45 protein-coding genes and 1 pseudogene (2 of these 46 running past the window's edge) are annotated in these 57671 nt (G+C 39.4%); 38 read left to right on the top strand and 8 right to left on the bottom strand.

Annotation, left to right across the window (positions count from 1 at the left end):
- The 9 genes from IGJ14_RS08045 to IGJ14_RS08005 all read left to right on the top strand — a co-directional run.
- Positions 1-2879 carry the 3' portion of an MSCRAMM family protein gene (locus IGJ14_RS08045; RefSeq protein ID WP_430607442.1) on the top strand. Its footprint begins 214 nt before the window's first position, so 2879 of the gene's 3093 nt are visible here — the last part of the coding sequence; its start codon lies beyond the left edge, outside the window; the stop codon is at positions 2877-2879.
- A 103-nt stretch (positions 2880-2982) separates the two neighbouring features.
- Positions 2983-3966 carry a conjugal transfer protein gene (locus IGJ14_RS08040; RefSeq protein WP_430607439.1) on the top strand — a complete coding sequence of 328 codons (984 nt, stop codon included), beginning with the start codon at positions 2983-2985 and terminating at the stop codon, positions 3964-3966.
- A gap of 3 nt (positions 3967-3969) precedes the next feature.
- Positions 3970-4194, top strand: coding sequence for a hypothetical protein (locus IGJ14_RS08035; protein WP_066026190.1), 225 nt, complete (start codon positions 3970-3972; stop codon positions 4192-4194).
- A gap of 9 nt (positions 4195-4203) precedes the next feature.
- Entirely contained in the window at positions 4204-4593 is a 390-nt protein-coding gene (locus IGJ14_RS08030) for a conjugal transfer protein (RefSeq protein WP_430607436.1), read from the top strand.
- A 13-nt stretch (positions 4594-4606) separates the two neighbouring features.
- A complete protein-coding gene (locus IGJ14_RS08025) occupies positions 4607-7111 on the top strand; it encodes an ATP-binding protein (protein ID WP_430607433.1) in 2505 nt (834 codons plus the stop codon).
- 11 nt (positions 7112-7122) lie between these two features.
- Positions 7123-9144 (top strand): hypothetical protein, encoded by a 2022-nt coding sequence (locus tag IGJ14_RS08020; protein ID WP_430607431.1) that lies wholly within the window; start codon positions 7123-7125, stop codon positions 9142-9144.
- A 37-nt stretch (positions 9145-9181) separates the two neighbouring features.
- Positions 9182-10216, top strand: coding sequence for a phage tail tip lysozyme (locus tag IGJ14_RS08015; protein WP_430607429.1), 1035 nt, complete (start codon positions 9182-9184; stop codon positions 10214-10216).
- 12 nt (positions 10217-10228) lie between these two features.
- Positions 10229-10456: a hypothetical protein gene (locus tag IGJ14_RS08010; protein ID WP_430607427.1), complete on the top strand. Its 228-nt coding sequence runs from the start codon at positions 10229-10231 to the stop codon at positions 10454-10456.
- Positions 10453-10992: an EF0163 family protein gene (locus IGJ14_RS08005; protein WP_430607425.1), complete on the top strand. Its 540-nt coding sequence runs from the start codon at positions 10453-10455 to the stop codon at positions 10990-10992. Before IGJ14_RS08010 ends, IGJ14_RS08005 begins: the two co-directional genes overlap by 4 nt.
- A gap of 34 nt (positions 10993-11026) precedes the next feature.
- On the opposite strand, the gene IGJ14_RS08000 is transcribed toward IGJ14_RS08005, so the two are convergent.
- The gene (locus tag IGJ14_RS08000; RefSeq protein ID WP_430607423.1) at positions 11027-11551 is read right to left on the bottom strand and encodes a hypothetical protein; all 525 of its coding nucleotides are present in this window, start codon (positions 11549-11551) and stop codon (positions 11027-11029) included.
- A gap of 153 nt (positions 11552-11704) precedes the next feature.
- On the opposite strand from IGJ14_RS08000, the gene IGJ14_RS07995 reads away from it, so the two are divergent.
- From IGJ14_RS07995 to dnaJ, 7 genes are all read left to right on the top strand, one after another.
- Positions 11705-11926, top strand: a complete 222-nt coding sequence (locus IGJ14_RS07995; protein WP_430607420.1) for a hypothetical protein — start codon at positions 11705-11707, stop codon at positions 11924-11926.
- Positions 11910-13334, top strand: a complete 1425-nt coding sequence (locus tag IGJ14_RS07990; protein WP_430607418.1) for a tyrosine-type recombinase/integrase — start codon at positions 11910-11912, stop codon at positions 13332-13334. The genes IGJ14_RS07995 and IGJ14_RS07990 overlap by 17 nt, the downstream gene beginning before the upstream one ends.
- 90 nt (positions 13335-13424) lie before the next feature.
- Positions 13425-14606 (top strand): radical SAM family heme chaperone HemW, encoded by a 1182-nt coding sequence (hemW, locus tag IGJ14_RS07985; RefSeq protein ID WP_019724031.1) that lies wholly within the window; start codon positions 13425-13427, stop codon positions 14604-14606.
- Positions 14607-14839: 233 nt separating this feature from the next.
- Positions 14840-15883 carry a heat-inducible transcriptional repressor HrcA gene (gene hrcA, locus IGJ14_RS07980; RefSeq protein ID WP_019724030.1) on the top strand — a complete coding sequence of 348 codons (1044 nt, stop codon included), beginning with the start codon at positions 14840-14842 and terminating at the stop codon, positions 15881-15883.
- An 82-nt stretch (positions 15884-15965) separates the two neighbouring features.
- Entirely contained in the window at positions 15966-16514 is a 549-nt protein-coding gene (gene grpE, locus IGJ14_RS07975; RefSeq protein ID WP_019724029.1) for a nucleotide exchange factor GrpE, read from the top strand.
- Positions 16515-16569: 55 nt separating this feature from the next.
- Positions 16570-18399 (top strand): molecular chaperone DnaK, encoded by a 1830-nt coding sequence (gene dnaK / locus IGJ14_RS07970; protein WP_010735218.1) that lies wholly within the window; start codon positions 16570-16572, stop codon positions 18397-18399.
- A gap of 354 nt (positions 18400-18753) precedes the next feature.
- On the top strand, positions 18754-19920 hold the full coding sequence (gene dnaJ, locus IGJ14_RS07965) for a molecular chaperone DnaJ (protein WP_010735219.1): 1167 nt from the start codon (positions 18754-18756) through the stop codon (positions 19918-19920).
- Positions 19921-19948: 28 nt separating this feature from the next.
- Here the strand turns inward: dnaJ and IGJ14_RS07960 are convergent, their stop codons facing one another.
- Together IGJ14_RS07960 and IGJ14_RS07955 are read right to left on the bottom strand one after the other, a co-directional pair.
- On the bottom strand, positions 19949-20647 hold the full coding sequence (locus tag IGJ14_RS07960; RefSeq protein WP_108144190.1) for an HAD family hydrolase: 699 nt from the start codon (positions 20645-20647) through the stop codon (positions 19949-19951).
- Between the two features lie 10 nt (positions 20648-20657).
- On the bottom strand, positions 20658-21434 hold the full coding sequence (locus IGJ14_RS07955; protein WP_019723884.1) for a DeoR/GlpR family DNA-binding transcription regulator: 777 nt from the start codon (positions 21432-21434) through the stop codon (positions 20658-20660).
- Positions 21435-21660: 226 nt separating this feature from the next.
- Between IGJ14_RS07955 and lacG the strand changes: the two genes are divergently transcribed.
- The 5 genes and pseudogenes from lacG to IGJ14_RS07930 all read left to right on the top strand — a co-directional run bounded on the left by lacG (position 21661) and on the right by IGJ14_RS07930 (position 26742).
- Positions 21661-23061: a 6-phospho-beta-galactosidase gene (gene lacG / locus IGJ14_RS07950; RefSeq protein ID WP_019723883.1), complete on the top strand. Its 1401-nt coding sequence runs from the start codon at positions 21661-21663 to the stop codon at positions 23059-23061.
- Between the two features lie 16 nt (positions 23062-23077).
- Positions 23078-23389: a PTS lactose/cellobiose transporter subunit IIA gene (locus IGJ14_RS07945; RefSeq protein WP_010735223.1), complete on the top strand. Its 312-nt coding sequence runs from the start codon at positions 23078-23080 to the stop codon at positions 23387-23389.
- An 18-nt stretch (positions 23390-23407) separates the two neighbouring features.
- A pseudogene (locus tag IGJ14_RS07940) lies at positions 23408-24692 on the top strand (PTS transporter subunit EIIC); the annotation flags it as partial.
- Positions 24692-25090 (top strand): lactose/cellobiose PTS transporter subunit IIB, encoded by a 399-nt coding sequence (locus IGJ14_RS07935; protein ID WP_374952895.1) that lies wholly within the window; start codon positions 24692-24694, stop codon positions 25088-25090. The pseudogene IGJ14_RS07940 and the gene IGJ14_RS07935, both read left to right, overlap by 1 nt.
- Before the next feature lie 20 nt (positions 25091-25110).
- Positions 25111-26742: a glycosyl hydrolase 53 family protein gene (locus tag IGJ14_RS07930; RefSeq protein WP_207463618.1), complete on the top strand. Its 1632-nt coding sequence runs from the start codon at positions 25111-25113 to the stop codon at positions 26740-26742.
- 61 nt (positions 26743-26803) lie between these two features.
- Here IGJ14_RS07930 and IGJ14_RS07925 read toward each other — a convergent pair whose 3' ends face one another.
- Together IGJ14_RS07925 and IGJ14_RS07920 are read right to left on the bottom strand one after the other, a co-directional pair.
- Positions 26804-27541, bottom strand: a complete 738-nt coding sequence (locus IGJ14_RS07925; protein WP_019723724.1) for an amino acid ABC transporter ATP-binding protein — start codon at positions 27539-27541, stop codon at positions 26804-26806.
- A gap of 1 nt (position 27542) precedes the next feature.
- Complete coding sequence (locus IGJ14_RS07920) at positions 27543-29036, bottom strand: amino acid ABC transporter substrate-binding protein/permease (RefSeq protein ID WP_019723723.1); 1494 nt, start codon at positions 29034-29036, stop codon at positions 27543-27545.
- Between the two features lie 295 nt (positions 29037-29331).
- Between IGJ14_RS07920 and uvrB the strand changes: the two genes are divergently transcribed.
- The 9 genes from uvrB (at position 29332) to IGJ14_RS07875 (ending at position 43399) form a co-directional block, all read left to right on the top strand.
- A complete protein-coding gene (gene uvrB, locus IGJ14_RS07915; protein WP_019723722.1) occupies positions 29332-31326 on the top strand; it encodes an excinuclease ABC subunit UvrB in 1995 nt (664 codons plus the stop codon).
- 9 nt (positions 31327-31335) lie between these two features.
- Positions 31336-34155: an excinuclease ABC subunit UvrA gene (gene uvrA, locus IGJ14_RS07910; protein WP_066025332.1), complete on the top strand. Its 2820-nt coding sequence runs from the start codon at positions 31336-31338 to the stop codon at positions 34153-34155.
- Between the two features lie 262 nt (positions 34156-34417).
- A complete protein-coding gene (locus IGJ14_RS07905) occupies positions 34418-35683 on the top strand; it encodes a D-aspartate ligase (RefSeq protein WP_195339193.1) in 1266 nt (421 codons plus the stop codon).
- Between the two features lie 3 nt (positions 35684-35686).
- On the top strand, positions 35687-36391 hold the full coding sequence (locus tag IGJ14_RS07900; protein ID WP_019723110.1) for an amino acid racemase: 705 nt from the start codon (positions 35687-35689) through the stop codon (positions 36389-36391).
- 374 nt (positions 36392-36765) lie between these two features.
- Positions 36766-37650: an RNase adapter RapZ gene (rapZ, locus tag IGJ14_RS07895; RefSeq protein ID WP_010735232.1), complete on the top strand. Its 885-nt coding sequence runs from the start codon at positions 36766-36768 to the stop codon at positions 37648-37650.
- Positions 37647-38642: a gluconeogenesis factor YvcK family protein gene (locus IGJ14_RS07890; protein WP_010735233.1), complete on the top strand. Its 996-nt coding sequence runs from the start codon at positions 37647-37649 to the stop codon at positions 38640-38642. Before rapZ ends, IGJ14_RS07890 begins: the two co-directional genes overlap by 4 nt.
- Positions 38643-38678: 36 nt before the next feature.
- On the top strand, positions 38679-39614 hold the full coding sequence (gene whiA, locus IGJ14_RS07885) for a DNA-binding protein WhiA (RefSeq protein WP_010735234.1): 936 nt from the start codon (positions 38679-38681) through the stop codon (positions 39612-39614).
- Between the two features lie 203 nt (positions 39615-39817).
- Positions 39818-41521 (top strand): hypothetical protein, encoded by a 1704-nt coding sequence (locus IGJ14_RS07880; protein WP_019723109.1) that lies wholly within the window; start codon positions 39818-39820, stop codon positions 41519-41521.
- Between the two features lie 174 nt (positions 41522-41695).
- On the top strand, positions 41696-43399 hold the full coding sequence (locus IGJ14_RS07875; RefSeq protein WP_019723108.1) for a hypothetical protein: 1704 nt from the start codon (positions 41696-41698) through the stop codon (positions 43397-43399).
- A 75-nt stretch (positions 43400-43474) separates the two neighbouring features.
- Here the strand turns inward: IGJ14_RS07875 and IGJ14_RS07870 are convergent, their stop codons facing one another.
- Complete coding sequence (locus IGJ14_RS07870) at positions 43475-43990, bottom strand: DsbA family protein (protein ID WP_019723107.1); 516 nt, start codon at positions 43988-43990, stop codon at positions 43475-43477.
- A 293-nt stretch (positions 43991-44283) separates the two neighbouring features.
- Between IGJ14_RS07870 and nifJ the strand changes: the two genes are divergently transcribed.
- The 4 genes from nifJ to glmM all read left to right on the top strand — a co-directional run bounded on the left by nifJ (position 44284) and on the right by glmM (position 51567).
- Positions 44284-47961, top strand: a complete 3678-nt coding sequence (gene nifJ / locus IGJ14_RS07865) for a pyruvate:ferredoxin (flavodoxin) oxidoreductase (protein ID WP_430607408.1) — start codon at positions 44284-44286, stop codon at positions 47959-47961.
- A 170-nt stretch (positions 47962-48131) separates the two neighbouring features.
- A complete protein-coding gene (gene cdaA, locus IGJ14_RS07860; RefSeq protein ID WP_010735241.1) occupies positions 48132-49016 on the top strand; it encodes a diadenylate cyclase CdaA in 885 nt (294 codons plus the stop codon).
- Positions 49013-50188 carry a CdaR family protein gene (locus IGJ14_RS07855; RefSeq protein ID WP_108145457.1) on the top strand — a complete coding sequence of 392 codons (1176 nt, stop codon included), beginning with the start codon at positions 49013-49015 and terminating at the stop codon, positions 50186-50188. Before cdaA ends, IGJ14_RS07855 begins: the two co-directional genes overlap by 4 nt.
- A 23-nt stretch (positions 50189-50211) precedes the next feature.
- Complete coding sequence (glmM, locus tag IGJ14_RS07850; protein ID WP_066025337.1) at positions 50212-51567, top strand: phosphoglucosamine mutase; 1356 nt, start codon at positions 50212-50214, stop codon at positions 51565-51567.
- 74 nt (positions 51568-51641) lie between these two features.
- On the opposite strand, the gene IGJ14_RS07845 is transcribed toward glmM, so the two are convergent.
- Complete coding sequence (locus tag IGJ14_RS07845; protein WP_019724440.1) at positions 51642-52601, bottom strand: helix-turn-helix domain-containing protein; 960 nt, start codon at positions 52599-52601, stop codon at positions 51642-51644.
- A gap of 95 nt (positions 52602-52696) precedes the next feature.
- On the opposite strand from IGJ14_RS07845, the gene IGJ14_RS07840 reads away from it, so the two are divergent.
- Both IGJ14_RS07840 and IGJ14_RS07835 read left to right on the top strand, forming a co-directional pair.
- Positions 52697-53626: an ABC transporter ATP-binding protein gene (locus IGJ14_RS07840; protein ID WP_195339195.1), complete on the top strand. Its 930-nt coding sequence runs from the start codon at positions 52697-52699 to the stop codon at positions 53624-53626.
- A 1-nt stretch (position 53627) separates the two neighbouring features.
- On the top strand, positions 53628-54386 hold the full coding sequence (locus IGJ14_RS07835) for an ABC transporter permease (protein ID WP_019724351.1): 759 nt from the start codon (positions 53628-53630) through the stop codon (positions 54384-54386).
- 94 nt (positions 54387-54480) lie between these two features.
- Here IGJ14_RS07835 and glmS read toward each other — a convergent pair whose 3' ends face one another.
- Entirely contained in the window at positions 54481-56289 is a 1809-nt protein-coding gene (gene glmS, locus IGJ14_RS07830; RefSeq protein WP_019724352.1) for a glutamine--fructose-6-phosphate transaminase (isomerizing), read from the bottom strand.
- Positions 56290-56680: 391 nt separating this feature from the next.
- Here glmS and IGJ14_RS07825 point away from each other — a divergent pair, with 391 nt between their 5' ends.
- The gene (locus IGJ14_RS07825) at positions 56681-56971 is read left to right on the top strand and encodes a hypothetical protein (RefSeq protein ID WP_019724353.1); all 291 of its coding nucleotides are present in this window, start codon (positions 56681-56683) and stop codon (positions 56969-56971) included.
- An 11-nt stretch (positions 56972-56982) separates the two neighbouring features.
- Positions 56983-57671: the 5' portion of a signal peptide peptidase SppA gene (gene sppA, locus IGJ14_RS07820; protein ID WP_195339196.1), read on the top strand. It continues 337 nt past the right edge of the window; only the first 689 of its 1026 coding nucleotides appear in the window; its start codon is at positions 56983-56985; its stop codon lies beyond the right edge, outside the window.

Here is a 57671-nt window from a genome sequence, read left to right as displayed (position 1 = left end):
CAACTACCGCAGAAAATTATAGTGAAACTTTAATTAGCGAGATGCTTAATTTTGATAGCAAAATTCGAGCAGGAAATAGTATTGTCTATGTAGATCCTAGTACCAACGTAGCGAATATTGATATTCAATTATCTAATGGAAATAGAGAATACGGTTGGTACGGCAAGCGCGTCAATGGAGAAATTGCAATGTGTATCGAACAAGGAGTTGCTGTAAATGTTGGCTCAAATGGAGGATATACAGCTGTGTTCCAAAATACCGCGTTGATGGAAAGGGTTTCATTGATTAAGTATTATGGTATCATTGTTTCCGGTCATACGTTATACAAAGAGATTATGACGCAGCTATTAAGTTGGGAACAACAAGGAATAATGCCACTCAATATGTCTGGAGTACTTTCGATGGCGGATTATCAGGCGTTTAAGTCAGAAGTTATGGCTAATGTAGACAAATTTTATACTAATCCTTCCTTTCAAGGACAAACTGTAACTTTAAAAGTTGGAGAGAGTAAAACGCTAACTGATACAACAGGAGCATTTAACAACTATGAAAGTACTCCTATTTCAACGCCACAAGGTTTATCGATTACTAGACAAGGTAATCAAGTAACTATTACTGCAACTAAAGAGGCACCTACTAGTAGTAAAATTGAATTTCAATACAATATTGATGGTAGCTATAAAGGTGCGATTGTAGTATATGAAAATCCCTATACACAGAATGTTATGGTAGGAAGAGTGAATGATCCAGTTCGTACAAATTTTCAGATCAACGTCCAAAAAAACGGCAATGCAAGAGTACTCAAAGTGGATCAAACCACGAAGCAACCACTTGCAGGTGCCGTTTTTCGTTTTACTACATCTGATGGACAAACAAAAGAACTGACAAGTGGTTCGGATGGCTATGCGACTTGGAATGATTTATTGGTAGATACAAAGGTGACGATCCAAGAAATCAAAGCGCCGGATGGCTATATTTTAAATTCTAATCCTCAAACCCTGACAATCAAGGCAAACGAAACCACAACGATTTCGTTAGACAATCAGGAACAACTAGCAAATTTAACTGTGATCAAAGAAGATGAGGAAACAGGGAGTCAGCCACAAGGAGCTGCACAATTAACTGGGGCTGTTTATGAATTAACAAGTTCGGATGGAAAGCTAGCCGGTCGCTTGACGATGGAAGATGTAGATGGGATTGCACAAGCAGAAATTAAAGGACTAAAACTTGGTACCTACTATTTACAAGAAGTAGAGCCACCTGTAGGCTACAATTTAGATCCAACGAAGTATACAGTTAATTTGACTTATGCAGGTCAAAATGAAACAGTAGCGATCCACCAGAAAACAGTGACTGATCGTGTCATTAAAGGTCATGTGGAAGGGTATAAATTTGGGTCGAGACCGTTGATCCCCAAAACATTTACGGAAATGCTCGAACGATTGACCAACCAATCAAGTGATGTGAAACCACCGCTAGAGGGTGTGGAGTTAACTGCTACTTCTCATACAACCGGGCAGGAATATGTTCAAGTGACTAGTGAGAATGGTTACTTTAAGTTTGAAAATTTGCCTTATGATACCTATACGATAGCGGAAACACAGGGTGTTGATGGCTATTTATTAATTGAACCTTTTGACGTCACAATCACGGAAGAGGGCTACACTCATTTATTCTTGTTGGAGGATCGAATCATTGAGTCACGTTTGCATATTGTCAAAGTAGATGAAGAAACTGGACAAAATATTCCGTATGCTGGCGCTCAGTTCAAAATTTTTGATACATGGGCAAATGAAGGGGAAGGGGCGTTCATTTCAATGGTTCGCCCAAATGATACAGAACAGACAGAAATTTTTGAAACGAATGAAAAAGGAGAAATCGTTACAACGGAAAGTCTTCCTTGGGGTGTTGACCGATATGAACTTCATGAAATGAAAGCACCTGAAGGGTATGTCCCCTTAGAAGAGCCCTTAGTGTTTAGCGTGACAGAAGAGGATGTAAATGCTCTGATTCGCTTAGAAGTACCCAATCGACTAGCTCGACAAACAGTAGAATTGATCAAGCGTGATCGTCTAAATGAGCAACCGTTAGAAAATGTGGCATTTGAATTATACCAAATCGAAAAGGGCGAGGAAAACGAAGAGACAGCAACCTTGATTGATGAGTTTTTGACGGATCAAGAAGGAAAAATCCAAGTGAAAAACTTGCCTTACGGTTCGTATAAATTTATCGAAACAGTACCATTGGATGGCTATTTACCATTAGAAGAATCACTCGAATTTTCAGTAACGGTTGAAAAAGATGGTGAATTGATTGTACTGGAAGCCTATAACGAAAGGGAAAAATTAGAACTGACAAGTTTATTTACTGATACCAACGGACAGAAAGAGCTAGATCCAACTTTAGATAATCAGCTAAAAGATACCGTATGGATGAAAGGGGCAGCGATTGAACTTGGTCATACGTATACAGTGGTTACGCAATACAAGCAGACGAAAACAGGAAAAGTAGTAAGTGAAGCAATCTCTTCTTATACTGCTAAAAGTAAAGAGGATCAATTTGAAACCCATTTGAATTTAAAGGCAAATACGTTGAAAGACGGTGATCAGTTGACTGCTACTCATGTGATCTATTATGAAGAAACGCTGGAAAATGAAGTAGCTCGTGAAGATGACTTAACGAATAAAGAGCAAACAGTCAGTTTTAAAACTCCAGAAAAACCAGGAGAGAAGACAGAGGCGAAAACAAAAGAGATAAAAGAAGAATTACCTAAAACAGGAAGCAAACAAACGATGGTTGGTTTGTTATTAGGAATAATTTTACTTTCTTTTGTTGGAGTCAATTGGCTGTTACGGTTAAGTAGACGTCAGTCTAAATAAATGATGGATAAATATGAATAAGGTTTCGACCTAGTTAGAGTCCTTGAACTTTGGATAATAACTAGGTCTTTTTTATGCAAAAAAATAAAAATAAGGAGGAAACATGGACTTAAAGAAGATCAGGAAAAAGGAGAAAAAAGAACCCCAACCTAAAGTGAAACACTTGTCTCAAAAGAAAGCGAATCGAGTGGTGTTTGCTATCGTTTTTCTTTTGTGTCTTGCTGCAGTCGTAGGTGTCATCCGTTCCAATGTCGTTGCGATGAATTTTGATCAATTAGCGAGTAAAGTTGAACAAATCAATCAGGATAATCAAAAGACAACTGAAACAAAAGAAAGCTACGATCCAGCAGCTTTGGCATTTTACGCCACAAGTTTTGCAAAAGAATATCTTAATATGGATGGAAAGGCAGAGGAAGGGAAACAAAAAGAACGACTTGATCGTTTGGCAAATTATTTATCGTTTGATGTGGCATTGATCGATGAGAAAGGAAATGAACAGTTAGAGTTTTCACGTCATTTCAAACAAGCAACAGTGACAAGAACAGTTGAAGAAACAGAGTGCTTACTGGTTTATTTAAACGTTGTATACGAAGTGAAAAGCACGGAAGAAACAGAGACACGAACGCAAGAAATGGTGTTACCCATTCAAGCCAAGGATCAACTCTTTGCTATTGTTAGTCGTCCTTATTTTCTGACTAGTCGTCTACCACAAGGCAAGACCGATCAATTAGAGAAAACGAAAGAAACGATCGAATTAAGTGGAAATGAAAAAGAAGAGGTAGAAACATTCTTAGAAATGTTTTTTGAAAAGTATGCTTCCGCAGATAAGCAGGAATTAATGTTACTGATGAAAGAAGCAATTGAATCACCTGAAGGCTTAGAACTTGTGGCTGTCGATACAAGTGAAGTCACTTATTTTGATACGCAGCAACAATACGTTATAGGTGTGCAGGTGTCAGTGACTTTTGCCGATTCATTAACAAATGCAGCCTATACGGAAAACTTTTCACTGTGGCTAACACGGACAGAGAATTCTTATTTTGTGAATACACTGAAACATTATTTTACGGAAAAGGAAGGGAATTAATTTATGAACGTCAGTAATTTGGATAATTTTTTAAAGAATGGTTTTCTGACCATTTTAGCATTTGGTGTCATTATATTGATCTTGAAACATTGGAAAGGGGCGGAGTGGTTAAAAATTGGCTCTGTGATCTTGATTGCCTTGATTCTAAGTGACTTTGCGAACAATCAAGGAAGAAACACGTTTAATCTGTTGAAGTGGATTCTCAGTTTATTTGGAATCAGTATGTGAGGTCGAAAGATGAAGTATTATGATTATTCAAGAGGATTAAAAGCACCTTATTCATTACAAGTAATCAAATCGCCGAAGGGAAAAGTGGTATGGGTGTTTGCCCAACCGTTAAATATGTCTTATGTGTTGATGTTGATCGTATTGCTTATGATTGGAATGGTTTTATGGTCAAGATTTACGCTACCGACTATTTTTGGCATCGATCTAAACTTACTACTTGTTTTGTATTTCCCTCATAAAATCGCTCGATGGTACTCCGAAACAGAACCAGACGGTAAATCTGCGAACCACTTTTTGAAAGATTTTTTTAGCTATACCAAAGACTATATCTTGGATAAGCGTCCGATTATTGCTTTTGAGCGAATCAATGAATTGGAAGAATTCTCATTTAAACGATAGGAAGGAGTTTGACATGCAATTAGAATACCCATTGTTGGAACAACGTAGTAAAAATATGGTGCTGACACAAGAAAAAGCTGTGATCGCTTATTATCGCATTCGTTCGGAAACGGTGATGTTGACAGATTTTGAAAAGAAACAAAAAACAAAGAAAAAAGTAGCTCGTACGTTGAAGCGGTTAAAAGGAAGTGAAGGTTTCGAAATCAACTTATTGCCAGTAAATGCAGATATTCGAGGAAAGATGGGGGCGATGCGTACCTTGATTGATCCAGAGAATTATGCTATTGGCGTAGAGAAATTGAAAAAAACAGCGATGATACTGGAAGAGGAAATGGGAATGGTCTATGAATACGCATGGATACTCGGCGTTCCCCTAATAAAAAAAGATATCGCTATTGATATAAAAGAAAACGTGTCAAGAGCAATCAACCATGTGACAGAAACAGTCATAACAAGTTTAGGATTTTCAATCGATGTGGAAGAAAACTGGGAAAAGGATTACTACGAACAAGAGCAGGAAGTGTATCAAAATCTTTCAGAATTATTGGTAGAACGTTTAACAGAAGATGAGCTGTATTATTATCAAGCCTATCAGTTTTTAAAGAATATTCCTCATGATAAAGAAGAGATATTAGCTAGTCAAAAGCTGGACAATTTAATGTCCACAAAAATTCAACCGCAATTTTTAGGAGGATTGCAGTTTGCTTGTGAGCAGGGAGAAAGTCATGTTTCTTATCTTCCAGTTGGAGATCTCGGTGTCTTTTTAGATGGTAATCATTTGCTCGAAATCGTTCAAAAAATGCCTTTTCCAGTAGAAGTGAAGGTTCAAGTATCATTTGCAGAAAGTAAAGGACAATTAGCACTTTCCGGTCGTTCAGCTCGTGCAAGGACACGTACAAAAAATATTATGCAAGAGGCACACTTAGCAGGATCTAAGCAAAAGCGAAAAATTGTAGAAGGTCAGCTATCTTTAGATGACTTGGATCAGAAAATTGATGATGGCATAGATATTATCGATTGGCGAGCTATCTTGATTGTTTGCGGTCGTTCAAAAAAACAAATGCAGGCAAGAAAGAAGTATTTGATCAATCGTTTTGATGGGTTGGGCATTCCTCTACTAAAAGCGACGTTCGACAATCCTTATTTATTTCAATCTACTTTATTTGGCAATTTTATGCGGATGAAAGAGAAGAAGTGGCAACATACCAGTACAATCGAATCATTTGCAGAATTGAATTTCTTTACTTCCTTAAAAGCTGGAACGAAACTTGGTTATTATTTTGGTCGTGTTGATACAACCTTAGAGGAGAAAGAAGACCGCAAAGCTATTTTGTTAAATTCCAAGAATTTGATTTACATGAATATGTTTTTAGCAAATAAACAGGATGTAATCGGAAAGAAAACCAATAATCCACATTGGGCATTAACCGGTGATACAGGAAGTGGAAAATCAGTCACAGCGAAAAAATTATTTATGGAATGCGCCACACTCAAAGATCGAGTGTTGTATATTGATCCGAAAAAAGAAATGCGACGACAGTTTATGCACACGATTAATGATCCGACCTATCAAAAAAATTACCCACTCGATACTAAATTTATCCGTACCTTCAATTTTGTGACATTAGATGTTCGTGAAGAAAAGAATCGTGGGGTTCTCGATCCGATTGTTTTATTTGATGAAACAGAAGCTATTGCAACTGCTAAAGCGATGCTGACAAATATTTATGAAGGCACATGGAACTTAAAACAAAAGACGGAAATTAATGAAACGATCGCAGCAGTCGTCAAAGAACGGAAATCTGGACAGAAAGTAGGTTTTTGGCAAGTGATTGAGCGTTTAGCAGAGAGTCTCATACCCGATGTACAGGATATGGGTCGTTTCCTGATTTCTACAGTTCGAAATTCCATTTTAGAATTGGCTTTTTCACATGGTGAAGTGCCAGGATTGTCTTTTGACAAAAAGGTAACGATTCTGGAAATTGAAGATTTAGATTTACCGACTGATAAGAATGAACAGATGGATGAAAATAAACGATTGTCGGTTACACTAATGTTTGCTTTAGGTACTTTTTGTTCAAAATTTGGTTCACGCAATCCCAAAGAAGAAACGGTCACTTTTTTTGATGAAAGTTGGATTTTTCAGTCGTCTCCAGAAGGAAAAGCTATTTTGAAATCGATGAAACGAATTGGTCGATCGTTCAACAACTTTTTAGTACTGATCACACAATCCGTAAATGATCTGGATGATAAAGACGATGGGACTGGTTTTGGTTCGGTCATCTGTTTTGATGAAGAACTAAATCGTCAAGGTATACTCAACTATTTGAATCTACCAAATAATGAACAAAACATGAAATGGGTCTCGAATATGGTCCAAGGGCAATGTTTATTGAAAGATATGTTTGGGCAAATCAATCGAGTCGTGGTCCATGTGATTTTTGAAGAATGGTTGGAATTATTCAAAACAGTGGATGATACCGATGCTTCTGTCATGGAAAATCGTTTTGCGCTGTAAAGGAGAGTGGCATGAAGTATTTAATTGATAGTTACAATGCTTATATGGTAGATGGTGGTTTACTAGACAAAGGTTGGCAAGTAGTCAATTGGTTCTTCGTAGGCGTTCCATTTTTTGTTCTAAGAATGTGTGCTTCCTTCTTTCTCTTTTGCGAAAATATTGTCAATCAATCGGATTTTTTCATTGCGAAACAGACCGAAGTTTTTAATATGTCGGTACGAATACTCAATAATTTTGGCGGTACTGGCTTTGGTGCAGGCAGTTTAATGGGCTTAGCAGTTATCTTTAGTGCCTATTACCTCTTAGCGAACTTCTTCTCCAATCGTCGAAATTTTATGAAAGTCTTGCTACATTATTTATTTGTGGCATTCATATTCTTCGGTTGGTTTGGACAAGTACCGACTGCACAGGGGAACTTCAATACCTCTACATTTCTTATCAAATCCGTTACCGAGGTAACAAAAGTAATCCAATCACAATTTATCGCAGGGGCGAATACTTCTTCTGATTCAAATCAAGGAGGAAATGGTGTCTATCAAAGTCCAATGTTTGATGCGACTGTGCAACAAACATTCACTTTTGTAAATAGTGGTTCATTGGATGGCAAGATGGCAAATGGGGACAAGATAGATGAGAAGAAATTATTAGAATCACCAAATCTATCGGAAGAAGATCGCACGAATTTTATAAAAGAGAGAGACGAGTATCTTAGTTCCCTTGAAAAAGTGAATCCTTATTTTTCTCAAGATGGTGTAAAAACGATGGAAAAAAGCTTTGCCATTTGGGTAGGGATCGCCAATTTATTTATTCTAGCTTTTCCAGTGATTTATATTAATATCATGCTGATGGTCATTCAGATTCTTGTGATCCTACTGATACTAGTGTTTCCAATTTTTGCCTTGGCTTCCTTTTTCCCAAGATGTCAAACCTTGATGTTCAAATTCTTTAAAGCATTGATTGGTATCTTATTTTTACCAGTCATTTTTGGTGTATTTATTGCTGTCCTATTTTGGGTCAATCGACTAATCGATCAAGCCTTCTTAGGGATAATCGGACAGATCAATGAAAGTCTTTTAAACGTCTTATCAAATGGCATGGTTCTTTTAGGAACAATGGTCTTAATGATTTTGGTGAAATATATCTTTTTAAAGAACCTTTGGAAGAATCGTTACCGGATCATTAGTTTCTTTTCTGAAGGACAAATTCAGCAACCGGCTTTTGAAAAGCAAGTAAATGAGAAAGTTAAAGCAGGAACAGAAAATATAGTCGAAAAAACAACTGCCGCAGCCCAAGTTGGTATTGGTGGCTATACAGGCAATATGGGAATGGCATTACAAGGTGCTTCAACACTCATGTCCGGTCAGGACAAAGCAATGAATTTAGGAAATGAACATTTTACCGAACCAAATCCACGTTTTTCTGGATTGAAGCAAGAAATGGAATCATTCTTTCAACCGGAGAATCCAGAAGAAACAGAGGCACCAACGTACGATGATGTTCAATTAGAGGAAGAAATGAGTGAATCATTGGAAGGTGAGTTAGAAAATGGTCCTGCTTCTTTCCAAGAGTTGGAAGAAGAAGCGTTCGATGATTTTGAATTGGAAGATGTCCTAACTGGAATACAGGATGAAGATCCAACAGTTGATCATTCGTTGACTGAATCGGATGAATTGGTTATCGATGAATCACAACTTGGAGATGATCTAATGGAACAAACCATCGAAACAGAATCAGATATAGTTGAACAAGACTTTGAAGCAACTGAACTAGTAACGGAAGTACCAGAAATAGGAGAAGCTGCAACAGAAGTCTCCGTTGATAATTTTGATGAATTACAATTTGCTAAAGAAGAACAAGCCTTTTTCGATCAAAAACATGATCCGGAACTACTAGTAAATGATCCAGTCAATCAAGTGAATCAAGTATCTTTTAATCAACAATGGGAACATACCGGATGGACAGAATCAGAAGAACAATTTTTCTCGATCGATGAAGAAAAACAATCAACACAACATGAGGTAGAAGACTGGTGAAAATATCAGTCTTCTTTTTTTAGAATTGAGGTGAAAAATGAAAAAAAAGGCGTATCTAGCTATAGGTAGCTGTTTTGTATTCTTAGTACCTTTCCTTTTATTTTTAGGTGTCTTTTCTTCTAGTCAAAACGGTGATACTTCCACGTTTGATCCAATGACACCACAAGAAGAAGTTGCGTTGGAAGTCGCCAATTTTGTTGAGCAACAAGGAGGAACAAAAGAATTTGCGGCTGCATGGATTGGCAATATGGAACACGAAAGTGGCTTGATTCCATCAAGAATCCAAAGTGATCTCGCTTTTAATCCGATTTGGGCATACAATCCAGCAATTGGTGGCTATGCAATAGGATTAGCACAATGGGATTCAGGTAGACGAGTGAATTTATTGAATCGAGCAGAAGAACAGAAACGAAAATGGGAAGAAGTCGCCATTCAAATGGACTTTGCTTGGTACCATGACGGATCAGATAGTACGCTCCTAAACAATATGTCTTCCGGTACAGATACGGAAAGTTTAGCCGTTGATATTTTAAAGTACTGGGAACGTGCAGGTACAAAAGATGATCCTTTGGAACAGAATAAACGAAAGACGAGTGCGATCAATTGGTATCAACGTTTATTTGAAGGGTCACTAGGAAATGGTTCCGCCAATATTGGTGGTGGCAAAATTGACATTTTGGAAGACGTGATGGGTCAAATGATCAATGGTGGTCAGTGTTACGGCTTAACTGCCTACTATGTACAAAAGCTTGGCGGTCCACAATTGATGGGGTCAGGTTTTATGTATGCAGAATCGATTGGCAGTGATTACGACTGGAAAGCGTACGATTGGGAGGTGATTTTCAATCCAAAATACTCGGAGTTAAAAGCAGGAGATGTAATCAATTGGTATGCGGGACAAGCACTTTCTCCTGGAACATACGGTCATACCGGTATTATTGCAAGTGTTGAAGGCGATGGGAAATTTACAACGTATGAACAAAATGCCGGACAAGGACAAATTTGTGCGAGATATTCGCGACAATGGGGCAGAGAGTTTACTCGTGTATCAAGTATTATCAGAAAAAAATAAGGGGGGAATTACATGTTTTTGCAAACAGGCTTGAATCGAAGACAAATGAAACAAATTTGCGAGAAATTTGGTTGCAAGAAAAAAGAATTTGCCGTTCGTCGGTTTGAAGATGGCTATCTCGTATCACTAAATAATAAAGAGTACAAGATCAAGTTTTCAGTCGGTCGCTTCTCACAAATCGTTTATGCAAAAGAAATGATTCGTGTACCAACAAATAAAAGAAAGCAGGTCAATCAATGAAACGCTATTATCTATTTGGGCTACTTCTGGGGATCGTATTATTAGCTGGCTGCAGTCAAGAAGAAAGTCAATCAACAACACCTACGACAACAAGCAGCGCAAGATCAATGGAAGCTGTAGGAGTCAGTACGATTCAAACAACAGAAGAAGCAGAAATCAGTGAAACGACAGAATCAAAAGAAGCGACTAAGACGATAGAATCAGAAGAGAAACACACAGAGAATGACAACATGGAACTCTTACAAAAATACGGAGAAGCCTACGCCAATTTCAAAAGTCTGAATCACCGCAATGAAAATCTCAAAGACTTGATGACGGAAGAATGTATCAAGATGAACGGTATCGATATTGAAACCGGCAATGGTCTTGGCAGTGAAGGAAAAGTAACAGCTATTTATCAGAACGATAAAGAAGAGTATGCTGTCTTATTAGACTGTATTCAGAACGGTTCACCTATCCGGATAATGTTGTTGGCAAAAGTGAAGGACGGGAAAGTGGCGGAGATGACTTATAATACGTTGAAGCAGGAGTATTGATTCCAAGGCCCTATAGATTTAGAAAAAACTTATCTTAGAATGGATGTATTCCTGCAAATTGTAAAACAGTTACTAAAGCAGCTAAAATTTCTAAAATATTTAAAAAAAACTGTAGGAATTTAAATGAATTATTGATGCTATGGTTACTCGGTTTCTTCTCACTAGTAGTTGTTTTACTGGATTTTGCTAAAATATATTGTGATATAGGGATGAATATACCTCTATATGTGCCAAATAATCCGAAAAAAAGAATTATATATAATATAATTTTAAAAGCAATATTATAAGAAGGATTAATAAAGCTAATGAATATTAAGACAAACCCAAATCCTATAGAAATATCTGAAAACGTATTTTTTGTAACTTTAGTTTTATCATCAAATAAACTTACAGAGAATGAGCTAATGATTAGGAGGATTTTTGCTATGAGTACGCTATATTGTGGAACAATTGTATTGGGAAATAAATATACGATCCATGCTAGAGAAAAGAAAGTAAGGAAAAAAGAGAAATTACCTGCTAACTTAATTGTAGGGTGTTGATTTTTATTGTTTTTCATAGAAATTCACCTCAAATTTTATAAATATTGAATTAAATGGTTTTTCTTGTAAAAATAAATCTAGGGGGGTACTAATTCAATATTAGTTTCCAACTTAGTTATTATAACAAGAAATAGCTGAAATTTATATTATAATATAATAAAGGAGTAAAGATGAGTAGTTATTCTCCTAAGGGAATCTGGCTAAACAAACAAGGTATACTCAACCGCTTCGAAGGCTTAACCAAAAGCACGTTAAACCTCTGGTTGATGGAAATGCGACAGAGTCCAGAGTTTTATCAGTATGTCATTAATCCAACGCAGCGCTTAGTTTGGATCAATTTAGAAGGGTTTATAAAATTTTTAAAATGGAAGGCACATGAGCGAGGGTTTTGATTCTTTTGCTTATGTGCTTTTTTTATTTGGAAAGGAGGATGTTCTGAAGGCTTCAGATTTTAAACAGTATTTGCGAAGTGCCTATACAACGATTGATAAGAAAAGTTATTTGCGGACGTTTCAGGTATACTATGATCCGGTTAAAGAGAAAACAAGAAAGAAAAGTGTGAATTGGAAAGCGAAGGGAATCAAAAGTGAGCGACAAGCGTTGCGCTATTTGTATGAAGCGATTGAAAAAGAATTTCAGAAGTATATAGTGTTTTCTAATGGCAAGTACTGTGAGACGTTTGGCGAGCTAGTTGTGCTTTGGTTGAAGGCGTGGGAGCCGACCGTTCGTCAAACGACTGCTGATTATCAGAAGCAAATATTGCAGCGGTATCTGATGCCTTTTATCGATGAACAGACTTCTTTAAAACAAATCACTCCTTTGTTGATTGAAGGGCTATGGGCGGATATTTTATTGATACGGACGAAAAGGGAGAATGATTATCTGGAACAAGCGACGTTGGAAAAAATTCGTTCTTTGTTAAAGCAGATTTTAGTCTATGGCTACCGACATGATCTGATTCAATTTGAGTTAAAGAAAATTGAACTAAAAATTCCTGCGGATCGAAAAAGAAAATCACTACAACGTCGAAAGAAAAAATTTTTGGAGAAACAAGAGATCCAACTATTATTAGAAGCAATCAACGAGAAGTATGAGCAGAATCACGAAATCAATAAGATGAACAAACTATACTTAGATGTAGTGGAGTTTTTGATCCGCAATGGATTAAGAATTGGCGAATTAGGGGCGTTGACGATTGATAAGGTAGATTTCACGAACTATAAGTTGCGGATCGATGAAGGACTAGTAGCTGCCGGACGAACGGTGAAAGAGTATGTGCGAAATCCGCCTAAAACTCTCTCTTCGGTTAGAGAAGTTGATTTGGACCAGCGATCGATCGCAATCATTCAGAATCGAATCCGAGTAAATCAAGCACGCCAGAAAGAAATGAAGCAACGTCAAAAAGGTGAATATAAGAAAACTTACTATAATAAAGAAGGCTACTCATCGATCCGAACGATTGCTGCTTCAAAAAAATTTATTGAGTCAGCTACCATTTTCCAAACACAAAATGGCACACCAGTTGTCTATCACTCATTAAATGAGTTTTTAAACGGTCAAGGCAATCTATCCATCCAAGCTATCATAAAGACCAAAGATCCATCCTTCCAAAAACATTTAAGCTCCCACACCTTCCGCTACACCCATATCTCTCTACTCGCCGAAGCAGGCATGCCAATCAAGGCAATCATGGAACGTGTAGGGCATGCCAACATGAAAACCACACTGGAAATTTACAACCAAGTCTCCAATACAACCAAAGAAAAACTAATCCAAGAAATCGATTCTTGGATTTTTTAGTGGATTTGTTTGTTAAATACGTATAGTATGCTTTTATAAGAGTGGTCGAAAAGCGGTACGACTTTTTGACGTAAGGAGAAAGAAAAACCAATGAAAGAAACAAACAAATCCGCAGAACATAAGGTTTCTGCTTATATCCATATCCCGTTTTGTGAGCATATCTGTTATTACTGTGACTTCAATAAAGTGTTTCTGGAAGGACAACCAGTGGATGAGTATGTCGAAATGCTACTAAAGGAAATGGCGATCATGATGGAGCGTCGTCCGGTGAATGAATTGGAGACGCTGTATGTTGGTGGTGGAACGCCGACTTCTTTATCGGCTAAGCAGCTCGATCGACTATTGTCTGGAGCAAGAGAGATTTTACCTTTTAATGAAGGAAAAGAGTTTACGGTGGAAGCGAATCCTGGTGATTTGACGAGGGGAAAACTACAGGTAATGAAGAATTATGGGGTCAATCGTTTATCGATGGGGGTCCAGACTTTTGATAATCGTTTATTAAAGAAAATTGGTCGAAAACATACGGCAGAAGATGTCTACGAGACGATGCGATTTTTAGAGGCGGAAAATTTTTCAAATGTCAGCATTGATTTGATCTATGCGTTACCTGGGCAGACGTTAGAAGGCTATCTTGATACGTTGGAGCGGGCATTAGCCTTAGACTTGCCTCATTATTCCCTTTATTCATTGATTTTAGAGAATAAAACGATGTTCATGAATTGGGTTCGACAAGGACGGTTGCAGTTGCCAGATCAAGAGACGGAGACACGGATGTTTGAAGAGACGATTGCGGCGATGGAAAAACACCAACGTCATCAATATGAGATCAGTAATTTTGGTCTAGCCGGTCATGAATCGCAACACAATTTGATGTATTGGAATAATGATCACTATTTCGGTTTTGGCGCAGGGGCAAGTGGCTATCTGGATCATACGCGGTATCGAAATAAAGGCCCGATTCAACATTATTTGCGTCCGTTACGTGAAGGTGAGTTACCGGTATTAGAGCGTGAAGAGTTATCTCGTAAGAATCAAATCGAGGAAGAAATGTTTCTTGGTTTAAGAAAAAAAGTGGGCATTGAGAAGCAACACTTTTTACAGCGTTATGGTCAATCGATTGAGTCGTTGTATCAATCTGTCCTTGATGAGTTAGTAGCAGAAGAGTTGTTAGTGAATGAAGAAGACCGAGTATATTTGACACAAAAAGGAACTTTTTTAGGGAATAATGTCTTCGAACGTTTTTTGTTGGATAAGGACTTGGCAAACGACTAAATGATTGTTTAAATTTTTTATAACAACTAAATAAACAATTGATTTGGTCAAGGTTTTTTATGATCAAATGCTTGATATGACGGTATTTTAAGCAAGTTGACAATTGGTTAGCACTCTCGATGCTAGAGTGCTAAAAAAGTGGGTTCTTTTCCTTGACACTTTTTGGTCTTCTTGCTATATTTATAAGTGGGTTAGCACTTAGAAGCTAAGAGTGCTAATGAGAGGTGAGAAAGATGTTAACACAGCGACAAAGTGATATTTTACGTCTGATCATCCAAAACTATACGAGTAGTGGGGTGCCCGTTGGTTCCAAAACGTTAATGGCGGAAGGAGTCGAGGCAAGTCCAGCGACGATCCGTAATGATATGAAAGCTTTAGAGGATGAAGGTCTACTTTTGAAGACACATTCTTCTTCTGGACGTATACCGTCTGCGCTAGGTTATCGTTATTATGTGGATCATCTGTTACGACCTGCTCGTGTAGCAAATGATGATTTGCACCAAATTCGACAGTCTTTAAACAAGGAATTCCATGAAATCAACGAAATCATCAAACAATCAGCTGAGATTTTATCTGAGTTGACTAGTTACACTACTTTTTCGTTAGGACCCGAGATTAAAGATCGCCGTTTGACCGGTTTTCGCATCGTGCCATTGAATAGTCGTCAGGTCATTGCGATCGTTGTGACTGACAATGGAAACGTTGAAAGTCAGGTTTTTACTCTTCCTGAAAACTTAGGTAGTCAGGACTTAGAAAAAATGGTTCGTATTGTCAATGACCGTTTGGTAGGAGATCCGTTAGTGACGGTATACAACAAATTACGCACGGAGATCCCGATGATCTTGCATAAATATTTTCAAACAACTGAAGGGATGTCTAGTCTCTTTGATACGGTTTTGAGTCATGCGTTTGAAGATAAAGTTTATGTGAGTGGCCAAATGAACTTATTGGATTATGAACCGCTGCAAGATGTGGATCAGTTCAAGTCAATGTTTTCATTTATGACAGATTCCTATGAACTGACACAGATGATCGTACCGATGGATAGTAAGATACATATCAAAATCGGTTCGGAATTAGGCAATGATCTATTGCAAAATATGAGTATGATCCAAGCGAGTTACGAGATCGTCGGTCATGGACGTGGAACGATCGCATTACTCGGACCAACGAGTATGCCGTATTCCAAAATGTTAGGTCTTGTTGATGTCTATCGAAAAGAATTGGCACACAAACTCGCTGATTATTACCGCACGCTTGACCGCTCGGATTTTTGAACAATCACAAAAGTGACTGATCGTTCTTTTTTCGAGTTGAACGATCAAGCAGCTGACTGAATAATGAAAGGAAGACTGCATCATGAAAGAAAACCACGAAGAATTAGATCAGGAATTGAATGATACGCAGCTAGATCCAGAAACGGAAGAAGTAGAAGTTTCAGAAGTGGAAGAAGAAGTAAGCGAACTTGCGAATCTCCAAGCTGAATTTGATGAAATGGAAGACAAGTTTTTACGTGCAAGAGCAGAGATCGCTAATATGGCGAATCGTGGCAAAAATGAGCGTGAGCAATTGCAAAAATATCGTTCACAAGATTTAGCAAAAAAATTATTACCTTCGATCGACAACTTGGAACGTGCCTTAGCGACAGAAGTATCTGACGAACAAGGTGCAAGTTTGAAAAAAGGTGTCGAGATGGTTCTTGAAAGTTTGAAACATGCATTGAAGGAAGAGGGGATCGAAAAAATCCCTGCAAAAGGTGAACCTTTTGATCCGACATTGCATCAAGCAGTTCAAACGGTGCCAGCAACAGATGAATTACCTGCTGATACCATCGTTGAAGTGTTACAAGAAGGCTATAAATTACATGACCGCGTATTGAGACCGACAATGGTTATCGTTGCGCAATAAAGTCATGATGGAATAGAAACAAACAACTTAGTAATAAGATAAGGAGACGTTGATTATGAGTAAAATTATCGGAATTGACTTAGGTACAACAAACTCAGCAGTAGCTGTATTAGAAGGAAATGAAGCAAAAATCATCGCAAACCCAGAAGGAAACCGTACAACACCTTCTGTTGTGTCATTTAAAAATGGTGAGATCCAAGTAGGGGAAGTAGCAAAACGTCAAGCAGTGACAAACCCTAATACGATTTCTTCCATCAAACGCCATATCGGTGAAGCTGGTTATAAAGTGGATGTTGAAGGTAAATCATATACACCACAAGAAATCTCTGCAATGATCTTACAATACATCAAAGGATTCGCAGAAGATTATTTAGGCGAAAAAGTAGAAAAAGCAGTTATCACTGTTCCTGCGTACTTCAACGACGCACAACGCCAAGCAACTAAAGATGCTGGTAAGATTGCAGGTTTAGAAGTAGAGCGTATCGTCAATGAACCAACTGCGGCAGCATTAGCTTATGGTTTAGACAAAACAGATCGCGATGAAAAAATCTTAGTATTTGACCTTGGTGGTGGTACATTTGACGTATCGATCCTTGAATTAGGTGACGGTGTATTCGATGTATTATCTACTGCCGGAGACAACCATTTAGGTGGAGATGACTTTGATAACAAAATCATCGATCATATGGTTGCTGAATTCAAAAAAGAAAACGGCATTGACTTAGGTCAAGATAAAATGGCATTACAACGTTTGAAAGACGCTGCTGAAAAAGCGAAAAAAGACCTTTCTGGTGTTTCAAGCACTCAAATCAGCTTACCATTTATCACAGCTGGTGACGCTGGTCCATTGCATTTAGAAATGACATTGACTCGTGCAAAATTTGATGAATTGACAGCTGACTTAGTGGAACGTACGAAAGTTCCTGTACGTCAAGCATTGAAAGATGCTGGTTTGTCACAATCGGAAATCGATGAAGTGATTTTAGTCGGTGGTTCAACTCGTATTCCTGCGGTTGTTGAAGCTGTAAGAAAAGAAACAGGAAAAGAACCAAACAAATCAGTAAACCCTGATGAAGTTGTAGCGATGGGTGCGGCAATCCAAGGTGGCGTGATCACTGGTGATGTGAAAGACGTTGTTTTACTAGACGTAACACCATTATCATTAGGTATTGAAACGATGGGTGGCGTATTTACAAAATTGATCGATCGTAATACAACGATCCCAACAAGTAAATCACAAGTATTCTCAACAGCTGCGGATAACCAACCTGCGGTAGATATCCATGTATTACAAGGGGAACGTCCAATGGCTGCGGACAACAAAACATTAGGTCGCTTCCAATTGACAGATATTCCAGCTGCACCACGTGGTATCCCTCAAATCGAAGTAACATTCGATATTGATAAAAATGGTATCGTAAATGTATCTGCAAAAGATCTAGGTACACAAAAAGAACAAAAAATCACGATCAAATCTTCTTCAGGTCTAACAGACGAAGAAATCGAACGCATGGTGAAAGATGCTGAATCTAATGCAGAAGCAGATAAAGCACGTAAAGAAGAAGTTGATCTACGTAACGATGTCGATGCATTGCTATTCTCAGTTGATAAAACCTTGAAAGAATTAGAAGGCAAAGTTGACGAAGAAGAAGTGAAAAAAGCTGAGGCAGCTCGTGACGAGTTGAAAGCTGCGGTAGAAGCAAACAACATCGAAGAAATGAAAACAAAACGTGATGCGTTGAACGAAATCGTGCAAAACTTGACAGTTAAATTATATGAACAAGCGGCACAACAACAAGCTCAAGAAAATCCTGAAGCTGCCCAAGGCGGAGCGGATGATGTCGTAGATGCTGATTTTGAAGAAGTCGATGACGACAAAAAATAATCAGTTCATTTAGTTTCACTTAAAGAGATCAAGTCCCGCTTAGAATAAGCCGAAGAATTCGAAAATAGCTTCTCATATTTTCGCGATTCTTCGGCTTATTTCCGAGGGAATAATCTTGTATCACTTTATTTTATACAGTTTAGAAGCATGGCTAGTGTAAAGAAAGAAGTCATCAATTATGATTTTTCTTTGGATCAAGAAGAGAAATGTTTTCTTTTCTTTGTGCCATAGAATTCAATGATCGATTTTTTCTTCTTTAGTCGATACTTCGAAATTTCCGGTTTTTGTTTCGATCAAAGTGTGATATGATAACAAACGACGTGGAAATGAAGAGAACCAATAGGAGGAAAGCCTATGGCAACAAAACGTGATTATTATGAAGTCTTGGGGCTGTCAAAGGGAGCTTCAGAAGACGAAATAAAAAAAGCTTATCGAAAGTTATCAAAGAAATACCATCCAGATATCAATAAAGAGCCTGATGCTGATGAAAAATTCAAAGAAGTTTCAGAGGCTTATGAGATTTTAAGTGATCCACAAAAACGTGCGGCTTACGATCAATACGGACATGCCGGAACTGATCCTAATTATGGCGCAGGTGGCGGCGGCTTTGGTGGCTTTGGCGGCTTCTCTGGTGGTGGTGCTGGCTTTGGTGGATTTGAAGATATTTTTGATTCATTTTTCGGCGGTGGTGGAAGATCTGTTGATCCAAATGCCCCTCGTCAAGGATCAGATCTACAATATACAGTCAATTTATCCTTCGAAGAAGCAATCTTTGGAGTAGAAAAAGAAATCAAATACAATCGTGAAGAAATTTGTCACACGTGTAGCGGAAATGGTGCAAAACCAGGAACTCAACCGACGACTTGTCATAAATGTCATGGTTCTGGAACGATCAATGTGGAACGTCAAACACCACTTGGTCGTGTGATGAGCCGCCAAACTTGTGATGTTTGTCGGGGGACTGGGAAAGAAATCAAAGAACCATGTCCAACTTGTCATGGCTCTGGTCATGAGAAGAAAGCACATACGGTCAAAGTGAATGTACCAGCCGGTGTGGAAGAAGGACAACAAATGCGCTTAGCAGGACAAGGTGAAGCAGGCGAGAATGGTGGTCCATTCGGAGATCTATATGTAGTCTTCCGAGTAGAAGAAAGTGATATCTTCGATCGTGATGGCTCAGAGATCTATTATGAGTTACCATTAAGCTTCGTGCAAGCGGCATTAGGCGATGAAGTACAAGTGCCAACTGTTCATGGGGATGTCAAATTGAAAATCCCTGCTGGTACGCAAACGGGAACGAACTTCCGTTTACGTGGCAAAGGAGCACCGCGTTTACGTGGTGGTTCAACAGGGGATCAACATGTACGTGTGAAATTGATTACACCTAAAAACCTCAATGAGGAACAGCGTGAAGCTTTACGTGCGTTTGCTAAAGCAGGCGGCATGCATGTTCAAGAGCAACAAGAAGATGGTTTTTTTGATAAAGTAAAAGATGCGTTTGGCGGAAAAAAACGTAAATAAATACAAAAAAAGATAGACGATCATACGTCTATCTTTTTTTTGATGAAGTTGCAGTTGTTAAGATATTGAGATAGAAATCATCAAAATTCTCTATCACACGATCTTTTCTCAGTTCTTGATTGGAGAATAACTGGCGATTTTTTCCAAATGGATCAATGGCGATGATCGTACCGATATTTGCACGTTTGGCTGCTAAGAGTCCAGAATAAGCATCTTCAATGACCAAGCAATCTTTTGGTTCAAGAGCCAATTTTTGAGCAGCTTTGATAAAGATATCAGGTTGTGGTTTACCTGGGAACGTATTATCATCGTAAACGACTTGATCAAATTCAAACCATCGTGCTAAATCGAAAATCTCGAAATAAAATTCAACGTTATCTTTGACTGTCGCTGTAGCGATCGTAATTGGGATGTTTTCCTCTTTCAATATGTCCAAAGTGCCGGTCAATCCTTGCGTGAGAACTAATTCGTCGGGTTTTTCTAAACAAAGGTTGCGATAATATGCTTCTTTTTCGTTGGATAATTTCTCGACTTCTTCCATAGATAAAGTAGGGGAGATAAAGTAGTTCAATATCTCACTATTGGTACGTCCATGGATATTTTTAACAATGTCTTCATCAGAAAGCTCTTTTTTAGAATAATGATGGATCATTTTGACCCAAGCTGCTTCATGTAAATGGGAGTCTTGGAACATCGTCCCGTTAAAATCAAAAATAATTCCTTTCATACGTTCACTCCTAAAGTTCATTTTCTAGCGATTCCGCTAATTTTATTTGGACATATTGCGAATAATGATCTTTCACATGTGATTTGATGTGTGGATCAGTAATCAGTAAATCAAAATCATGTAATTGATAAAAGATATAAAAGTCATCGCGATTGAATTTTTGGTGATCGACTAATAAGTATTTGTTTTTCGAATGGTTCAATGCGATTTGTTGGGCTTCACCTTCTTCGGTGCTATAGGTTGAGATTGTTTCATTATGGACACCGTTAGCACTGATAAACGATTTGGTGAACTTCAGTTTTCTGAGGTTATCGTTGGTGATGGGGCCGACAAATGCACCGGTGTTTTTTCGAAAGTCGCCACCGATCAACAAAATTTCGGGAACTTCTGCTTGGGCTAACACTTCAAAAACGGCATAATTATTTGTAATGATCCGCAATTTCCTGTGGATCAAGTGAGATGCTAATAACTCGATCGTCGTTCCTGGACCCAAAAAGACGGTATCGCCTTCATTGATCAACTGTGCGGCAGTTGCCGCAATCTGTTGCTTTTCTTTGATTTGCATGACTGATTTTTCTGTATGTGATAATTCTTGGTCGAGGGTATAGGTCAGGCTTTGGGCTCCGCCATGGATACGCAATAACTTTCCGGATTTTTCTAGCTCATCCAAATCTCGACGAACGGTCATATCAGAGACATTCAATTGTTCGATGATCTCACTGACCGTTAAAATTCCTTTTTTATTAACCATCTCACTAATTGTTAGTAAGCGCTCTCTTTTTAACATCTAATCACTCCCAATTCACAAATAATCTACCATAGATTAGAATAGAGGTCAACAAAAACAAACATACACAAACAAAAATAATCAACTGAAACAAACAAATCCCATTTTTATTTCGAATAAATACAATTTATTGATTGAATTTGTTTGTTTTTGTTGACAAATGTTTTGAATGCGATTACAATTCGTGTTGTTATATAAATTAGTAGACAAGAAGGTAGGGGAAGAAATGCTGAAATTACCAGAAGATTTTATTTTTGGCGGAGCAACAGCGGCATACCAAGTAGAAGGTGCAACAAAAGAAGGTGGGAAAGGTGAAGTTGCTTGGGACGAGTTTTTAGAGAAACAAGGAAGATTCAGTCCTGATCCTGCGAGCGATTTCTATCATCAATATGAAAAAGATATTGAATTGTGTGAGAAGTTTGGTGTGAATGGGTTACGTTTATCCATTGCGTGGAGTCGTATTTTTCCTGATGGAACTGGGAAAGTGAATGAAGAGGGTGTGGCATTTTACCATAAGGTCTTTGCGGCTTGTGAGAAACATGGGGTACTTCCTTTTGTGACGCTTCATCATTTTGATACCCCGAAAGTTTTGTTTGATCAGGGTGATTTTTTAAATAGAGACAATGTCGAAGCGTTTGTTGCGTATGCAAAATTTTGCTTTGAAGAATTTAAAGAAGTGCGTTACTGGAGTACCTTCAACGAGATTTATCCGGTAGCGACGAACCAATATTTATTAGGGATTTTCCCACCAGGAATCACGTATGATTTCACAAAGATCATTGCTTGTTTGCATAACATGATGTATGCGCATGCAAGGGTCGTGAATTTGTTCAAGGATGAGGGATACGCAGGTGAAATTGGTGTGGTCCATTCTTTAGAGACGAAATATCCTGCATCGGAGGCTTCGGAAGATCAACATGCAGCGTTCTTAGATGATGCGTTGTCGATCCGTTTTCTCTTAGATGCCACATATTTAGGGTATTACTCAGATGAAACATTGTCGGCTCTTGCGGAGATTTGTGAAGCGAACGGCGCAAGCTATGACTTTCCTGAAGAGGATCTGGTCGAAATGAAGCGTGCCTCACATCGTAATGATTACTTGGGGATCAACCATTATCAATGTCACTTTGTAAAAGCGTATCATGGAGAGAATGCGATCCATCATAATGGAACGGGAGACAAAGGCACTTCTGTTTATAAAGTAAAAGGAATTGGGGAACGGATCTATAAAGAAGGAATCCCTCGAACGGATTGGGACTGGTTGATCTATCCAGAAGGGTTGTATGATCTATTGTTGCGTATCAAGGAAGATTATCCCCACTACAATAAAATCTACATCACTGAAAATGGGATGGGATTCAAAGATCAGTTCGATGATGGTGTGATCATGGACCAACCACGGATCGAATATTTGAAAGTTTATTTAGAATCACTGAGCAAAGCTATATCTGCTGGAGTCAACGTGAAAGGCTATTTCCTATGGTCGTTAATGGATTTGTTCTCTTGGTCAAATGGTTACAATAAACGATACGGACTCTTCTATGTTGATTTCGAAACGCAAAAACGTTACCCAAAAGAGTCCGCCTATTGGTACAAATTCGTCAGTGAAACAAAGACAATCATTTAAGTTGGAGGAATGGAAGATGAATAAAGAAGAATTGCAAATGTTAGGTTTTGAGATCGTGGCTTATTCAGGGGATGCACGTAGTACGTTACTCACATTATTAAGAGAAGTCCGTCAAGGGAAATTTGATCGTGTGGAAGAAGCCTTGAAGGATGCAGATGAGAATTTGACATTAGCCCATAATTCGCAAACAAAGATCTTAGCAGAAGAAGCTTCAGGAAAAGACATGGATATGGGCTTTATATTTATCCATGGACAAGATCACTTGATGACTACTTTATTGCTAAGAGATTTGATCCAAGATTTCATTGAGTTATATAAAAACAAATAATCACTAGGAGTGAAAAGCATGAATGGGATCATCAAGCAAATTGAAAAAGGCAAACCGATTTTTGAAAAAATCTCACGTAATATATACTTAGGTGCGGTCAGAGATGGCTTCTTGACGGCTATGCCAGCAATTTTATTTTCAAGTATCTTTATTTTGATTGCGGCAGTTCCTGAGATTTTTGGTTTTCAATGGCCAGAAGGAGTATCGACCTGGCTATGGAAAATCTACAATTATTCGATGGGGGTCGTGGGGATATTAGTTTCTACAACTACTGCACGCTGTTTAGCTGAATCGATGAATCGGAGAATGCCGAAAAATAAAATCATCAATACCACATCGGTGATGCTTGCTTCTTTAGTTAGTTTCTTATTGTTGAGTGTCTCACCGATCGAAGGTGGTTTTTCAACGGAATATATGGGGACGAAAGGATTACTTGCTTCGTTCATCGCTGCATTTATTACTGTGAACATTTATAAGTTTTGTGTACGAAAAGATATTACGATCAAGATGCCAAAAGAGGTACCAGGAACGATTTCTCAAACGTTCCGCGATATTTTTCCATTTTCATTTTCGGTTTTTGCCGCCGTGTTGGTCGACTTAGCTGCACGTAGTCTTTTTGGCATCTCTTTTGCAGAAGCCATCATCACTTTATTACAACCACTATTTACAGCAGCAGATGGCTATTTGGGGATAGCCGTGATCTGGGGTGCTATGGCATTTTTCTGGTTTGTTGGTGTGCATGGTCCATCGATCGTTGAACCAGCGATTGCAGCGATCATTTATGCGAATGTCGAAACCAATTTACAACTGTTCAATTCTGGGGAACAAGCTTCACATGTATTGACTGTTGGTTTAGGAAATTTTGTCGGAACGATGGGTGGAACAGGTGCGACTTTAGTCGTTCCGTTTATCTTTTTGCTGTTTGCAAAATCCAAACAGTTAAAAGCCGTTGGTAAAGCTTCAGTTATTCCAGTCAGCTTTGCTGTGAATGAGCCGTTGTTGTTTGCGGCACCGATGATTTTGAATCCGTATTTCTTTGTTCCGTTTTTATTGACGCCGATTGTAAACGTTTGCTTGTTCAAGTTTTTTGTTGATGTATTTGGAATGAATAGTTTCATGTATGTCTTACCTTGGGCAACGCCAGCGCCGATTGGACTAGTCTTAGGAACCGGCATGGGGGTTTTGGCGTTTGTATTAGCCGCCGTCTTGATTCTCGTCGACTTTGCAATCTACTTCCCATTCTGTAAGGCGTATGATGCAACGTTAGTCGAGCAAGAAGCACGACAAGCAGAACAAGTAGCCATGCAAGAAAACGAAACAAAAGTGACTGTGACGATTCCGGCGAATGAAGGATTGGCAACAGAAGCGAGTTCTTTGGGTGATTCAGGAAAAGAAATCAATGTATTAGTTTTATGTGCAGGTGCAGGTACAAGTGCTATGCTTGCAAATGCCTTAAAAGAAGGAGCAAAAGAATTTGATGCACCAATCAGTGCTTTAGCAGGTGCTTATGGTTCTCATTACGAGATGATGGAAGACTTTGATATGATCGTCTTGGCGCCGCAAGTGCAATCTTACTATGAGGATATCAAGGAAGACACAGATCGTTTAGGGATTAAATTGGTTGCCACAAAAGGTGCAGAATACATTGGTTTGACAAGAGATCCTGAGAAAGCTGTTCGGTTTGTTTTAGATCAATTTTAAATCAAAGGAGAGATCGTTAAATGAACAAAGTAAAAGGTTGGCGAGTGTTGGTTGTCGGATTATTTGTTTCATTAGTCAGTGTAGTAGTAGGCACAAAGCAAGTGGAGGCAAAGGAATTGATACGAGGAGCAGATATCTCGATATTAGCAGATATGGAAAAATCTGGTGCAGGATATTACGAAAATGGTGTGAAAAAAGATGCATTACAGATTCTAAAGAACAATGGCGTCAACTATGTTCGTTTGCGATTATGGCAAGATCCTTATGATGATCAAGGGAATTCATATGGTGCAGGCACGAATGATTTGAAAACAACGATTGCTTTGGCGAAACGTGCGAAAAACCAGGGATTGAAAGTGTTACTTGATTTTCATTATAGTGATTTCTGGGTGGACCCTGGCAAACAAAACCTACCGAAAGCATGGGAAAACTATAGCTTTGAGCAACTTGATGCAGCCTTATACGGTTATACGAAAAGTGTATTGACAGAAATGAAAAACAATGGCGTATATCCTGATATGGTCCAGATAGGTAATGAATTGAATAGCGGCATGCTTTGGCCTCATGGGAAATCATGGGGGGAAGGTGGTGGCGAGTTTGATCGATTAGCCACTTTCTTGAAGTCTGGGATTCGGGGAGTAAAAGAAACACAACTAGTCGACACGCCAATCATGCTACATTTAGCTGATGGTGGAGATACAGATGTATTTACTTGGTGGTTTGATGAGATTACAAAACGTGGGGTAGATTACGATTTGATCGGCCTGTCCTATTATCCTTATTGGCATGGCTCGATGAATGCCTTACAAACGACAATGAACACGATCAGTGCCAGATATGATAAAGAAGTCAATGTGGTAGAGACTGCGTATGGACACACAACTGCCAATGCGGATAGTATGCCCAATGCTTTTGGGCCTGAACAGGAAATTGCAGGAGGCTATGCGGCAACACCAGCAGGTCAAAGAGAATATTTGAATGATTTGGTGACCCGTATCCAAACCGTACCAAATGAGAAAGGAAACGGATTCTTCTACTGGGAACCTCTATGGTATAACGGCAATGTCTCTTGGGCAACAGCTGCTGGAATGAACTATCTAGGCGTACAGTCTCAAACAGGAAATGAGTGGGATAACCAAGCGATGTTTGATTTCAATGGACAAGCGCTTCCTAGCTTAAAGGCATTTCAAGAAGCAGGGAGACAGCAAAATCTTCTGAAAAATCCTAGTTTTGAAAATGACGGTTTCACGAACGCACCGTCCAATTGGTCGGTGTGGCGAGGCAATGGCGCAGCAATCGATACATTGAAAACTGAAACTGGTGGGTTTTCCGGAACGTATAAAGCAACCTTTTGGGATGATCAAGCGTATCAAATGTCGATATATCAAACGGTTAATGGATTAAGCAAGGGAACCTACACATTAACTGCTTATACTATGGCAGGCGGCGATTTGACCACTAGTCAGGTGTATGTCAAAAATCATGGTGGGAAAGAACTGAAGGCTTCGATCACTAAAAGTGGCGAGTGGACGAAGGTAACGATCAAAGATATCCCGGTTACTTCAGGCACGAGTGAGATTGGCATTTATGTTGATGCAAAAGCGCAAGGATGGGTATCGGTGGATCATGTGACCCTCGTTAAAAATCAATAGTAAAAAAGCCCCTAAGGACGCTTGGTTTTTCCAGACGTTCTTAGAGGCTTTTTTTAGTCGATCAGATATCTAATACTTTATCCAAGAAATCTTTCGTTCGTTCATTTTGCGGATTTTCAAAGATTTGTTGTGGTGTGCCATCTTCAAGGAAGTTGCCGCCATCTATAAACATGACACGGTTAGCGACTTCTTTAGCAAAGCCCATTTCATGTGTCACGATGACCATAGTCATTCCTTGTTTCGCTAATTTTTTCATGACATTCAATACATCGCCGACCATTTCTGGGTCCAAGGCTGAAGTAGGTTCATCAAAGAGCATGATATCGGGATTCATAGCTAATGCACGAGCGATAGCAACCCGTTGTTTTTGTCCACCAGATAAGTTATCTGGGTACATATCTTTTTTGTCTTCTAAACCAACTGTTTCTAACAATTTGATTGCTTTTTTCTCTGCTTCCTCACGAGAGAGTTTCTTTAGATCCATCGGTGCTAAAACGATGTTTTCCAACACAGAAAGATGTGGGAAAAGATTGAAATGCTGGAATACCATGCCAATATGTTGTCTTACTAAGTTGATATCTGTGTTTTTATCCATCAAATGAGCACCATCAATGATGATATCACCGGATGTCGGATCTTCTAAACGGTTCAAACAACGTAAAAAAGTACTTTTACCTGAACCAGAAGGTCCGATCACACAAACAACATCGCCTTCATTGATCGACACGTTGATGTCGTTCAAGACAGTGTTGTCTCCATATTTTTTTACAAGATGTTCGACTAAGATTTTTTCTGTCATCTTATTTCACCTTCTTTTCTAAAACTTTCGCGAATTTCGTCAATGCAGTGATCAAGATCAAGTACATTACTGCGATGATCAAGTAAACATACGTACTTTGAGTGGTCCGAGCAACGATGATTCGTCCAGTTTGTAGCAACTCGACCACACCAATCGCTGAAATGATCGTCGTATCTTTCAATGAGATCACGAATTGGTTGACAAACGATGGAATCATGATTTTAAATGCTTGTGGTAAAATGATTTTTTGCATCGTACGGTTATAAGACAGACCTAAACTTCGTGAAGCTTCCATTTGTCCTGTAGGAACAGCGTTGATCCCGCCGCGTACGATTTCAGCGATATAGGCACTCGCGTTCAAGGTCAATGTGATGATCCCTGCAATAAAGTCAGGAATCGTAAAGCCGACGATACTTGGTAGACCGAAAAAGATGAAGAAAGCAAGTACCATCATCGGGATTCCACGAATGATATCTACATAGATGCTGGCAACTGTTCGTAAGGCGCGGATCGGTGAAACACTGAAAAGACCGAAGATTACGCCGACAACTAAAGCTAGTGCAAATGAGATCAAGGTTAATAGGATCGTTTGCCATAAGCCTTTCAATAGCGCTTTGTAATTGTTTTGGATCAAGCCAGTCAATGTCGATTCATCAACAGCTGGTGCTGCTGCACTTTCGTCTGTAGAGATGTATTGATTGATGATCTCATCATATTGACCTGTTCGTTTTAATTCTTTTAATCCTTCGTTGAACATTTGTAATAATTCAGGATTTTCGCCTTTTTTCACTGCGAAACCATAAGAGCCACCAGTTTCTCGTTCGATCGGCGTTTCTAATTCCTGACCATTTTTGATCGCATAACCGATTACTGGATAGTCATCCATCATTGCGTCAATTGCTCCGACTCTCAAACTGTCATATAGCTGATCTGCAGCATCGAAATATTTGATTTCGTAGCCGTATTTCTCTTGGTTAGCGACCAAGAAATCTGCACTTTCGGTACCGACTTTCGCACCGACTGTTTTTCCATCTAAGTCTTCATAAGACTTGATCGAAGTATTGCCTTTTTTGACTGCGATTTGGATACCACTTTGGAAATAAGGGTCTGAAAAATCAAACGTTTTTTTACGTTCATCGGTAATCGTCATCCCCGCGATCATTCCATCTGCTTGTCCAGATTCCAATGCTTGTAACGCAGCAGAGAAACCGCGGAAGTCCATGCGGATATTGAATCCATGCATTTCTGAGATAGCTTCCATTAAGCTGACATCGATCCCCACATATTCGCCATCCGCATTTTGATACTCGAATGGAGCGAAGGCCGAATCACTTGCAATCACATAAACGTCTTTTTTAGGTTCTATTTTTTGCATCGTCTCGCTAGTTGCTGTAGTCGATTGCGTCTCATCAGCTTGCACAGGCGTGTGCAGAGCGAATGTAACAAGTCCTGTCATTATGAAAAGGAATGTCTGTAACATGTTTCTTTTTTTCATAAATAACCTCCTATATAAATTTCGATAATTTCCAATATTTAACTATTATAGGCGAAAAGATATTCCTAACACAAGATTCCAAGAAAAAATAATTCAAAAAAGTAGCGGTTTGTTACATGGTATGTAAGAAAATATGACATACGATAAAAGGAAGAGATGACCTTTAAGATCTGAAACTTTCAATTGGCGAAAGTATGTTCGCCGTGATATAATAGAAGAACAAGGAATGCCTTTGCTTTCCTTTTCTTTTTTTTGATGAAATGAGAGAAGGAATGAACGAAAAGGAGGACGAACAATGATTGAAAGAGATACCTCCCGTCATTTTGAGTTGGTGTCAAAATACCAACCAGCCGGCGATCAACCAGAAGCGATCAAGCAGTTGGTCGAAGGTGTAAATGAGGGTAAAAAAGCGCAGATTTTATTAGGTGCGACCGGAACAGGGAAAACCTATACGATATCTAATTTGATCGAAAAAGTAAATAAACCAACTTTGATCATTGCACATAATAAGACACTAGCTGGCCAATTATATGGGGAATTCAAAGAGTTCTTTCCGAATAATGCGGTCGAATATTTTGTTTCTTACTATGATTATTATCAACCAGAAGCCTATGTACCTTCGAGTGATACGTACATTGAAAAAGATTCAAGTGTCAACGATGAAATCGATAAATTGCGTCATTCCGCCACAAGTTCATTGTTAGAACGAAATGACGTGATCGTGATTGCTTCGGTTTCTTGTATTTTTGGATTAGGTTCACCATTCGAATATCAAAAACAAGTCGTGTCGATCAGACAAGGTGCGGAGATGGACCGTAATCAATTGATCCGAGATCTAGTCAGCATCCAATTTGAGCGAAACGATATTGATTTTCAGCGCGGTCGTTTTCGAGTGCGTGGTGATGTCGTGGAGATCTTTCCAGCTTCACGTGATGAGCGAGCATTACGCGTGGAATTTTTTGGTGATGAGGTCGAAAGAATCCGTGAAGTGAATGCGTTGACAGGTGAAGTATTAGGCGAAACAGAGCACGTCGCTATTTTCCCAGCTACTCACTTTGTGACCGATGACGATCATATGGAACATGCGGTCGCAAATATCAAAGCAGAACTGGAACAACGATTGACTGTGTTACGTAATGAGAACAAATTACTAGAGGCGCAACGCTTAGAACAACGGACGAACTATGACATCGAGATGATGTTAGAGATGGGCTATACTTCTGGGATCGAAAACTATTCACGTCATATGGATGGTCGTAAAGAAGGCGAACCGCCGTATACGTTATTAGATTTCTTCCCTGAGGATGCGCTGATGGTCATTGATGAATCTCATGTGACGATGCCACAGATCCGTGGAATGTATAACGGAGACCGTGCGAGAAAACAAATGCTAGTCGATTATGGCTTCCGCTTGCCATCTGCACTAGATAACCGTCCTTTACGTCTAGAAGAATTTGAGAAACATGTCAACCAGATCGTCTATGTTTCTGCTACTCCTGGACCTTATGAGTACGAACAAACAGATACAGTGGTCCAACAAATCATTCGACCAACAGGATTATTAGACCCAGTCATCGAAGTACGACCGATCATGGGTCAAATCGATGATCTAGTAGGTGAAATCAATGAACGGGTCGAAAAAGATCAACGGGTGTTCGTGACCACGTTGACGAAAAAGATGTCAGAAGACTTGACCGATTACTTCAAAGAGCTAGGGATCAAAGTGAAATACTTGCATAGTGATATCAAAACATTAGAACGAACAGAGATCATTCGCGACCTTCGTTTAGGTGAGTTCGATGTATTAGTTGGTATCAACTTACTACGTGAAGGATTAGATGTCCCTGAAGTATCGTTAGTTGCTATTTTAGATGCCGATAAAGAAGGGTTCTTGCGAAGTGAACGTTCGTTAGTCCAAACCATCGGACGTGCGGCACGTAACTCAGAAGGTAAAGTCATCATGTATGCGGACAGAGTCACTGATTCTATGCGTTTGGCCATGGACGAAACGTCAAGACGTCGTAGTATCCAGCAACAATACAATGAGGAACATGGCATCGTTCCGAAAACGATCATCAAAGAAATCCGAGACTTGATCTCGATTACGAAAGAATCAGAAGATGATGCAAAAGAAACGGTACAAGTTTCTTATGAAGAGATGACAAGAGAAGAAAAAGCAACACTATTGATGAAACTAGAAAAAGAAATGAAAGATGCAGCGAAAGCATTGGATTTCGAGACCGCAGCCAATGTGCGTGATATGATTCTTGAATTAAAAGCATCTGAGTAGGGGGTAAACATGGCTAACGATAAAATTATTATTCATGGCGCAAGAGCGCACAATTTGAAGAATATCGATGTGACGATCCCACGTGATAAATTCGTGGTCGTCACCGGATTATCCGGTTCAGGGAAAAGTTCACTTGCTTTTGACACATTATACGCAGAGGGACAACGCCGATATGTCGAAAGTTTATCTGCGTATGCCCGTCAATTTTTGGGGCAAATGGATAAACCGGATGTCGATAGTATTGATGGACTTAGCCCAGCAATCTCGATCGATCAAAAAACAACCAGTAAAAACCCTCGTTCTACCGTAGGGACAGTCACAGAGATCAATGATTATTTACGTTTGTTGTTTGCTCGGGTCGGTCATCCGATCTGTCCAAATGACCATATCGAGATCACCAGTCAATCCGTCGAACAAATGGTGGACAAAGTGCTAGAACTGCCTGATCGGACGAAGATCCAAATTTTAGCACCGATCGTGGTAAAGAAAAAAGGACAACACAAAAAAGTATTTGAACGTGTCCAAAAAGAAGGGTATGTTCGTGTTCGTGTAGACGGAGAAACCTATGACGTTAGCGAAGTACCTGAATTAGAGAAAAATAAAAAACACGATATCGCGATCGTGATTGACCGCATCGTGGTCAAAGAAGGCGTCCGCTCTCGTTTATTCGATTCTATCGAAGCAGCGCTTCGTTTAGCGGATGGCTATGTACTGATCGATGTGATCGGGGAAGAAGAAATGCTCTTTAGCGAACATTATGCGTGTCCGTACTGTGGGTTTACAGTGGGAGAATTAGAACCGCGCTTATTTTCTTTCAATGCACCATTTGGCGCATGTCCGGATTGTGATGGTTTGGGTGTCAAATTAGAAGTCGATATCGATCTAGTGATCCCAGATAAAACAAAAACATTGAACGAAGGAGCAATCCTCCCTTGGAATCCCATCAGTTCGCAATATTATCCACAAATGCTGGCTCAAGCTTGCGAAAGTTATGGCATCGATATGGATACACCATTTGAAGACTTACCTATTGAACATCAAGAAATCGTGTTGAATGGTACCTCAGAGCCCTTCCATTTCCACTACGAAAATGATTTTGGCGGAGTGAGAGATGTTGAAACGTCATTTGAAGGGGTGATGACCAATATCAAACGTCGCTACCATGATACGAACAGCGATTTTACGAGAGAGCAAATGCGTCTTTACATGACAGAATTGACGTGTAAGACTTGTGACGGTTACCGATTGAATCCACAAGCTTTATCCGTACAGATCAATGGTACGAATATTGGTCAGACGAATGAGTTGTCGATCCAACATGCCGTTGAATTTTTTGAAAATCTAACGTTATCAGAGCAAGAAAAAGTCATTGCTCGTCCGATTCTAAAAGAAGTCAATGATCGTTTGTCATTTTTAGAAAATGTGGGTCTTGATTATTTGACACTTAGTCGTGCTTCGGGCACTTTATCAGGTGGAGAAGCGCAACGGATTCGTTTAGCCACACAAATTGGTTCAAATCTATCGGGAGTTCTTTATATCTTAGATGAGCCTTCCATTGGCTTGCATCAACGGGACAATGATCGCTTGATCGGTTCATTGAAGAAAATGCGTGATCTTGGCAATACCTTAGTGGTTGTGGAACATGATGAAGATACGATGCGTGCAGCTGATTATTTGATCGATGTTGGGCCTGGTGCGGGACATCAAGGTGGCGAGATCGTTTCTGCTGGAACGCCAGCTCAAGTTGCGAAGGATAAACATTCATTGACCGGACAATATCTGTCTGGCAAAAAATCGATCCCTGTTCCTGAAACAAGACGAAAAGGTACAGGAAAAGCGATCAAGATCACAGGTGCGACAGAAAACAACTTGAAAAACGTGTCCGTCGAGTTTCCTTTGGGTGAGTTCGTGGCGGTCACTGGAGTCTCTGGTTCAGGGAAAAGTACGCTTGTGAACAGTATCTTGAAGAAGGCATTAGCACAAAAAATCAATCGTAATTCAGCCAAACCAGGAAAGTTCAAAACGATAACTGGTTATGAAGGAATCGAAAAAATCATTGATATCGATCAAAGCCCGATTGGTCGGACACCAAGAAGTAATCCGGCGACTTATACGAGTGTCTTTGATGATATCCGTGATCTGTTTGCTCAAACTAATGAAGCGAAGATGCGTGGCTACAAAAAAGGTCGTTTCAGTTTCAACGTGAAAGGTGGACGCTGTGAAGCTTGCCGCGGGGATGGGATCATCAAAATCGAAATGCATTTCTTACCAGATGTGTATGTCCCATGCGAAGTCTGTCATGGGAAACGTTATAACTCAGAAACACTAGAAGTTCATTACAAAGGAAAAAGTATTGCGGATATCTTAGAGATGACGGTTGAAGATGCCGTTGAGTTTTTCCAACCGATCCCTAAGATCCATCGAAAACTACAAACGATCGTTGATGTTGGCTTAGGCTACGTCACGATGGGACAACCAGCAACGACATTGTCCGGTGGAGAAGCGCAACGAATGAAACTTGCGAGTGAACTGCACAAAATTTCTAATGGGAAGAATTTTTATATTTTAGATGAGCCGACTACAGGGCTTCACACTGATGACATTGCTCGTTTATTGCATGTTTTGCAACGATTGGTTGATGCAGGAAATACTGTGTTAGTCATTGAACACAATTTAGACGTCATCAAAACAGCGGATCATTTGATCGATCTAGGACCTGAAGGTGGCGAAGGTGGCGGTACGATCCTAGCGACTGGTACACCAGAGGAATTAGTGAAAGTCAAAGAAAGCTATACAGGACATTATTTGAAAAGAATCATGGAAAAATAATAAAAGTGATGATGATAGTTAAAAAAATATTAAAAGAATACAATATGTATTGTTTTCTTTTCATGAGTATTCTAGAATATTTTATATGGTAGTTCTTTCTACACTTATTGGTATAGATAAAAACTTCCTATAAGTTCAATCCGTTCAAAAAAGAATTGAGCAATCGGAGGAGATTCCTTTGATTGCTTTTTTCTTTATGGTATGATATTCCTTGTGTAATTGTAAAAGAAAAAACAAGAGATTATTAAGTTAGTGAGAGATAATGATGAACAGTAATGAAAAAAATGAATTTATCCCTATTTTATTAGGTAGCGATATGAACGTTTATGGTATGGCCCGTTCATTTCACGAGGCATATGACACAGTTTGTCAATCCTATGCGTCGAATCAATTAGCGCCTACCCGCTATAGCAAAATCGTAAACGTTGAAGTGATTCCAGGATTTGATCAAGATCCGGTTTTTATAGAGACGATGAGACGTTTAGCAAAAGAAAAATATACGGATAAAAATAAAAAATATTTACTGATAGCTTGTGGCGATGGATATGCCGAGTTGATATCTCAGCATAAAGAGGAGCTGTCTGAAACTTTTATATGTCCTTATATCGATTATTCACTTTTCGAGCGATTAGTGAATAAAGTGAGTTTTTATGAGATATGTGAAGAATATCAGTTACCTTATCCCAAAACATTGATCATTCGAAAAGAAATGTTGAACAATGGCCGCTTAGAACAAGAGTTACCTTTCAATTTTCCTGTAGCACTAAAACCGGCAAATAGTGTGGAATATTTATCTGTCCAATTTGAGGGACGAAAAAAAGCGTTTATTATTGATAATCGCGAGGAATTTGATTTGATGTTAGGTCGGATCTATGAAGCAGGTTATACGAGCGAAATGATCGCACAAGATTTTATTCCTGGGGATGACAGCAATATGCGTGTCTTGAATGCCTACGTTGATGACCAGCATCAAGTACGAATGATGTGTCTAGGACATCCATTACTTGAAGACCCAACACCAGCGTCTATCGGAAACTATGTGGTGATCATGCCTGACTATAACGAGAAGATCTACCAAACGATCAAAGCATTTCTAGAAAAAATCGAGTACACTGGTTTTGCAAACTTCGACATGAAATATGACCCACGAGATGGGGAATATAAATTATTTGAGATCAATCTTCGTCAAGGAAGAAGTAGTTTCTTTGTTACGCTCAATGGCCTGAATTTAGCACGTTTTCTAACAGAAGACCGTGTCTTTGGTGTGCCATTCGTGGAAACGACCTACGGAACGAACCAATCAGACCAAGCGAAGCTATGGCTTGGCGTGCCTAAAAAAGTCTTTTTGACTTATGCCAAAGAGAACGAACAAAAACAACGTGCCTTGCAGTTGATCAAAGAAAAACGCTATGGAACGACTGTGTTTTATGAGAAAGATCATTCACTTAAACGCTGGGTATTGATGACTTATATGTTCCGAAACTATATTCCAAGATTTAAAAAATACTTTCATTCGAAAGAAGGCTAGTTCATGGAGAATTTTTTCAGCATCTTAGGTGGGATGGGAACGATGGCAACGGAAAGCTTTGTCCGCTTGATCAATCATCGTGTCAAAGCCGCCAAAGATCAGGATTATTTGAACTATGTATTGTTCAATCATGCGACAGTTCCTGATCGAACGGCCTACATTTTGGATCAAACAAAAGAAAATCCTGTCCCTTATTTAGTTGAGGATGTCAAAAAACAAAATTTACTACAACCGAATTTCATTGTGTTGACTTGTAATACAGCTCATTACTTTTTTGATGACTTACAAGCTGAGACGACGATTCCGATTTTGCATATGCCACGAGAAGCGGCAAAAGAGCTTGTCCGTCAAAAAACAACGGGTAAAGTAGCTGTTTTAGCAACTCAAGGAAGTATTCTTGCCGGCGTTTACGAAAAAGAAATCAAAGCGTTAGGATTTGACGTGGTGATTCCTGACCAAGAACTACAAGAAAAAGTGAACTACTTGATTTATCATGAAATCAAAGAAGCGGATCGCTTGAACAAAGAACTTTATTTTGAGATTTTAGAAGAAGTCGTTCAACGATTGGCATGTGAAAAGATCATCTTAGGCTGTACAGAATTGTCTTTGATGCAAGAAGTTGCCTCCGATAATCCTTATCCTGTGATCGATGCGCAGTCGATATTAGCTGATCGAACAATCGAGATGGCACTATCTGCTCGAAAGTAAGATACGTTTTGAGTGTAATAATAGTTGTGGGCTGAGTTTGATCCACAGGGGTTCAGCTCCTATAAATTAGCGCGAAAAGAGTTAGAGACAGAAATGTTTCCCCTCGAGAAATAAGACGCCATCCACGAAAATTGTTCTTCAAATTTTTGTGGATGGCGCCTTATTTCCGAAGAGGGTACTTTTGTTCTCGCCGTTTATTCGTTTTTAGAATGTGCGAGAGGACTACTGTCCCCTCACTTTTCGCGCTTATTATGAAGTGATTTATTTTTACTTCACAGTCTTTGAATAAAATCAAAAGAAATCGAATTCAAACTAGCAATGATACGCCCGGGATGATATAATTTTATAGGAGAACGAGAGAGGAGGCCATACGTATGGCTGATAATTTAGAACTAGTAATCATTACAGGAATGAGCGGTGCAGGTAAAACTGTGGCCATTCAAAGCTTTGAAGATATGGGGTACTTTTGTATCGATAATATGCCCCCAACACTGATCCCAAAATTCTGGGAACTGATCAAGGAATCTGGGAAAGTCACAAAAATGGCACTTGGTGTGGATCTACGTTCACGCTCTTTCTTTGAAGAGATCCAAAGTATGTTGATCGAGATCGAAAACACAAATTTCATCGATACCTCTGTCTTATTTTTAGATGCTTCTGATGAAGAGTTGGTTGCTCGTTATAAAGAAACCAGAAGAACACATCCGATGGCGATGGATGGTCTAGTAACGGAAGGTATTCGTAAGGAACGGGCGATTTTAAATGACATCAAAGCACAAGCTTCGGTCATTATTGATACGACGACTTTAACTCCACGACAACTACGTGAAAAAATCAATCAAACATTTAAAACAAAAGATGATCAAGGATTTCGCATCGAGTTTGTTTCGTTTGGTTTCAAATATGGATTACCGATTGATTCAGATATTGTGATGGATGTTCGCTTTTTACCGAACCCTCATTATATCGCTGATTTAAGACCATTGACTGGGAAAGATAAACCAGTCTATGATTACGTCATGTCCTTTGACGAAACAGAATTATTTTATTTGAAATTCCTTGATTTATTAAAGACAGTTATGCCAGGATATATCAAAGAAGGAAAAAGCAGTTTGACTGTAGCAATTGGCTGTACGGGTGGACAACACCGTTCAGTTGCTTTAACAGAAAGATTATCTCAAGCGCTTAGTGAAACATATAAAGTCAATGTAACTCATCGTGACAAAGATAAGCGCAAAGAGACGGTGAACCGCTCATGAAAATGAAAACTTACCGAATTCGAAAACCCAAAATCGTTGTAGTCGGAGGCGGTACAGGCTTACCTGTTATTTTGAAAAGTCTGCGTAATCAAGGAGCCGATATCACGGCAATCGTGACCGTCGCAGATGATGGCGGTAGTAGTGGTGAGATTCGCCAGTCGATTGCGATGGCTCCTCCAGGAGATTTAAGAAATGTGTTAGTCTCGCTATCTGATATGCCTCAATTTTACGAAGATATCTTTCAGTACCGCTTCAAAAAAGAAGACCAATTTTTAGCCAATCATACCATTGGTAACTTGATCATTGCGGCAGTTGCTGAAATGAGAGGGAGTACTTATGAAGCAGTACAACTATTGTCTCGAATGATGCACGTGGATGGTCACATCTATCCCTCTTCTGAAACGCCGTTGACCTTACATGCGGTCTTCAAAGATGGAACGACAGCGATCGGAGAATCTAAAATCGCTCTTGACCGCAAAACGATCGATCGGGTATTCGTGCGTAATACAGAAGACGAAAGTGAAGCCAAAGCAGGCCGCAAAGTCGTTTCTGCGATCATGGAAGCAGATATGGTCGTCTTAGGGCCGGGAAGCTTGTTCACGAGTATTCTTCCTAACTTAGTCATACCAGAAGTTGGTGAAGCCATGCTTCAAACGAAAGCAGAGGTCGTGTACATTTGTAATATCATGACACAAAAAGGGGAAACAGAACATTTTTCAGATGCAGACCATATTCGTGTGTTGCATCAACATTTAGACCAACCCTTTATCGATACTGTTTTAGTCAATACAGAAAAAGTTCCCAAAGATTACATGGACCCGGAAATCTACGATGAATACCTTGTCCAAGTAGCACATGATTTTAATGGCTTAAGAGAAGAAAATTGTCGGGTCATCTCGACAGACTTTTTAGAGTTGAAAAATGGCGGGGTCTTCCATGATGGTGAAAAGGTAGTCGAAGAACTATTTCGTATCGTCTTTGGCTCAAAGTAATTAAAGGAAAAATTTTGTGAAAAGGAGGTGGATAACGTGTCATTTGCAGCTGAAGTCAAGAAGGAATTGACTGGTTTGGAAGTCCATCGAGAACATGCAAAAGCGGAATTAGCCGCGTTATTACGAATGAATGGCTCACTTGGAATCGTCAACCAGCAATTCATCTTGAATGTACAGACAGAAAACGCCGCAATTGCTCGACGGATCTACTCACTTTTAAAAGATCATTATCAAGTACGAAGCGAACTGCTCGTACGCAAGAAAATGAAATTAAAGAAGAATAATGTCTACATTGTTCGCTTGAAACAAGGAACAAAAAATGTATTGATGGATCTGGATATCATGGATGGCATGATGTTCAATGGGCATGTTTCCGATGAGATCATGGGAAATGCACAAAAGATGCGTTCATATTTACGTGGCGCATTTATGGCGTCGGGTTCAGTCAATAACCCGGAAACAAGTCGTTATCACTTAGAGATTTATTCGATCTACGAACAACATAACCAAGATATTTGTAATATGTTGAATTACTATGGTTTACACGCGCGTACACTAGAAAGACGTAATGGCTATATCTCTTATTTAAAAGGGGCCGAAAAAATTGCTGATTTCTTGACTCTGATTGGCGCAACCAATTCGATGTTACGTTTTGAAGACGTGCGGATCGTGCGTGATATGAGAAATTCAGTGAACCGATTAGTCAATTGTGAGACGGCTAACCTGAACAAAACCATTGATGCAGCATCAAAGCAGATTGAAAATATTGAATTGATCGAAGCACGAGTGGGTTTACAAGCACTTCCGGAAAAGTTACAAGAGATTGCTGAATTACGCTTGCAACATCCTGAAGTCAGTTTAAAAGAACTAGGAGAAATGATCCCATCCGGAGCGATCTCGAAATCAGGGATCAATCATCGGATTCGAAAAATCAACGAATTTGCTGAAAAATTAAAGGAACAAGCATCCTAACGAACAATGAATTTATTGTTCATTTAATCGAAATATAAACATATTGTGGTTTGACTAATTTGTCTTTTGCTTTTAGGGTTCATCGAAGCAAGAGGATAGATGTCAGACCACTTTTTTTTCTTTTTCTTAAAAATGGGCATGAATCTAAAGTTTAGGTACTTATAATGAATGTAAATTAGTGATAGTGAGGAGGAGATTGCATTATGGAAGAAGCACATAAAAGTAAGAAACGTAAAATAGATGAGCTATATCCTACAAGAGAGCTAAAAGAAAAGCGTGATCAAGCCATTTATCGTGAGTTAATATCAGGTCAGTTGGAAAAAGACATCATGAACAAGTATCAAATCAGCAGAGAGCGCCTCTATTCAACCAAGAAAAAGCTGGCAATCCAAGAGATTATCGGGCAAAAAAGCCAAAAAACAATTGCCTATCGGTTGAAATTGACAGTCTCACAAGTTCGTAAGTATCGAAATGATTATATTTATACCGCATTAGCAAAAAACGGAGAGATAGCAGCATTAGCAGCTGAATTTCAGATGAGTGAAAAACAAATCTTGCAGATTCGCAATAAAAGGATTGCCACTGAATTGATAAAAGGATCGAGTGTAACAGAAGTAGCAAAAGATTCACAGTTATCAGTCAATAAAATTCGTTCAATCAGAAATGAACAGATTATCGAACGATTGAAAGAACAACATCCTGAAGAAATTGCCAGAGATTTCAATTTATCAATGGAACAAGTATTTTTGATCAAGCAACGTTCGCTAGAATCAAATAATAAGACAAAAGAGTTGTCTCCCGCGAACAAAAATCTCTTGGATCAATTAGAGGAACGCAAAGCGAAGGTACTAAGTTTACTTGAAGAAAGCAAAACAACAAAAGCTGTAGCACAAGAATTAAAGATCAGTCAACGAGCAGTCATTGATATCCGTAATCGTGAAATTGAAAAATCATTCGAAGCTGGACAGACTGGCCAAGAAATCAGTCAGCGATTCCACATTGGAATCGAGGAACTCTATCGACTAAGAGATGTTCGTCTATTGATACAAAGCGATCAAGGGAAAACGAGTAGTCTTCTTTCAAAAAGATTTAATGTGTCATTATCCAGAGTTGGATCGATTTTGTGTCGGAATAATGCTTCTAGTAAGCTTGATCATACTACAGCAAGCTCTCGAAAAACATTTGATATTTCAGTAGTATCTGATGAGACAAGACGAGAAATTCTGAAACGAATCAAAGAAACAAAAATAACGAAGGCTTTGGGAAAAGAATTAGGAGTAATCGTTCCCCTGATCTATAAAGTGAGAAATCATGGGATATTAACAAAATTGAACAGTGGAGAATCCACTCAAGCGGTCGCAGAAGAATTCAAAATGGATATCAAAAATGTTCGTGAAGTTATTTTCCGAGCAAATCTGGCAGAATTTCCCAATATCAAGCGACGTACTTTAGATTATTTGACACCTGAACAAGTGCAAACAGTTAGAAACTGCCTCAATCGCAAGATGACGATCAGAGAAATCTCTGAAGTACTAGGAATCAAAGACTCGTTGGTCAGATGTGTGCAAACAAAAATGAAATCACAAAAAGGAACAATCAAGATGAAGCATCGAGTCACAAAAGAACAAAAAAAGCAGATCATGCAAGACCTAAACTACATGACTCCATTTGTGAATTCTTCGAAATCAGGGGTGAGTGAGTCGACCATCCGCGTTTTGGCTACTAGGTTTGAAGAAATCAAGGGGAGAGAAATCCAAGAAAAACGAAAAACAGCAAAAATGAAGGCACTACAAAAGATGGATGAACTACTTACTAAGGTAAAAGAAGAAGCGAAAATCCGCAATATTCAGCAAATTATTCAAAAAGAAAAAATGCCAAAAACGAAATTGATGACACAACGTGAATAAATAGATACGAGTAATGGACAGTATTCTAAAGAGCATTAGCCCTCTTTTTGATCAAGACGAAGTAGAATCATTCCTTTGATCTCTTTTTAGCATATGTTAAAAAAAAGAAAGATCGATCAAAGAAATACTCCTATAACGAGAGAATGAAACAAACAAGTTAGGAGGAAACTGTAAATGAGTGATTATGAAAAACAGGTAGTGACATCCAAAAGAAGATTTCAAATACGTACGCAAGCAATTGAAAAAAAACAAGACGTATTAGCGGAAATAAGACATCGCAAAACGAACGTATATATCATAAAAAAACATCACCTTACTCTTTGGCAGGTCAGATTCGTTATAAAAAGAGAAATTATACGACAGATCAAAAAAGGTACGCGTATGGAAATAATCGCTCACCGATTGAATATGTCGCTAGATCAAATTCGAGAGGTACGCAATAACTATATCAAACATCATCTAATAAACGGTGCTTCAAAGAATGATCTCGCTAAAAAGCTACATATGGAGCATCAACAGATACTTACTATTCGAAATCATATGATCGAGAAAAAGTTAGTTCAAAAATTGACCATCAAAGAAGTTGCGCACAGGTGGAAATTGGCAGAGAGTAGTGTAGAAAAGATACGAGAACAAGCCATTTTAAGACGATTACAAATGACTCATCCAGAAGATGTTGCCACTACTTTTCGATTATCCGTTGAAGATGTTTTACGTATTCGTCAGAAAATTAGCCAACCACTTGCCTTGCAAGGTCATGTCACAAAAGAAAGTAAGAAATGGCTAAAAAATATCAATCGACAAGAACAAGCAATTGTCGCGAGCTTAGAACAAGGAAAGCCAACAAGAATCGTTGCCCAGCAATTGAATATCAACCAAAAATTTGTGATTCGGACACGTACGCGTCATATTGAACAAGCATTCGAGCAAAAGCAGCCACTAGCAGAAATCAGCAAACGATTTTATACACCTGTGGATGAACTAAGAAAACTTAGGAATCAGCGGATTTTGTATTATCGCGAGGATGGAATCAAAGCAAGTATCTTAGCTAGAAAGTTCAATATGAAAACTACTGCCCTACAGAAAGTCGTTTATCATAATCAGGCAGTACAACAACCCATGAAAAAAGATAAGAAAGAGAATAAAACTGAGCCACTAACGTCGTTTTCAGTTGAAGCATGTGCCAAATTTATGGAGGAATTAAAAAAAGGGAAATCAATGGCCGAAATTGGTCTCTCTCTTAACTTGGATCACCATAAAACTTGTGCAATTAGAAATCACCTGATTTTAACGAAGCTTAATAACGGGGAGAAGACAGAAGCTATCGCAAAGCAATTCAATACGAATTTGACCAATATCTATCAAATCACGTTTCAAGCGGATCTAGTAAACTATCCCAATATAAAAAAACGGACAAATAGTTATTTGACAGAGCAACAAACGCAGGATGTTAAGCGGATGATAGGGGAAGGAAAAACAAACAGCCAAATTGCGCAGCTACTTTCGGTAAAAAAATCATTAGTCATCAGTAAAAGGCGATCATTGAAAAGACTGACAAGATTATCTAACAAAAAGCATAGAATTACAGATGAACAAAAATCAGCGATCCTTGCAGATGCTAGGTATCTCGATAGGGTCACTAATGCCATGAAACATGGGGTAAGTATAGAGTCAGTTCGAGTCATCTCGAAGCGCAATAATAAAATGAGCATAAAAAAAATCAGTGAACGAAAAAATGATGTGGAGAAACTAAAAAAATTCAAGGAAATAGAAAAAGAAATCAAACGACAAGCAAAAGTAGAGAATATCAAGCGGGTCCTCCAAGAAAAGCCGCAACAGTTTCGTTCAACCAAACATACTTCGATACTACAACGATAAAAAATAGACCGAAAAAGCCAATCGCTTTTCGGTCTATTTTTGATTTTAACCATCAAGGAATGATCAAATGATGAATTATTTAACCAATTCACTCAATTCTTCTGGTGTGATCGATTCATCAAAGATATGTTCATCGATGATTACAGTAGGGACGAATTGGATGTGAGCAGCATTTGCTTCATCGATGATTGCTTGAGTAGTTGCTTGGTCTTCTTGTTCGGTTAAACCAAGTGTTTCTGTTGCATATTCGGCAATGCCGTCTAAATCAAGTTGTTTCCATTCATCTTGCGCATCGAAAATCGCTTTGATTTGTTTTAATGCGACTTTTCCATCCGTCGTAGTGATATGATGATGCATCACATTTCCTTTTTGTAAACTAGGTTTTTCTTTGTCGAATAATTTGATGATTCGTAAGAGTCTTCCAGATTGAACCGCCTCTTCTAAAATGTCATAAGATTCGATAAACCATTGTCGACAATAAGGACAAGCAAGATTAACAAATTCGATCATTTGTTTTGGTGCATCTTCGTTTCCGTACATGATTCCAGTAGTTTTGTTTGTTTTTGTTGCATCAATAATTGAAATATCCATTTTTTAACACCTCTTTATTCTATTGTAATAACTTTACCCTAAAAAAGACAATGATTTGTTCAAAGAAATAAATGTGTGTGTGAATCGTTAATCTCTCATTTCCTAGATTAAAAAGCTAAAAGTTGTAAGAAAGGAAAAGCTATTTTTTTATTTTCTACCTGTCGATTCTGGTCGAAGCATTTCTGTCATATCTTTAGCATGTGATTTTTCTTTCAAAATTAGGAGGTTTTCTTTGTTCGTTTACGGTATAATAATAAAGATTATTTAGATAAATTGAGCAAAGGTGATGAAACATGCGAAAAATGAAGACGATGGATGGGAATACTGCTGCGGCATATATTTCATATGCCTTTACAGAATTAGCAGCGATCTATCCAATTACGCCTAGTTCAACAATGGCTGAACTGGTTGATCAATGGGCAGCCTCAGGTAAAAAAAATATTTTCGGACAACCAGTGAAAGTCGTAGAGATGCAATCAGAAGCTGGTGCTGCTGGTGTCGTACATGGGTCATTAAAAACCGGAGCATTGACAACAACGTACACTGCTTCACAAGGATTATTATTGATGATCCCAAATATGTATAAGATAGCCGGTGAACTTTTACCTAGTGTTTTTCACGTAGCTAGTCGAGCGGTGACGACGAATGCGTTGAATATTTTTGGTGATCATGGCGATGTGATGGCCGCTCGCCAAACAGGATTTGCGATGCTTGCGGAAAGCAGCGTCCAAGAAGTGATGGATTTAGCGCCAGTTGCGCATCTAGCTTCCTTAGAAGGAGAAATCCCTTTTGTCAACTTTTTTGATGGTTTTCGAACGAGTCATGAAATCCAAAAAATCGAAGTGTTGGAATATGATGAATTAGCTCCTTTGATTCCTCAAGAAAAATTGGAGGCCTTTCGTGAACGTGGAATGAATCCTAATCGGCCGACGACCAGTGGGACGAATCAAAACCCTGATATCCACTTTCAACAACGAGAAACGATCAACCGATACTATGATCGTTTGCCCCAAATCGTGAAAAAGTATATGGATAAAATCAATGAACTTCGAGGAACTTCTTATGATCTGGTCACTTATTATGGAGCGGCTGACGCAGAAGAAGTCATTATTTCAATGGGATCAGTTGCGCAAACGATCCAACAAACAGTTGATTACTTGAACCAAAACGGTCGTAAAGTCGGCTTCTTGAATATCCACTTATATCGTCCGTTTCCAATTGAAACATTGATTGAAAAACTACCGAATGCCGTAAAGGCAATTGCTGTTCTAGATCGCAGTAAAGAGCCGGGAGCAGGGGGAGAACCTTTATTATTAGACGTTCAAAGTGCGTTATATGATGCAGAACGTCATCTGAAAGTGATCGGCGGACGTTATGGCATTGGTTCAAAAGATGTCACCCCTGATCAGATTGTAGCGGTATATGATGAATTGAAAAAAGAAAAAACGGACATGAAGAAACGTTTCACGATCGGGATCATTGATGATTTAACTTACTGTTCTTTGGAGGTTGGCCCATCACTTGATTTGACTGAAGCGAATACTTACCAAGCGAAATTCTGGGGATTTGGATCTGATGGAACAGTTGGAGCAAATAAATCAGCGATCAAAATCATTGGTGACCATACAAACAAATACGCACAAGGCTATTTTTACTATGATTCAAAAAAATCAGGTGGTCTGACTGTTTCTCATTTGCGTTTTGGCGATACACCGATCCGTTCGACCTATTTAGTCGAACATGCCGATTTTGTAGCTTGTCATACCCCTGCTTATCTTCACAGCTATGATTTAGTCAAAGGATTGAAACCTAAAGGGACTTTCTTATTGAATACACTTTGGTCAGACGAACAACTAGCTACGCATCTACCGACCCATTTAAAACGATATTTAGCTGAAAATGAGATCCAATTTTATACGATCAATGCGATGCGCTTGGCGCAAGAAGTAGGTCTAGGTCGGCGGATCAATACGGCGATGGAAACAGCATTTTTCAAGTTGGCGAATATCATACCATTCGAAGAAGTCTTACCGATTTTGAAAGAGGAAGCCTTGAAGAGTTATGGTCATAAATCAATGGCGATCGTTGAAAAAAATATCAAAGCGATAGATCGTACAGTGGAATTGTTGCATAAAGTCGAAGTGCCGGCTGAATGGGCAACATTGGTGCTTCCTGATAAGGAGAAAAATACTCAAAATCGCTATATCAGAGACATCCTTGAACCAATCAACGCTCAAGAAGGAAATCAGCTTTCAGTGAGGACCTTAGCAGAAAACGGAATGACACGAGGCGATATGCCTTTAGGAACCGCTGCTTACGAAAAACGCGGGGTAGCACTTGAAGTACCTGAATGGATCAGTGAGCGCTGTACGATGTGTAATGAATGTTCGTTCGTTTGTCCTCATGCAGCGATTCGACCATTCTTAGCCGATGAGGAAGAACTAGAAGAAGCACCGGAAGGGTTCATTGTTCGAGAAATGCGTGGGCCAGATGGTTTGAAGTATCGCATCCAAGTGTCTGTCGAAGACTGTACCGGTTGTGGCTTGTGTGTCGAAGCGTGTCCAGCAAAAGGTAAAGCACTAGTGATGAAGCCCTATGAAGAACAAAAGAAACAAGCAATCAACTGGGCATTTGCGATGACCTTGCGACAAAAAGAAAATCCGATCAAAGGAAAAAATACAGTGTTATCGACCCAATTCAATCAACCTTTATTAGAATTTTCAGGCGCATGTTCCGGTTGTGGGGAAACGCCTTACGTGAAGCTGTTGACACAGATGTTCGGTGACCGTATGATGATCGCCAACGCGACAGGCTGTTCATCTATTTGGGGCGGAGCAGTGCCGGCTTCACCATTTACCACAAATAATTGTGGGCAAGGACCTGCGTGGTCAAATTCATTATTAGAAGATAATGCTGAATTTGGTTATGGGATGCTTTTAGCCGCACAAACAAGAAGAGAAGCTTTAGCAGAGACGATGAAAAAAGTGATGCCTAAAGTCTCCTTAGAACTACGTGAATTGATGGAAGATTGGTTGGCGCATATGTTTGAAAGCGAAGGAACCCAACAACGGGCAGCTAAATTACGTGGGGCAATCGAAAATGAGCTTGAAGCTGCTCCTGAATTACAAACGATCTACCAAGAAAAAGATCTATTTGTCAAAAATAGTCAATGGATGATCGGTGGTGATGGCTGGGCGTATGATATCGGTTTTGGCGGAATCGATCACGTCTTGGCAAGTGGCGCAGATGTAAACATTTTAGTCATGGATAATGAAGTCTATTCCAATACAGGTGGACAAGTCTCAAAAGCCACACCTGCTTCAGCAATCGCTAAATTCTCAGCAAATGGGAAATATGCCTCCAAGAAAGACTTAGGCATGATGGCGATGACGTATGGGAATGTGTATGTGGCACAGATCGCTTCAGGTGCGAATCAAATGCAAACGATCAAAGCATTTGAAGAAGCAGAAAAATTCCCTGGACCATCGTTGATCATTGCGTATACGCCATGTATTGCTCATGGGTTACTAGGTGGAATGAAAGAATCGATCAAAGAAGCAAAAGAAGCAGTGGCTTCAGGCTATTGGTCGTTGTATCGCTATAATCCTGAATTGATCGAAAAGAATAAAACGCCGATGACACTAGACTATAAAAAGCCTGATTTTACAATGATGGCTGACTTCATGCGCAAGCAAGTCCGTTTTTCATCGCTTGAAACGATCCACCCGCAGGCAGCGGAGCAGTTATTCAATAAAACGATCCAAGATGCGAAAAAACGGTTTTACAACTATGCGGCGATGACTGGTCAATTAGAAAAAATCAAAGCGAAGATCGAACCGACAGAAGGTACTGAAAGTCCAGAGATCGAAAAACCGAGAGTCAAAAAAGAACGAACGGTTGATCCGGAAGCAGAAGCTAGACGTGCTGCCAGACGTGCCGCTAGAGCGGAACGAAGAAAAACCAAAGAATGATAAAACGAAACGATCCAAGGAAATAGAATAACTTATTGGTGAATAAATGGAAAATGTAAATTTCTTGAAAAAAATTGGTTTTTGTTAGGAAATTCCAAGCAGATAAGTCTCTTCTGGGGAAACATATGATATACTAAAGAGGAAATCTCAAAAGAGAAGAGAGGCTGTCTATGTCATTTCAAATCGGAGAACTTTTTAATTTAGACTATTGGCGACAAATGTTTTCCGGTGACTTGTTTTCTCAGAATTTTTTGGTGAACATACTCGATGTATTGGTTGTTTGGTATTTAGTTTATAAACTCATTCAACTATTGCGAGGAACAAAAGCAATCCAATTGCTAAAAGGGGTAGGGATTTTTGTTGTTATTCGGATCTTAGCCGAGATTATTGGTCTACATACCTTATCTTGGTTGATGAATCAAGTGATCACGTATGGTGTGATTGCGGCTATCGTCATTTTTCAACCAGAGATACGGCGTGGATTAGAACACCTCGGTCGTAGCTCACTTTTCAAACAATCGAAGAGTGAGAAGCAAGAAGATGAACAGATGATCCTTTCTTTCGACAAAGCGATCCAATATATGTCCAAACGTAAAATCGGTGCCTTGATCACGATCGAACGCCACACCGGTTTGGATGAATATATCGAAACAGGGATTGCTTTAGATGCCGATATCACTGGCGAATTACTGATCAATATTTTTATTCCGAATACACCGCTGCATGATGGTGCAGTGATCGTAAAAGATGGAAAAATTGCAGTAGCCAGTGCCTACTTGCCTTTATCTGAAAGTATGTTGATTCCGAAAGAATTCGGAACCCGTCACCGAGCGGCTGTCGGAGTCAGTGAGGCGAGCGATGCGATTACGATCGTTGTCTCAGAAGAAACAGGAGATGTCAGCATTACGTTGGATAACCAATTGATGCCTGGCTTATCTCAAGAAGAATATTTGACGATCTTGCGTAAAAATTTGATCGTCGAAGAAAAAAACAAAAATAAAAATACGCTCCAAACCTTCTTAGACGTGATGACTAAGGGAGGGGATCACAAATGATCTCAAAAGAGAGGCGTAAAAGTATCTTATATGCGTTTGTTGCGTTATTATTCAGTATTGTGCTGTATTTTAATGCGAATGGACAATCTGTCCAAGATACGTTGTCAGGAAATGAAGCCTATACGCAAAACGTTTCTGATGTGTCAGTACAACTTTTATACGACACGGATCAATATTATATCCATGGATATGAGAGTACGGTCACAGCGAAGTTGTCCAGTGCCAATCGTGTTCAGTTGAATGCCGAAGCAATTGAAGATACAAGAATGTTTCGGGTGACAGCAGATCTCACTGGTTTAGGTGAGGGAACACATGAAGTACCATTGAAAATCAGAAATCTGAGCAGTGCAGTCAAAGCAAAACTAGAGCCGGATACGATCACAGTGACTATCGAGAAAAAAGTGACAAAAGAATTTGAGGTCACGCCTTTACTCACAACAGAATCAACTCCAGCTGGATTCGAATTGAATGACCTTGAGTTATCACCAAAAAAAGTGACGGTCACGACTGGCGATCAGACACTAGAAGAGATCCAACAGGTCGTAGCGAGGATCGAACCTGCGATGATCACGGACGATGGGGTCGACACGAGAGTCACTGTACAAGCATTGAATAGTGCAGGAGAACCTTTAAGTATTGTTTCAGATCCAGTGCAAGTCACTGCAAAAGCAACGGTAACAAAGCCTACGAAAACGATTCGACTTTATGGAACAGCACAAGGGACCCCCGCAGATAATGTGGAGAGTTACGATTTCAGTTTCTCTGACATTGAAGCAGAAGTCACTGGTTCAGAGAGTCAACTGGCTCAACTAGGAAATAGCATCACGATACCAATCGATATTTCTGGGATCGTCCACCGGACGACAAGAAATATTGATATTCCGGTAGAGAGTGGACTTAGTATCACACCACCTTCAATCGATGTTGAGATCACACCGGTCCTGAAAACAAGCACGGAAAACACTAGCCGTTCTAATTCGGGAAATTCCGGAAATTCGGGAGGAAGTACAACTTCTGGTGCAGGGTCGACACCTGCGAACTCTTCGTCATCGACGACACGTCAGTCTGAAGAGACGCAGTCAACATCGAGTGCAGGGTCGAATGAATCATCAAGTGAGACAACACAATCAAGTAGTCAACCGAATAGTCAAGAGGATTCATCGGAAAATTAAGTTAAAGGAGCAAATTTACAGCTATGGGTAAATATTTTGGAACGGACGGTGTCCGTGGAGAAGCGAATAAAGAACTAACACCGGAATTGGCCTTCAAATTAGGACGTTGCGGCGGTTATGTACTGAGCCAACATGAGAAAGATGGAAAACGTCCACGTGTATTGGTTGGACGTGACACAAGAATTTCAGGTCAAATGCTTGAAGAAGCGTTAGTTTCTGGTCTGTTATCTGTCGGGATCGAAGTTTTTCAATTAGGTGTGATCTCTACACCAGGAGTGGCTTACTTGACACGTTTACAAAAAGCAAGCGCAGGTGTCATGATTTCTGCTTCACACAATCCAGCTCAAGATAACGGCATCAAGTTTTTTGGTGCAGATGGATTTAAATTAGACGATGACCAAGAATTAGAAATCGAAGCATTGTTAGATGCGGAAGTCGATGAATTACCACGACCATCTGCTGAGGGATTAGGTACAGTCGAAGAGTTCCCAGAAGGGTTGCTGAAATATTCACAATTCTTAGTACAGACGATCAACGGCGATCTTTCAGGCTTAACGGTCTGTGTAGATGCGGCAAATGGTGCAACAGCAACATCTGTCAATCGCTTGTTTGCTGATTTGGAAACTGATTTCTACACGATGGGAACAAATCCGAATGGCTTGAACATCAATGACGGTGTCGGATCAACGCATCCTGAGCGTCTAGCAGAAATGGTAGTAGAAAAAGGAGCAGACGTCGGTCTTGCCTTTGACGGCGACGGCGACCGTATCATTGCGGTGGATGAATTAGGAAATATCGTAGACGGCGATAAGATCATGTTTATCTGTGCGAAATATTTGTCAGCTAAAAATCGTCTGAAAAAAGATACGATCGTTACAACGGTCATGAGTAACCTCGGCTTCCATAAAGCGGTCGAAGAAATCGGTTTGAAAGATGTCGTGACACAAGTGGGCGACCGCTATGTGGTCGAAGAAATGCGTAAAAATGACTACAACTTCGGTGGCGAACAGTCTGGTCATATGATCTTCTTAGATTTCAATACAACTGGGGATGGTATGCTTTCTGGTATCCAATTGTTGAATATCATGAAACAAACTGGTAAAAAATTATCAGAATTAGCAGCAGAAGTAACGATCTATCCGCAAAAATTAGTCAATATCCGCGTAAGCAACAAAAACGGTGCAATGGAAGTTCCTGCAATCAAACAAGTCATTGAAGAAGCAGAAGCTGAAATGGCCGGTGAAGGACGTATCTTAGTTCGCCCTTCCGGAACAGAACCATTACTACGCGTGATGGCAGAAGCACCATCTGATGAAAAAGTAAACTATTATGTTGACAAAATCGCAGCAGTTGTCAAAGCTGAGATTGGGATCGAATAAAATACACGATGCAAAAGAGAATCAATCCTTAAGTGGAGTTGATTCTCTTTTTTTTATGTTCAAGCGAAGGACTCTTAGTAATTTTTCACATCAAAAAATTCACCAAATAAAGGATCATTGACAATGATTCCCGGAAATTCATTTGTTAGGATGAGCTGCTTGAATCTCCGATAGCCTGTTAACGACTTGAGCATACCCAATGTTTCTAAATGATTCAGTGATTGGTCCATCAATCGATGAGCAAGCGCTAGATCATCTTCTAAAAATGCGATCCAACCCTCGTAAAATGGCAGAAAGACGGCTTGTTCGATATGTTCATCCTCAAAGACCCGTGTTTTCCATAACTCAAATGTATTCTTAGCATAAGCGACTTCTTTTACTAAACAAAAAGCCGAAAATATCGTTGGAAAAGTTTGATAGAGAATATCCTTGTTTCCTGAGATTTTGGCAAAGCGTTGTCCTTTTTTTATGGCGATTTTCAAACAACGAAACAAAAGTGCAGGTTCCATTCCGACTGCGATTCGTGTAAATAATTTCAGCTCATAAACGCCCCAAGTCTCCGTATTCAATAAATAGTGCTTTGCGGAATCGAGGTAGTGGCTATGCTTTTGGTAGGATGTCAAGAGAGGGGTGCCTTCTATGATCCCCTTTTTCATGGCTAGATCAAAACGAAACAACTGTAACAAATGATCCAGTTCTAAAGAATAGTTGTCATGATAATAGTTCTGTAATTCATGATACTTTGCCTCCAACTTTGCCCACTCTGTGATGGATTCGATATCCATATATTCGACATATTCGATAATCTCTAGCTGAGAAGCAGAAAAGATGTTGCCAGTTTGTATCCAGATAAATTCGTCAAAGGTAACCTCTAATTTCGACAATAAACGATGAAATCTCTCGCATGAAATCGTCGTTTTTTCATTTTCAAATTGAGAAAGCAGCGACATCGAAAGCTGTTCATCGATTAGTTCTTTGAGTAAGATCCCTTTACTTAAGCGGATCTCTTTCATTGTTCTTCCATAAGTTTTCATAAACACACCTTCTTTTTCAATATATTGAACTGTAAGAAACAAGGAATGAAATTTTTTATATAGTTAAATTATCTTATAGAAACGAGGAAGAAGCTATGGAAAAAAAGAAAATAATCGAGATTATCGATTTGAAAAAAAGGTTTGCTGAAAAACAAGTACTAAAAGGAGTTGATTTTACAGTTGAACGTGGAGAAGTTTTTGTGCTATTAGGTTCTAATGGAGCAGGAAAAACGACACTTGTTAAAATGTTGACAACGATCCTGCCATTTGATGATGGGCAAGTTTGGATCAACGGGTATGATCTAAAAAAAGAGAGTGCTAAGGTGCGAGAAACCATTAGTTTGACAGGACAATTCGCAGCAGTGGATGAGCTGCTGACCGGCTATGAAAATATGAAAATGATCGCTGAGCTTCGCCATGTGAAAGAGAAAGAAAAGGTTGTCGAGAGATTATTAGAACGGTTTGATTTACAAAAACACAGCCAAGTCCTAGTTAAAAATTATTCGGGTGGGATGCGTAGACGTTTAGATATCGCCATGAGTTTTATCGGTGACCCTCAAGTGATTTTTCTCGATGAACCGACAACAGGCTTAGACCCACAAAATCGCATTGCCACTTGGCAACTAATCAAAGAAACAGCGACAGCAGGACGAACGATTTTTTTAACGACACAATATCTGGAGGAAGCCGAATATCTAGCAGACAAGGTAGCTATATTACATGAAGGTAAAATTATTTTGAATGCTACACCACAAGTAGTCAAAAACACATATGACAGCCAATCAATGGCAATCAATGTGTTGACCAAAAGTGATTTTTATCAACTTTTAGCACATTTGGATCGTCGAATATTATCAAAGGATGAAGAAAAACTTTCTGTGACTGTCAATGTAGGGAATGCTTTCAACGATTCGGTTGATCTTCTGGACGAATTAAGAGAAATACCGATTACGATCACAAATTTCCAACTGAGAAATGCCTCATTAGAAGATATCTTCTTAAAGCTAGTACAAGGAGGAGTTTAAAATGAAAACCATTAGCGAAACGAACACATTATTCAAGCGCAATCTGAAGTTATCATTGCGAAGCCTAGAAACGGTCATGAGTGGGCTATTGCTACCGGTACTGTTGATGTTGCTCTTTGTATATGTACTTGGCGGAGCCATGGATGTGGGGGAGTTGTCTTATGTTGATTTTGTTTTACCAGGTGTATTAGTCCAATGTATTGCTCAAAGTTCCTCTGTTGTGGGGATAGTAGTAAATCAGGATGTACATTCTGGTATGGTCGAGCGACTCTTGACGCTGAATTTATCAAAGTCAGCATTTTTAAATGGGCATGTATTCGCGGCTGCGCTTCGAAGTGTGATGAGTAGCTTCATCGTTTTACTTGTGGCTGGGCTCATTGGCTTTCGTCCCAGTGCCAATCTTGCAGAATGGCTAATTGCTTGGCTGTTGATTTTTTGTTTTATTCTTGCGTTTACTTGGATCTCGGTTTTGTTTGGATTATTAGCAAAATCAGCTGAAATGGCAAGTTTAGTTACTGTATTGACCACCGTATTACCATACTTAAGTGCTGGTTTTGCGCCGACTGACAACATGCCTACAGCGATACGACTGTTTGCCGAGTATCAACCGATGTCACCAATCATCGAAGCGCTTAGAGGGTTATTGTTAGGTGTGCCAAATCCACCGTTAGGGTTAGCGTTTCTGTGGAGTATTAGCTTGATTTTTGTTTTTAAGTTCTTAGCGATAGTGGCTTTCAACGGACGTGTGAGAAAGAAGTAGTTTATTTTCTTGTTACAAAAATCCCTGCAAGAAACGGTAGTGCATTTCTTACAGGGATTTTTGAACGGTATTTTATTTAGCAGTAGCCGAGAGATTACTCAACTGTTACTGATTTAGCTAAGTTTCTTGGCTTATCCACATCATAGCCGCGTAGCAATGTCGCATAGTAAGCAAGCAATTGCGTCGGGATGACCATGGCAAGAGGAGAAAGGTATGGATGGACAGCAGGAATCACTAATTGATCCGTTTCTTTTTCTAATCCATGTGCCGCGATCACTAAGGTTTTGGCACCACGACTTTCAACTTCTTTTAAGTTGCCACGTGTATGAGCCCCTGTGATTTCCTCACTAATAATTCCAATTACTGGTGTGCCTTCTTCAATCAGTGCAATGGTACCGTGTTTCAATTCACCGGCAGCAAAACCTTCTGCTTGGATATAGCTGATTTCTTTTAGTTTCAAAGCAGCTTCTAAAGCGACATCGTGATCGTTGCTACGGCCGATATAAAAAGCGTTGCGCGTGTCATTCAAGAATTCCGCAGCTAGTTCTTGGAGTTCATCTTTTTGGGTAATTACTGTTTCCATCGCATTCGCTACCATACTCAATTCATGCGCTACATCAAATGTCAATGAACGTTTATTGCCTTTTTGATCACCGACTGCTTTTGCAAGTAAAGCTAGTACAGCGATTTGAGCAGTATAGGCTTTAGTTGAAGCAACAGCGATCTCCGGACCTGCATGTAGCAACAGAGTGAAGCCGGCTTCTCTTGATAACGTAGAACCAGCAACGTTCGTGATCGTCAATGAAGGATGGCCTAATTGATTGATCTTGACTAACACCTGACGACTATCAGCGGTTTCGCCACTTTGACTTAAAAAGATAAAGAATGGTTTTTTCGATAATAAAGGCATGGTATAACCGAACTCACTGGCCAAATGGACTTCTACTGGAATGTCAGTCATTTGTTCGAAGGAATGCTTGCTCGCTAATCCCGCATGATAACTTGTGCCGCATGCCACGATGTAAATACGGTCACTTGCTAACAGTTCGTCCATCAATTTGTGATCTAAAGGAATTTCATTGTCCTCATTCACATAGGTTTGCGCGATTTTACGCATGATGATCGGCTGCTCATCGATTTCTTTCAACATATAGTAAGGGTATGTTCCTTTTTCAATGTCAGAAGCGTCTACTTGTGCTTCATAAGAATCACGTTCTATAATCGTACCAGTCATTGTTTGGATCGTGATATCATCTGCTTGAACGATCACCATTTCTTGGTCTTCGATTTCAATAAATTCTTTAGTGTAAGCAAGCATCGCCATCGCATCACTTGCGATCACATTGAATCCTTGGCCTTTACCGATCAATAAAGGACTTTTGTTTTTGGCAACGAAAATTGTTTCAGGAGCTGTGCGATCCATCAAGGCAAAAGCGTAAGAACCTTCGATGACTTCTAGCGCTTTTCTAAATCCTTCTTGTGTATCTTGCGTTTCTCCCACGAATTTTTCAATCAAATGAACAACGATTTCCGTATCTGTTTCGCCAATGAAGTCATCAGTGGCTACGTATTGTTGTTTCAATTCTTCAAAATTTTCAATCACCCCATTGTGGACTAAAACAAAACGTCCGCTTTGTGAGTGGTGGGGGTGCGCATTTTTCTCAGCGGGTTCCCCATGAGTTGCCCATCTTGTATGACCGATACCTGCTGTACCAGTTGTTTCTGGAGATAATTTATCTTTAAGGTTTTGGATTCTACCGCGTGCTTTGACTAAATGGTCCTGTTTTCCATTTGAGACAAAGATACCCGCCGAATCATACCCGCGATATTCTAATTTTTCTAAACCATTGATCAACCCTGGTGTCACGTTCTCTAATCCAATCATTCCAACAATTCCGCACATAAAAAAACATCCTACTTTCTGTTATAAACTTGATATTAGCGTTTCCAACTGCGTAAGAAACCTTTTGTTCTACCTTCACAGATAGTTTTTATGTTTCTTTTTAGGGTGCAGTCCCTAGGGCCATCCGCCGAATCCTTCGATCAACCCTTTCCTCGTCATCTGTTAAAACAGACCTGGCGCTATTCCGTATTGGTCTAATTATCCTCCTGTTATTATTTTCTTTGGAAACATCTAAAATCATAACGTTAATGTGTGAGGTTTGTCAATAAAAAAGACAAAAAAATAAATTGGTATATATCTAATTGGGATGAACGAAAGAAAAATATCAAATTCGACTATCATCTTTTCTTGTAGTTCGGTACAATAATTATAGATAGAAGGAGGATGAAAGATGGAAGAGAAGATAGAAATCATGACGTTGGGGATGTTAAAAAAACAAATTGCAGCATTTGAAAAAACAGAACACGTGACGGATGACACTAAAATCTTTTTGGATACCGGATGGGACAGTATCCAAGAAATCGCCCCTGATGCGTTCGAAATCGAACGTGCGCAACAGTTTGTCGTTGAAGATGAATTGACCCACGAACAGTTTACTGGTTACACCCTTGAAGAAAAAGCAGAAAAGATGAATGCGATACCTGGTTCTGAAACGGTGATCGTGATTAGAAATCTATATTAGGAGCGTGTAAAATGAATAAGAAACGTTGGATAGCAGTACTGATTGCTGCCGGCTTATTGGTTGTTTCGTTGGTATCATCAAGTTTGACGCAACCGCAAGAAGAGGTGCAGATGGGGAACATCAATAGTTGGTTATATGGGGACGATGAAATGTCACCGGTGGTACTTGAAGAAGGCAGTGGCATGGGAAGGATTGCAAAATTGTCCGTTGATGGTGCCATAGCTAGTGGAGGCTCTTCTGGTTTATTTGCTACTGAGAGTTATAATCATGAAGACTTCTTGAAACAAATTGAAGCGATCAAAGCCGATGAACGTGTCAGTGGGATTTTGTTGGAAGTCAATTCTCCGGGTGGCGGGGTTTATGAAAGTGCAGAAATTGCCAACTTACTCAACGAGGTCCGAGCAGAACGTGATCTACCGATGTATGTCAGCATGAAAAATATGGCTGCCAGTGGTGGTTACTATATTTCCGCACAAGCAGATAAAATCTTTGCAACGGAAGAAACAGTGACTGGTTCAATCGGTGTCATCATGTCCGGACTCAACTATTCGGGCTTACTTGAAAAAATCGGTGTCGAAGATACAACAGTAAAAAGTGGCGCACTAAAAGATATGGGATCGGCTACTCGACCTGAAACTGAGCAAGATCATGCAGTGTTGCAAGCTTACATCGATAACGCCTATAATCGTTTTGTTAAAGT

Source organism: Enterococcus sp. DIV1304_2 (genome assembly GCF_050555445.1).
In the GTDB taxonomy this organism is placed as follows: Bacteria; Bacillota; Bacilli; order Lactobacillales; family Enterococcaceae; genus Enterococcus_B; species Enterococcus_B pernyi.
This window is presented reverse-complemented; position numbering and strand designations above follow the sequence as displayed.

Bases quoted from the DNA above. Each gene is read 5' to 3' on its own strand.
- IGJ14_RS08040 (WP_430607439.1), top strand. From the start codon at position 2,983: ATGGACTTAAAGAAGATCAGGAAAAAGGAGAAAAAAGAACCCCAACCT.
- IGJ14_RS08035 (WP_066026190.1), top strand. From the start codon at position 3,970: ATGAACGTCAGTAATTTGGATAATTTTTTAAAGAATGGTTTTCTGACC.
- IGJ14_RS08030 (WP_430607436.1), top strand. From the start codon at position 4,204: ATGAAGTATTATGATTATTCAAGAGGATTAAAAGCACCTTATTCATTA.
- IGJ14_RS08025 (WP_430607433.1), top strand. From the start codon at position 4,607: ATGCAATTAGAATACCCATTGTTGGAACAACGTAGTAAAAATATGGTG.
- IGJ14_RS08020 (WP_430607431.1), top strand. From the start codon at position 7,123: ATGAAGTATTTAATTGATAGTTACAATGCTTATATGGTAGATGGTGGT.
- IGJ14_RS08015 (WP_430607429.1), top strand. From the start codon at position 9,182: ATGAAAAAAAAGGCGTATCTAGCTATAGGTAGCTGTTTTGTATTCTTA.
- IGJ14_RS08010 (WP_430607427.1), top strand. From the start codon at position 10,229: ATGTTTTTGCAAACAGGCTTGAATCGAAGACAAATGAAACAAATTTGC.
- IGJ14_RS08005 (WP_430607425.1), top strand. From the start codon at position 10,453: ATGAAACGCTATTATCTATTTGGGCTACTTCTGGGGATCGTATTATTA.
- IGJ14_RS08000 (WP_430607423.1), bottom strand. From the start codon at position 11,551: ATGAAAAACAATAAAAATCAACACCCTACAATTAAGTTAGCAGGTAAT.
- IGJ14_RS07995 (WP_430607420.1), top strand. From the start codon at position 11,705: ATGAGTAGTTATTCTCCTAAGGGAATCTGGCTAAACAAACAAGGTATA.
- IGJ14_RS07990 (WP_430607418.1), top strand. From the start codon at position 11,910: ATGAGCGAGGGTTTTGATTCTTTTGCTTATGTGCTTTTTTTATTTGGA.
- hemW (WP_019724031.1), top strand. From the start codon at position 13,425: ATGAAAGAAACAAACAAATCCGCAGAACATAAGGTTTCTGCTTATATC.
- hrcA (WP_019724030.1), top strand. From the start codon at position 14,840: ATGTTAACACAGCGACAAAGTGATATTTTACGTCTGATCATCCAAAAC.
- grpE (WP_019724029.1), top strand. From the start codon at position 15,966: ATGAAAGAAAACCACGAAGAATTAGATCAGGAATTGAATGATACGCAG.
- dnaK (WP_010735218.1), top strand. From the start codon at position 16,570: ATGAGTAAAATTATCGGAATTGACTTAGGTACAACAAACTCAGCAGTA.
- dnaJ (WP_010735219.1), top strand. From the start codon at position 18,754: ATGGCAACAAAACGTGATTATTATGAAGTCTTGGGGCTGTCAAAGGGA.
- IGJ14_RS07960 (WP_108144190.1), bottom strand. From the start codon at position 20,647: ATGAAAGGAATTATTTTTGATTTTAACGGGACGATGTTCCAAGACTCC.
- IGJ14_RS07955 (WP_019723884.1), bottom strand. From the start codon at position 21,434: ATGTTAAAAAGAGAGCGCTTACTAACAATTAGTGAGATGGTTAATAAA.
- lacG (WP_019723883.1), top strand. From the start codon at position 21,661: ATGCTGAAATTACCAGAAGATTTTATTTTTGGCGGAGCAACAGCGGCA.
- IGJ14_RS07945 (WP_010735223.1), top strand. From the start codon at position 23,078: ATGAATAAAGAAGAATTGCAAATGTTAGGTTTTGAGATCGTGGCTTAT.
- IGJ14_RS07935 (WP_374952895.1), top strand. From the start codon at position 24,692: ATGCAAGAAAACGAAACAAAAGTGACTGTGACGATTCCGGCGAATGAA.
- IGJ14_RS07930 (WP_207463618.1), top strand. From the start codon at position 25,111: ATGAACAAAGTAAAAGGTTGGCGAGTGTTGGTTGTCGGATTATTTGTT.
- IGJ14_RS07925 (WP_019723724.1), bottom strand. From the start codon at position 27,541: ATGACAGAAAAAATCTTAGTCGAACATCTTGTAAAAAAATATGGAGAC.
- IGJ14_RS07920 (WP_019723723.1), bottom strand. From the start codon at position 29,036: ATGAAAAAAAGAAACATGTTACAGACATTCCTTTTCATAATGACAGGA.
- uvrB (WP_019723722.1), top strand. From the start codon at position 29,332: ATGATTGAAAGAGATACCTCCCGTCATTTTGAGTTGGTGTCAAAATAC.
- uvrA (WP_066025332.1), top strand. From the start codon at position 31,336: ATGGCTAACGATAAAATTATTATTCATGGCGCAAGAGCGCACAATTTG.
- IGJ14_RS07905 (WP_195339193.1), top strand. From the start codon at position 34,418: ATGATGAACAGTAATGAAAAAAATGAATTTATCCCTATTTTATTAGGT.
- IGJ14_RS07900 (WP_019723110.1), top strand. From the start codon at position 35,687: ATGGAGAATTTTTTCAGCATCTTAGGTGGGATGGGAACGATGGCAACG.
- rapZ (WP_010735232.1), top strand. From the start codon at position 36,766: ATGGCTGATAATTTAGAACTAGTAATCATTACAGGAATGAGCGGTGCA.
- IGJ14_RS07890 (WP_010735233.1), top strand. From the start codon at position 37,647: ATGAAAATGAAAACTTACCGAATTCGAAAACCCAAAATCGTTGTAGTC.
- IGJ14_RS07880 (WP_019723109.1), top strand. From the start codon at position 39,818: ATGGAAGAAGCACATAAAAGTAAGAAACGTAAAATAGATGAGCTATAT.
- IGJ14_RS07875 (WP_019723108.1), top strand. From the start codon at position 41,696: ATGAGTGATTATGAAAAACAGGTAGTGACATCCAAAAGAAGATTTCAA.
- IGJ14_RS07870 (WP_019723107.1), bottom strand. From the start codon at position 43,990: ATGGATATTTCAATTATTGATGCAACAAAAACAAACAAAACTACTGGA.
- nifJ (WP_430607408.1), top strand. From the start codon at position 44,284: ATGCGAAAAATGAAGACGATGGATGGGAATACTGCTGCGGCATATATT.
- cdaA (WP_010735241.1), top strand. From the start codon at position 48,132: ATGTCATTTCAAATCGGAGAACTTTTTAATTTAGACTATTGGCGACAA.
- IGJ14_RS07855 (WP_108145457.1), top strand. From the start codon at position 49,013: ATGATCTCAAAAGAGAGGCGTAAAAGTATCTTATATGCGTTTGTTGCG.
- glmM (WP_066025337.1), top strand. From the start codon at position 50,212: ATGGGTAAATATTTTGGAACGGACGGTGTCCGTGGAGAAGCGAATAAA.
- IGJ14_RS07845 (WP_019724440.1), bottom strand. From the start codon at position 52,601: ATGAAAACTTATGGAAGAACAATGAAAGAGATCCGCTTAAGTAAAGGG.
- IGJ14_RS07840 (WP_195339195.1), top strand. From the start codon at position 52,697: ATGGAAAAAAAGAAAATAATCGAGATTATCGATTTGAAAAAAAGGTTT.
- IGJ14_RS07835 (WP_019724351.1), top strand. From the start codon at position 53,628: ATGAAAACCATTAGCGAAACGAACACATTATTCAAGCGCAATCTGAAG.
- glmS (WP_019724352.1), bottom strand. From the start codon at position 56,289: ATGTGCGGAATTGTTGGAATGATTGGATTAGAGAACGTGACACCAGGG.
- IGJ14_RS07825 (WP_019724353.1), top strand. From the start codon at position 56,681: ATGGAAGAGAAGATAGAAATCATGACGTTGGGGATGTTAAAAAAACAA.